This is a genomic window from Candidatus Dorea massiliensis AP6, assembly GCF_964245105.1.
Lineage (GTDB): Bacteria > Bacillota > Clostridia > Lachnospirales > Lachnospiraceae > Laedolimicola > Laedolimicola intestinihominis.
Map to the genome: position 1 here is coordinate 1 of NZ_CAXTKW010000010.1, position 57,671 is coordinate 57,671.

Genomic DNA, 57,671 nt, shown 5'->3' on the forward strand with positions numbered 1-57,671 from the left:
GAAAATTCATTCTGCAAGGCAATGTCAAAGCTGTATGCAAGCTGGGCGTTCTTTCCACGCTCGGCTTTTTCCACGGCATTCCACAAGGTCTGACCTCCTTTTTTGAAAAATGGGGATAAAAAAAGACCGTCAACTTTTCGCATAGTGCGACCAGTCAACGGTCTGATTTTTGGTATTCGGTTTTTGTGTTCAGTTCGGCAAACTGGAAAATGTTAACTAATCTGTGCCTTGATTTTTATCCCTATCTGACCTAATTGATCTTGAGCTACTTGCAAAAATTTCTGGCAGCTATCTGTTATGTCATACTTGAAATGGATTTCTATCATAGCCATCTTAAAATCAGCATTGGGGTATATTTCATCGTACTGTTTGCTTTCGATAAAAGCCACATACGCATTGATTTTATCTTGTAAAATCTTCAAGTGTTCAAACTCATTGTCCCAATTCAAATGGTCGGTAATAAGGAGTACCAAACAAGCATTTTCTTTATCGTTTGCAATTGCGTCAATCTGACTTGCGTTATCAACAGCCACAATATCTCTCCTTTACAGTTCTTTATAAAGGCAACTCGATAAATATGTATTTGTGTCAGTCCCAATGTTTGAAATCATATCCATATTTGACCACAATATTTTTCTTTTCACCCGATGTTTTGATTTTCCAATATATAATCTACAATTTCTTGAATTGTTGCTTCTTTGTCAAGACCATACTCTTCCGGTACAAATATAACTTCAGAAGCTCCTTCATATCCCATCAAATCGTCTATTTCGTCAAAAAAATCATGTATAACATTTTCTTTCACTCTTTTCCCTGTTTCTTTGTCTATACCATGATTTTTAAAAATCCCAACAATTCTTTCTACTTCTTTTCTTGTCATCATTACGCCTCCAAAATATGTTAAATCGTTATATCATGATGCTCCATCGATTTTCCTCCCGTAAGTCCCGATTTGTTTGTTCCATAAAATTCATTTTAGTCGCTTTCAAACTTGCTGGCGGCGAACAGCATTTTATGCTGTTTGCGGACGGCAAGTCCACAGGGGATAGCCGCATTAGCGGCGCAAGGGGGTGTAGCCACCTTGACGGAACGAAGTGACGCAACATTCTCGGTCATGCAGTTTTCTTCTGCTGACCGGGAATGAAGCTCCGCAGGACGCACTACTCTCGATAGGAGAGTATAGAAGTGCGCCCTTTAGTTCCTAAAGGGATTTTATCAGTTCGACAAACTTGAAGTTTTTTTTCTGCAACCCACCAATCAATTTTAACCGTATCGGCAGAGCAGTTCCCTGCTTATTTACTGGTTCTGCAATTCTCCATTTATATAACAGTCTTTAAAGGTATTGTTTCTGCGTACCGGTTCTCCTCCTATGTCAATATTCTGAATATTACTAACCTCTACCTGCTGAAATGTATTCTTAATAATCGCCACATTTAGATTGATATTTTCAAATTTACTCTTGGTAAACTGCACAGCAAATATCATGTTCATAATACACTCTAAGTTGTTTCCTGTACAATTCGTCACAGTCCCACCTTGCAGGGTTAAATCCGCAAGAAGATTTATGTCAGAAAAAGTACATTCTTCAAATGTACAATCTGTAATTTCAGACTGTTCCTCATAGCCGGATATTTTTAAATCATGCATAGTACATTTTGAAAAACTGCTGTCTGATATTATCAGATATAAATTTTCTAATGTTCCCTTAAAAACGGTATTGATAAATTGACAGTTTTCAAATTCAATCAAATCTACCTGATTATCTATAAACTGAACATTTCGAAAGGTACAATTTTGAAATGTCATACGATGACACTTTATATTATCCAATACCACATCTTCAAAAATCTCACCATCTAAGTCACAACAATCACTTCTCGCCGGATAGTATGAGGTGTTTACAACATCATTGTTTATTTCCCTTAAAATTCCTTCTTTGTTCATAATAATATTTACCCCCTCAAATCCCGATTTGTTGCTCAATTTCGTATTCAAATTATACCATAAAACTTGTGAACAAGTCTACCGCAGCTTTGGACTATATGAGAAAAGTCCGAACAGTTTTCTGCCCGGACTTCCTCGCTCAATCGTATATCAATTCCGCTTTCACGACTTCCTCTGCCTGTACCTTGCAAGCGTTCATCTGCCGCACCCATTCCATTTGGTTTTCAGCTTTCAGTTGCTCGGTCACGCCGTTTTGCTCTGCCAGTGACCGCACGATCAGCTCCATGCGGCTTCGTGCCGCTTCGTCAATCTCGGCGCAATGCTCAAAGAGCTTGTCGGATAGCGCCAGCTCATTGAACAGTATCGGGCGGTGCATTTCCAAATACGCTTTGCGAAGTCTGCCGTAGTGTCCGATGGGCTTGGTCTTGCGGATAATGATGTTCGGGATAAGATAATCGCCGTTCCGTGTGTAAGTGATATTCATGCTGTTTGTACTCCTTTCATCGGCTCTCTCTGCGGTAAACTGCTGACGGGAACGAACACGCCCTTTGCAATGTCCTCTGCACGAATGGCGGCTTTCTTGGCTTCGATTTCTGCTTTTTTTCTCCCCTTGATTTTGTCCTCGTATCGCTTCTGCGCTCCGCTGGCTTTCCGCTTCAAGTAGTTCTGATGAAGCCTGTCCTTGCGTTCCTCACGCTTGCGGATTTCCTCTAATTCCTCCGGGGTAAGCTCCGCTTCTCCAAACGCCGGGGGAACGAATCGCCCAACAAAATTGAAGTAAATCTCGACCTCCTGTGTGGTCTGTATACTGCCCTTGCGGTCACGCTCATGCACAAGGATTTTCTCGATAAACTCGTTGAGCATGGCAATGGTCAGCTTGTCGAAGTTCTCATATTTGTCAATCAGAGCGATAAAACGGTCAGCGTCCTTTTCGTGCTTCTCATAGCTCTTGACAGCCTTTTCCAGAACAGAGATTTCAGCGGTAAGCTCGGACTGTTCCTTTTCGTATTGAGCGTCCAGAGTGGCGTATCTGCTGTCGGACAGCTTGCCTAAAATGTTGTCCTCATAGATTTTGCAGAGCAGGACTTCCAGCTCGGAAACTCTCTGCTTTGCTGTGGCAAGGCGTGTACGCTGTTTCCTGACCTCTGTGGTCTGCTGGCTGGACTGCGCTTCCTGCACCACACGGACAAACTCGGCTCGGTCATGCTTGGCATACTCGGCAATGGCTTTCAGCATTTCAGAGACAAGGGACAGTACCACATCTTCATTGATACGGTGCTGTGTCGTGCAGAGCTTTCCAACTGGGACTTTGCTGTATTGGGAACAGGTATATTGAGAAATACGCTTGCCGTTGTTGGTACGGTGGACATACATCTTGCCGCCGCAATCGGCACAATAAAGCAAGCCTGTGAGGGGAGCCGCTTCGCCCCAGCCGTCCGGGTAGCGTCTGACATTCCCACGGATTTTCTGCACAAGGTCAAAGGTCTGCTGGTCAATGATAGCTTCATGGGTATTCTCGAAAATCGTCCATTCGTCCTCCGGGACATAATGGCTTTTCTTGTCCTTGAAGTGCTTTCGGGTCTTGAAATTGATGGTGTGTCCCAGATACTCACGCTTTTCAAGAATGTTGCAGATAGTGGAAGAACCCCAGCCGTACACATCTTTGAAAGTCTTGTTTTTGTTCACGCCCTCGCCGTGTTGGGCAAGGTAAGCAGACGGAATAAGCACCTTTTCCGATTTCAGTTTGCTGGCGATCTGATACGGACCGTAACCCTCAATCGTCATGGCAAAGATGCGCTTGACCACCCCTGCGGCTTCGGGGTCAACCAACCATTGGTCTCTGGCTTCGTTCCAGAGATAGCCGTAAATGACCGTGCCTGTGAGGTGCTTGCCGGACTTGCCTTTTGACTGGAAAGTGGAACGGATTTTACGGCTGGTGTCTCTGGCGTAATACTCGTTCATAATGTTGCGGAAAGGGGTAAAATCATCGTCCCCTCTGGCACTGTCCACGCCGTCATTGATGGCGATAAGGCGAACGCCACGCTGACGCAGGATTTCCATAATCTGACCAACTTTCAGATAGTCACGACCCATGCGGCTCATGTCCTTGATACACAGATACTCCACATTCCCGGCTTCAACCTCTTTCATCATTGCCAAAAATCCGGGACGGTCAAAAGATGAGGTTAGATAACGATACTTTTTGAAACACAGTAAAATCAAGGTTTTTCGGACAACGGACAAGCATGGTTTGTACTACAACTAAATATTGCACCGCACAAGCGGCGTTTCCCACTTCCACACGGAAGAACAGGAACGCCGCTTTTTTCATGCCCTTTGTTACGCAGTAGGGGCAGAAAAAGCCTTGCTACAAGCGGCTTTGCGGGCGTGTTTTTCGTGCGGTAAGGGATTTATACCTTTTCCCTCAAAATCGCTGTTCTACTGCGTAACAAATCCAAAGCAAAGGAGTGATGAAGCTATGGCAGTTTTCCGTGTGGAACGCAACACAGGCTACACCGTAATGAGCAACCACCACTTACGCAATAAGGAGCTTTCCTTAAAGGCAAAGGGGCTGTTATCTCAAATGCTGTCCTTGCCAGAGGATTGGGACTACACCCTTTCGGGGCTGTCCTACATCAACCGGGAAAGTATCGACGCTATCCGTACCGCCGTTTGGGAGCTTGAAAAAGCCGGATATATCACAAGGCGGCAGGGACGCGACGAGAAAGGCAAAATGACCGCTATCGAGTACACCATTTACGAACAGCCGCAGCCGCCGGAATTGGATTGCCCGGTATTGGAAAATCCAACAGCGGATAACCCGATATTGGAAAATCCGACAACGGATAATCCGACGTCGGAAAATCCAATGCAATTAAATAAAGATATATCAAGAACTAACTTACCAAAAAAAGAAAAATCAAATACTGATTTATCAATTACCCATTCCATTCCTATCCATTCCCTAAATCCCTTGCCTTATGGCGAGGACGAAGCGGCACAGCCGCCGGAACGGAAAAGAGCGGAAAGGAACGACGCTTACAGAGTGTATGAGGAAATCATCAAGGACAATATCGAGTATGACATTCTCTTGCAGGATATGAAGTTTGACCATGACCGTCTGAATGAGATTGTTGACATTATCCTTGAAACGGTCTGTACGTCAAGAAAGAAAATCCGTATTGCCGGGGACGATTACCCCGCAGAGCTTGTGAAGTCAAAGTTTATGAAGCTCAGCAGCGAACATATCCGCTTTGTGCTTGACTGTATGCAGGAGAACACCACCAAAATCCGCAACATCAAGCAGTACCTAAAGGCGGTACTTTTCAATGCCCCGTCTACCATTGACAGCTACTATACTTCCCTTGTGGCTCACGATATGGCAAGCGGCGCACTTGCACCGAGAAAGCCGAAGTACGGCGACCCGGACTATTACACCTACAATGAGGGCGAAAGCCTGTAAACGAAAAAAGGAGGATTTACCACATGGCACAGAAAACAGGAGCTTTGATTTTTGACGAAACCGCTGACCGCTACGACATTCGCTTTGACATTGCCGACTATTACGGCGGTCTGCATTGCGGCGAGTGCATGGACGTATTCACAGGCGGCAAATGGAAGCCTACCCGCATTGAATACGGGGACAACTGGTATCTTGTGGGTATCCGCGCCGAGGATTTGAACGGGCTGCGGGTACGGATTTAACGGGGCGACGTGAAGAACGGACGCCCTTTTTTCGCACTCAAAAACGGCGTACCACCTTAACACTATCACTACCGGGAAAGGAGGACGGTAAACATTGCAAGACGAAATCAACGAAAAAGTGGTTGCGCTCTCTGTCAAGGGAGCAAAGCTGACTGCTGAAATGCTACAAAAGGCAATCAAAGCCATGCTTGCACAGGCAAAAAAGCAGCAGGAAAAACAGCTCCACGGGAAGCAGACCCTAAAGCAGCTTGCGAAGCAGAACGCGGGGCTATCCAACATTGAGATAACCGAGGGCAATATCAAAGCCTTTGAGCAGACGGCGAAAAAATACGGTATCGACTTTGCCTTAAAGAAAGACAGCACCGAAACGCCGCCCCGTTATCTCGTCTTTTTCAAGGGGCGGGACGCGGACGCTCTGACCGCAGCCTTTAAGGAGTTTTCCGCAAAGAAGCTGACACAGGAGCAAAAGCCCTCTATCCGAAAGGCACTTGCCACATTCCGGGAAGCAGCAAAGCAGCTTAACGCGAACCGTCAAAAGACAAAACACAAGGACAGGGAGGTGTCGCTATGAAGCCGAATATCAAGAAGCTGCTTATCCTAAACGCCCCCTATCTGCTCTTTGTGTATCTCTTTGATAAAGTCGGACAGGCGGTGCGGCTCTCTCCGGGGGCTGACCTCTCCGGCAAGCTGCTTTCCATTGGCAGCGGCTTTTCTGCCGCCTTTTCAAATGCCCTGCCGAGTTTTGCCCCTATGGATTTGCTTATCGGCATTGTCGGGGCTGTCGTTATCCGGCTTGCGGTCTATGTGAAAGGCAAGAACGCAAAGAAATACCGTAATCTTAACAGAAATGGATATTTCAAAGGAGGAGTATTTGACGATAAAATCTGCTTTTGAAGAAGCGGATGTTATTTATTTTACTGGTGGTAATTCATTTTTTCTGATTGACCAATTACGAAAAACGGGTATTGATGAGTTGCTGAAGAAAGAAATTATGAATGGAAAACTGATGATTGGTGAGTCGGCTGGGGCAATTATATGTTCTCCTACAATTACATATATTGAACAAATGGATAAGAAACCAGAAGATTATTCACAAGAAGATGATAAGGGACTCAGTTTTGTTGATTATTATATCCTCCCACATTATCTTACCGCACCATTTAAGAAAGTTACTGAAAAGATATTAGCTGAGTTTTCAGATTTGAACATTTGCCCAATTAGCAATCATCAGGCAATTATTGTGAATGATGAATCTTCAAAGGTGATTTGTACTAATTAGTTTACAAATTCCAGTTGATATTTCACATATTTTAGGAAATTTAATAACTGTTATATTTAATTATCAAATTCTTCGCAAACCCTTGAAAATACTAAGTTTGTAGCAAGTGAGCTTTCCCTTACTCTTTCCCTTGTGTTATATTCTCACATTGGTTTTCATGAACCTTAATATGGGAAAAAATAAGGGAAAGAAAATTTCATAACACAGTATAACAATAACGACATGGTGAACTGATTGAAATGTTTTCGATATTTAACTCTATAACTGATTATTAAAAGAAAATGGAGATAAGATACGATGAGAACAATTTATGCAGAATACAACATAAATCACGATAGTATTGATGTTTACACAAGTGCCGGATATATGCTTCGCATTGATTGCTGGAAAGCTGAAAAAAATCTAAAAACCACATACGGATCAGAATGTGCGCTTACTTCATTGGCTGTGGATGAGCCTTTGGAATATGCAAGATTATATCTTGAGGGTAATTTACAGATGTGGGTAGATGCAGAAGACTCACTAGAGTTATAATCCTTATCCATATAAATAATATGCAAATATATATCCCATCAATATAGCGAATATACTGAAATAAAAGTATCTTTATAATCAATTTTAACCAAAAGAATATGTTCTTAGAGGAGGTGTCTCCCGAAAGAACATATTCTTCTATTATGGGTAATTATAAATATAGAACATGCTTTTCTTGTGCTACAATTTCTTCACTATGAGTTACAACAATAACTGTTTTTCCCTGTTCACTTAACTCATGCAATATATTCATAACAATCTCACTATTTTTTTTGTCTAAGGAACCAGTTGGTTCGTCTGCTAATACAATCGAACATTTCTTTAGCATTAAACGAGCTAACGCAACTCTCTGCTGTTCGCCACCAGATAATTGATAGACTTTTTTGTTAATTACTTTCTGTAAACCAACTTTTTCAAGAGCTTCATTTATTGAAATATCCGTTCTACCTGATTTTTTTATTATTTCTAGATTTTCTTTTACTGTTTTGTTTTCCAAAAGGGCAAAATTTTGAAATAAAAATCCAACAACTTCTTTGAAATATTTCTGCTTTTTTCCTTTTTTTGCCACATCAAAACCATTCACAATAATAGAACCTTTGTCAGGAGTTTCAATACCTCCAATCATATTAAGTAAAGTACTTTTTCCGCATCCACTTTCGCCACTAATTACCAAAAAACGGCTATCTGGAATTTCCAAATGAAAATTTTTGAACAAAATTTTATCATTATATGCTTTGCATAGATTTTCAATTGTTATCATAAGCAACCTCCTTTTAATGATTTCGGTATGTTTGTTTTTTCAACAATTGTGATATTAAAGAAAATAATTGTAAATTCTATTAGTGCCATAAATGAACTAACAAGAATGCTAATTCCTACTTCAGTCTGTACCGATAATAAAGAATAGATAAGCATACCTACTAATATCACAAAATTTTCCACTACAATCATTTTAAGAAGTGTTTTGTGCCGTTCAAATAAACTATATCCAAAGATTTTCATCAAGGAAATTTTCATTGCATTTTCTCGGAACTCTAGTCTACTTACTGTAACAATAATCATAATATTTAAAAGCAATACAATCGTACAAAGAGAACTTAAAAATCCCACGAGTTTTATTAAAAATGTGTGATTATATAAATACTGTTCATGTACGTTTGTAATTACTAGCTGATAATTTCCAAGCATATCTTCATACTTTTTGCTGATATTTCTTAGCTGTTTTTCATCACATTGAAATAAAACTGCTCCTGCTTTATAGCTTTCAAGATACCCACCATTGACTGCTAAATCTTTGTTTGCCTGATAAATAATTATCGGATTTTTGCTTTTTTCGATACCATTTATTCTACTTGTATCTAAATAGGAAAAGTATTCTGTTTCGCTATACTCTATGTACTGAATATTTAATTGTTGTAAATTATCATGATTTAAAACGTGGCTCAAGGAGTCATAGGCTAATTGCTTGTTTTTAGCAAAATATCTATTCTTTGGAATGAAAATAATCAAATCAGAAGATTCATTCTCTACTGCATTTATCTGCTTCGTAAAACCTTGTAACATATCTTTTGCATGATTATTTACATATATCACATCATTTTTATCATTTAAAATATTCAAGCATATTACAGGCTTTAATGTGTTATATTCATTCTTGTATAGTTTATTCCAAAAAGCTTCTTCTTTTTCAGCATTAAAATCAGTAGTCTTTACGGTAAAATAATTTGCATCATAATATTCTTCTAACAAATGTTCATTTGTAAATAGGTTATTATGAATACTACTAATATTAGTGGTAATTGTAAAAACAGCGGCTACCCCTGCTATAAATTTTAACGAATAAATTAAAAAATCCACTCCTCTTTTGTGTGTTGCATTTGCGAATGCCTTTCTAATATCAAAAAAGCAAAAAGAACAATATGGAATAGTGGAAAGAATAATTCCAATGGAATATAAAATTGTGACGAGTCTATTCTCATATGCTCCCGATATATAATTTGACAGCAATATTTTTGCAACAATAAATAATGCAATGTCAAAAGTTACATCGAATAAAGCAGCCTTAAATGCTATGAAACCAGCACTTTCTCCTAAGGAAACTCGTACAACAACCTCTTTTTTTCGCCTAACCACTTCAATTACATTTAGAACAATCATCAATGCAATAATCATACCCCATATAATAAAAATCATGTCCTTTTCCGTAGAATTCCAATATTCTGGATAAGTTAAGCTATATTTTTCTGATAATTTCTGATATGCAGAGATAATATTGTCCTCATTTCCTATGTATGAGATAAAGTTTTCATAACCCACAGAGGTACTTTGCAATTCTGAGAGATTATGAAATTTTACTTTCGTAATTCCGGAAACTAAAGCGGTATATTCTGATTCTTCTATGTTTGCAGTATTTTTTAATGTTTGTCTGATTACTTTATCATCGCCATAAATATGAAGTGTTGAAAGGTATTTATTATTGATTTCATTGTACTGAGAAAAAATATGTACATCATTCTCCGTTGCAGTTTCTGATACATCTTTCAGAAACTGCGACATATCTTCACTAGCAACTTCATAGCGTGATGACGTAAAATATGCTGTAGAAAAGTTCCAAAGCTGATCTTGAAATATTTCAGATTGCATAAGTATTCCAAAAATCAGGAAACAAAACAAACATAAGTTTTTAATTGCTTTCATTTATTTCAACCCCAGATTCCATACTTTATTTGCTTTTTCAAATATCGTAGTCAATATTGTGCTATTTTCATCAACAATCCATTGATCTTCTTGATCTTCAGCTTTTTTGCTACTTGACAACATAATTTGAGTATTCAAATCCTTATAGTCATTAAATAGCACGCCTTGACTTATTCCTTGGTGAAATGGTTTTATCCAAATAATTAGTGCATATCGAACATCTGACTCAGCTATCGCAAGATTTCCATTCCAAAGCAAATAATCAGGGACAGACACACTATACTGGAATCCATCTTTATCTGTGTAAATTTTTACTCCAGATTCTTCTATTTCAGGGAAGTCTTTCTGAAATTCGTTATATGGTTTATAACTCCCGAAGTACCAAAATAAATTATAGCAACAGAACAAAATAACCAAAACAATTCCTATATATTTTATTTTTTTCTTCATTTATATACACTCCACAAAAAAGAGTGGTTGGAATTCCAACCACTCAGCCATTATCCCGAACCTTTGTTTAGTAGCTATTACCGTAGGTAATACTATTTCCTTTATGAGCAACCTCAATTTTAGACCAATTACCTTTACCAACATTTGAACCCGAAAAAGAACCATTTCCATTCTTGACATATGCGTAATGATCTTTAGTTGAATGATATGCGTGTGCATAATCTTCATTAATAGCAAGAGTATTATAACCATAAGTCAAAACACCTTTTCCGTCATCAGATGTAGTGCTCAATTCCCACTTTTTATCAAATGTCTTATTCCCGTTTGTAACAGAAAATGCCATTACTGGAATTGATGAAGAAATTAACATTGCACTAATAGCTACCCCTACAATCACTTTCTTTGCTCTCATAAGTTTTACATCCTTTGATCTGCTGTATTTCTATTTATATTTTATCAAATATTTTGTATCAAGTCAATCAGTATCTTGACTTATATAGCGTCGAATTGTAAGATATATTCCTTGTAAAATTAACCAAAAGAACAACAGATTTATTGATAATGCTTTTTTAATTACTTCTCCAAAATAAATGATGACAGCCGCACTTGTCAGTATCATCAGTAGGGTAATAACATCCCAACAGTTTTTCTTATATAATTCTATAACCTTTATTTCTATCAGTATTGCCAGTATCCCTGTCCCTGCCACACATATTCCAACAACCAATATCATCAATAACCAATATATGATTCCGGCTATAATCTCATTTGGAATTTTTGTGCTGATTTGTGCCACAGATTGCCCGGCATCAATCGTCCAACCGATAAAAGTTTGTATGAATGATGCTGCATCATGGAAGAATGATTTGCAATCGGAAAGGAACACATCTGACTGTACTGCCTGAAAAAGAGTGGTTGTCAGCGAATACCATGCAAGAAGGAACAAGGTTGTTTGGAACATTACCGTTTTTGCTTTATATTGTCCTGCAAGTTGCTCTTTTTGTGTTTCGTATCTTGCTTTTGCATTCTGATAGGCTGTCCGGTCACAGGCTTCGCATTTTTTATAGAGTACCGGCTTTTCTACCGGTATCTCTACGATTTTCTGATGTGTCCGGGCATAATCCCGTTGTTGTGTTAAGCATCGTATTTTATCTTGACATTCCTCTATCGTGACGTTTGCGCTTCGCAGCTTCTCTTTCTCGCTCCGCAATGCTCTGTCTGCCAGCTTCAAGTCGTTCTTTAATGCTTGAATATTCCCGGCTCTGTTCTCTTTGTTTAATTTCTCGTTCAAGGTCAGAGATTCGTTGAGCTGCGTCTTCAGTTCCACGATAAGCTGGTCTTTCTGTTCCAACTCTTCTTGTATCTCCTCGGTCAAGAGCAGAAGTTCTTCCAACTGTTCGGCGTTCTTTAATTCTCTGGATTCGTTCATCTATATCACGTCCTTTCTCTACCTGCTGTTCCAGTTCAGCAATTCGGTGTTCTGTTTCAGTAATAAACTGTTTTCGCTGTTCAGCTTCTGTGCCAATATCTGCCATTGCTGATTTTCGTTTTCCAAAAGTTCTATCTTCGTTTTCTGTTCTTCCATCTTGGAAAGTAGTTCCTCGGTATTTGGCAAAATGTTGAGCAGCTCGGATAACTCGCTGTTTAATTTTTGCAATTTCTGATTCTGTTCCTGCATAAGAGAGAGTTGGGTGTCCCGGTTCTGCATTTCCAGAAGCATTTCTGCCATTAAGGTCTGCTGTTCTTCGATTTGCCCAATCATGGACTCCATTAAGGGTATAATTTCCCGGCTTTCTTCTAATGTCATTTAATCGCTCCTTCCATAATGATAATGCACCTGATACTTTCCCAAAGGTGTCCAGTATCTTTTGCAATAACGTGTTTTGTTGTTTTATGATTTGATTTTCCGCTACTTTCCACGAACCTTTTATTTCCTGCCCGGCAAGAAACTTTTGTTCAATCTTTCTTGCGTCAGCACCTTCATGGATGGTAGGAATCTGGAGTTTTCCCTGCTTTTCGTAAGAACGGTGATCGACCTGATTATGCAAAGGCAGATGTTCATTACACACCTTTGCCCACTCGCTCCGCCACAGTTCACAGTTTTTTGGATTGTTCCATCCCGTAGCATCGGTCAGTACCCGTTTCCATTGCAGGCGGTTTCTTGCACCAATCTTCTGGATGGTCTGTTTTTGGATTCCTTCCAGTTCGCCTGCAAAAACTTCAAGGGGAATGCTGGTCAGACGGATATTGCCAAAACAATAGGGTTTGAATCGAATGATGAATATAATGAGATTATGTTCTTAAGGGAAATCACTCACACCATCAATGCTTTTAATGAGATGGCAGACGTTGTAAGGCTCTATTCCAAGAAACCAAAAACAGCAGAACAAAGGCTTGCAAATCTTTTATCAGAAGTCTTATACGAAGATTCCGAATCGGTATAGTAAGACAACCGGAGTTATGATATACTTACACGCACGAAGCATTTCATCAGTTCCGATTGTCTAATATCGAAAGGAGACATACGATTATGGCAAAAGGATCTGTAAGAAAAAAAGGAAAGAAATGGTACTACCGCTTCTATGTAGAGGACGCAAGCGGCAATCTTGTTCAGAAAGAATGCGTTGGAACAGAAAGCAAAAGTGAAACTGAAAAGCTGCTCCGTCAGGCAATGGATGATTATGAGAAAAAGAAATTTGTTGCCAAAGCGGAAAATCTCACAGTCGGACAGCTTTTGGATGTGTGGGCAGAGGAGGAATTAAAAACAGGTACGCTCAGCAATGGTACGGTGGAGAATTACCTCGGAACAATCCGAAATATCAAGAAACACCCATTGGCAGAACGGAAACTGAAAAATGTAACCTCTGAACATTTGCAATCCTTCTTCGATTTGCTTTCCTTCGGGGGAGTTCATCCCGACGGAAAAGAGAGAAAGGGTTACAGCAAAGATTATATCCATTCTTTTTCCGCAGTCATGCAGCAGTCCTTCCGTTTTGCAGTATTTCCAAAGCAGTATATTACGTTCAATCCCATGCAGTATATTAAACTGCGGTATCAGACGGATGAAGTGGATTTGTTTTCCGATGAGGATATGGACGGAAATGTCCAACCAATTTCACGAGAAGATTATGAAAGATTGCTTGCTTATCTGCAAAAAAAGAACCCAGCCGCAATACTTCCAATCCAGATAGCCTATTATGCCGGGCTTCGTATTGGAGAAGCCTGCGGTTTGGCATGGCAGGACGTAAATCTGGAAGAACAATGCCTTACCATAAGACGCAGCATCCGATATGATGGCTCAAAGCGCAAATATATCATCGGACCAACCAAGCGGAAAAAAGTAAGGGTTGTTGATTTTGGAGATACACTGGTAGAGATTTTCCGTAATGCCCGGAAAGAGCAGTTAAAAAATCGAATGCAGTACGGAGAACTTTATCACACGAACTACTACAAAGAGGTCAAAGAGAAAAACAGAGTGTACTACGAATATTATTGTTTAGACAGAACAGAGGAAGTCCCGACAGATTATAAAGAAATTTCTTTCGTCTGTTTAAGACCGGATGGTTGTTTGGAACTTCCAACTACTTTGGGGACTGTTTGCAGAAAGGTGGCAAAAACATTAGAGGGATTTGAAGGCTTTCATTTCCACCAGTTACGTCACACCTATACAAGCAACCTTTTAGCAAATGGAGCTGCCCCAAAAGATGTGCAGGAATTGTTGGGACACTCAGATGTCAGTACCACAATGAACGTCTATGCTCACTCCACAAGAGATGCGAAACGAAAATCAGTTCGGCTTCTTGATAAAGTGGTGGGCAATGACTAAAAAATTTCCCTTATTTCCCTTGTGATTATCTCATAAGGGCAAAAATAAGGGAAACTACATATCATTTCACTAATGGACAGGCGGGAAAGCCTATAAAATGGGGAAAGTTAGAGGAATAATTATATAAATCCCAGTTTGCCAATCTCTCCATCATCGGGCCAACCTGACCCGAACTTTCAAAACTGAATACCAGCCGCCCACCGGCGGCACCACCGAGCAGGAAATCAGAAACGGTTTCCTGCTTTTCTTTTGCCCAAAATGAGGTGGCAAACCACCACCCCATCCAATCAGCCACAGGAAGGAGGAAGCCGTTATGCCCTGTCCCCACCATGATATAAAGATCGTCCAGCGCAGCAACCGCCAGTCAGCCGTAGCCGCCGCAGCTTACCAGAGCGGCGAACGGCTGTTTTCCGAGTACGACCAGAAGCAGAAATACTATGCCGAGAAACGAGGGATCGTCCATACAGAAATCATGCTGCCGCCCCATGCCCCGCCGGAGTACGCAGACCGCAATACCTTGTGGAACGCCGCCGAAGCGATTGAGAAACAATGGAACTCCCAGCTTGCCCGGAGAATCGTGCTTGCCATACCGAGGGAAATTCCCCCGGAGCAGCACGCCGACCTGCTCCGGGACTATTGCCGGGAGTTTTTCGTTTCCAAAGGCATGATTGCCGATTTTGCCATTCACGATAAGGAGGATGGGAATCCCCACGCCCACATCCTGCTGACCATGCGGGCAATGGACGAAACTGGGAAATGGCTTTCCAAGAGCCGGAAGGTTTATGACCTTGACGAGAACGGCGAGCGTATCCGGCTCCCGTCCGGGAACTGGAAAAGCCACAAGGAGGACACTGTAGACTGGAACGACCAGAAGTATGGCGAGATGTGGCGGCAGGGCTGGGCGGCTGCCGCCAACCGCTATCTGGAAGCCAATGACCGCCCAGAACGCCTTGACCTTCGTTCCTATGAGCGGCAGGGGCTTGATAAAATCCCCACCGTCCACATGGGGCCAGCGGTCAGCCAGATGGAAAAACGAGGGATACAGACCAACATCGGCAACCTGAACCGGGACATTACCGCTGCCAACCGGCTCATGCAGTCAATCCGCCAGATGGTGTGCCACCTGAAAGGCTGGATTGCAGACCTGAAGGAGAAAAAGGCCGCCCTGCTGGAAGCCTTGCAGGAAGCGAAGGAACCCACCCTACCGGAGCTGCTGGGCAAATATCTGGATTTGCGCCGGGAGGAGCGCACCGGCTGGACGAGCAAAGGCCAGCTCAAAGGCACTGTGAACGACTTCAACAAGGTTATGGACGCCATCCGCTATCTGCGGGAAAAGGAGCTGTCCACCGTGGAGAGCCTTGACACCTATCTGGATACCGTCAGTGAGCAGGCCGTTTCCATCCGGGCAGAGATGAAGCCGAAGGAAAAGCGTATGAAGGAGATTGACACCATGCTTTCCCATATCGCTAACTTTGAAGCCCACAAGCCGGTTCATGCGGAATATGCCGCCATCCGGTTTAAGAAACCAAAGGAACAGTTTGCTGCTGCCCACCGGGACGAGCTGGACGCCTACAATGCCGCTGTCCGCTATTTCAAGGTGCATTTGGAGGGAACCAAGTACAGCACCAAGAAATTGAACGAGGAACGGACGCAGCTTGCCGGAGAGGTGGCCGAGTACAGGGAACGCCTGTCGGCGGTGCAGGAGGATGTGAAGATTCTCCGGGATGTGCGCCACTGGCTCAATCAGGTGCTTCCGTCCGAGCAATACCGCCAGACCGCCGAACCGGGCAAGAAACCGTCCATTCAGCAGGCAGTCAAAGGCCGGGCGCAGCGTATCCAGGAGGAACAGGCCGAGAAACGCCAGCAGCCCCGCACAGAGAAAAAACAGGATATGGAACTTTAACAGGCGCTTGCCATTTTCTTTTCGAGAATGACAGGCGCTTTTCTTATTTTCAGGAGGATTTAGTTGAATGTATTTGAAGCTGTCAAGCAGTCTGTTACCACCCGGCAGGCTGCCGAGCATTTCGGAATCCGGGTGGGACGAAACGGGATGTGCGTCTGTCCCTTCCACGCCGACAAAAACCCAAGCATGAAGGTTGACCGGCGCTTTCACTGTTTCGGCTGTCAGGCAGACGGGGATGTGATCGACTTTGTTTCCCGTCTGGAAGCTGTCAGCCCCAAGGAAGCCGCCCTTATGCTGGCGCAGGCGTTTTCCATCCCCTATGAGGACAAGGAGCCGCCCAGCCACAGGAAACCACCGCAGGAAACCCCGGAACAACGGTTCCGCCGCATGGAGCGGTACTGCTTCCGGGTGCTGTGCGACTATCGAAACCTGCTGTGCCGCTGGAAACGGGACTATGCCCCAAAGACACCGGATGAGGATTTCCACCCTTTGTTTGTAGAAGCCCTGCAAAAGCAGGACTATGTGGACTATCTGCTGGATGTGCTGCTCTCCCCGGACATGGAGGAACGGGCAACCCTTATCATTGACTGTGGAAAGGAAGTGAGCAATCTTGAAAGACGAATGGCAGAGCTTGCCGCCGGAGATACGGCAGGCCGCAGAACAGACCATGCAAGAAGCACCGCCGCCCCGGAGCGTTGAGGAAGTCAAAGCCATGCTGGAAAGCACCGAAAAAGGCGGCGTCCGCAACAGTATCCGCAACTGCTTGACCGTCTTTCAGAATGACCCGCTGCTTTCCGGGGCAATCGCCAAAAACCTCTTGACCGAGCGCACTGACATCATCAAGCCCATTGGCTACCACCGTACCGGCACCGCTATCACCGACACGGATATGAACTATCTGCTCCTGTATCTGGAAGAAACCTATGGGCTGACCAGCGAAAAGAAGATTGCCGCCGCCATCGGGATCGTTGCCAACGAAAATGGCTATCACCCCATCCGGGACTACCTGAACGGCCTTTCATGGGACGGAACCGAGCGTATCCGTACCTGTCTGCACCACTTTTTAGGAGCCGACAGCGACCAGTACACCTATGAAGCCCTGCGGCTGTTCCTGCTGGGAGCCATCCACCGGGCATTTCATCCTGGCTGCAAGTTTGAAGTCATGCTCTGTCTGGTGGGCGGTCAGGGAGCCGGAAAATCCACCTTTTTCCGGCTGCTGGCCGTGAAAGACGAGTGGTTTTCCGATGACCTTCGCAAGCTGGACGATGACAATGTGTACCGCAAACTGCAAGGCCACTGGATTATTGAGATGTCGGAGATGATCGCCACCGCAAACGCCAAGAGCATTGAGGAAATCAAGTCTTTTTTGAGCCGACAGAAGGAGGTCTATAAAATCCCATACGAAACCCACCCGGAGGACAGGCTGCGACAATGTGTGTTCGGGGGCACTTCCAACGCCCTTGACTTCCTTCCCCTTGACCGTTCCGGCAATCGGCGCTTTCTGCCGGTCATGGTGTACCCGGAACAGGCGGAAGTTCATATTTTGGACGATGAAGCCGCTTCCAGAGCCTACATGGAGCAGCTATGGGCGGAAGCCATGACCATTTACCGCAGCGGGGATTTTAAGCTGTCTTTCAGCCCCGAAATGGTGCGCTATCTCAAAGAACACCAGCGGGATTTCATGCCGGAGGACACCAAGGCCGGGATGATCCAAGCCTACCTTGACCGCTATACCGGCAGCATGGTGTGTTCCAAGCAGCTTTTCCGGGAAGCCCTGAACCACCCCTTTGACGAGCCGAAACAATGGGAAATCCGGGAGGTCAACGACATTATGAACCACTGTGTCACAGGCTGGCACTACTTTTCCAATCCCCGGATGTTCCCGGAATACGGCAGGCAGAAGGGCTGGGAGCGTGACAACCCGGCAACGGATACCGTGGGCGGAGCCGAAAAAATCCCGGAGGGATTTGTGGAGGTCACAGAGCAGATGGAGCTTCCTTTCTGAAAATCCCACCCCGTTGCCGACTTTGTTGCACTCCCGTTGCCGGGCTGGTTGCCGGGAAAAGCCCCGTAACTGCGGGCTTTTTCCCCTATCAGCAACCAAAGCAACAGAAAAATAAAAGAAAATATAAATTGTAACCAAACCGCCAGACAGAGATGGTTTTGAGGTTTTTTGAAGCCCGTTGCCGGACTTCGTTGCCGACCTTCTCCTTGTCTGGCTATTCTATTATGGAGGATAACTGCCTATGGCAAAAACGAAAACAGAGATTCATGTTACCACAGTTTTTGACGGCGAGCTGGACGCAGCGGATGTCTTTGTGAGCCTGATTGCCCAAAAATATGGGCAGAATACCGGCAAGAAAAATCTTGCGAAAACGCAAGATTTAGGATATAATAAAGACGAGGTTCAGAAGAACCGTGTTCCGTCTGGATTGTGCGGGTAAACGGTTATGATGAACGGATACGAATACACAGGCATGGACGCAATTCTGGCGGGCAGCTTCCGGGCGGCCATCTATTGCAGGCTTTCCAAAGACGATGACCTTGACGGGGAGAGCGCCAGTATTGCCAACCAGCGGGATATGCTGGAAAGCTACTGCGAAAAGCAGGGATGGGAGGTTGTGGCAGTCTATCAGGACGATGGCTACACGGGGCTGAATATGGAGCGTCCCGACCTGAAACGGATGTTAAAAGCCATCGAGCGCAGGCAGATAAATCTTGTGATAACAAAAGATTTATCGAGACTGGGTCGAAATTACTTGCAGACCGGCACACTGATCGAGGACTTCTTCCCCCGTCACGGCGTCCGCTATATCGCCATGAATGACGGTATCGACACCATGCGGGACAACAACGACATTGCGCCGTTCAAGAACATCCTGAACGAGATGTACAGCAAGGATATTTCCAAGAAGGTACATTCCTCGTATCTTCTGAAAGCCCAGCAAGGCCAGTTTACCGGCTGTGTGGCTCCCTTTGGGTATCGGAAAGACCCGGAGGACAAAAACCACCTGCTGGTGGACGAGGAAACCGCCCCCATTGTCCGGCAAATCTTCCTTTGGGCGCTGGAAGGACACGGCCCAAACTTCATCCGGCGCAGGCTGGAAGAACAAAAGGTGCCTTGCCCTACATGGTGGAACCGGGAACGGGGCTTCCGCAATGTCCGCACCAAATGGGAAAAGAAAGACCCGGAAAACGGGCGGTATATGTGGGACTTCTCCGTGATAAAGGACATCCTGATGAATCCCGTTTATACCGGGGCGATCGCTTCCCAAAAGAAGGACTACCGCTTCAAAATCGGCACCATTGGCGAGAAGAAGCCGCAGGACTGGATCGTGGTGGAGGAACGGCACGAACCGTTGATTGACAGCAAAAGTTTTGCCATTGTGCAGGACAAGCTGAAATCCCGCCAGCGCCCCCGGCAGGACGGGGAAACCAGCCTGTTTGCAGGGCTTATCAAGTGCGGCGAGTGCGGCAAGTCGCTGACCATCCGCACCACCCACGCCAAGCACCCGCAGCAGATTTACGCCTGTAAGACCTATGGGGCGTTCGGCAAGAACCATTGCACCCAGCACCGGGTGGAGTACGACACCCTTTACCACCTTGTCCTGAACAAAATCCGGGAGTGCGCCAAGGCTGCCCTGACCGATGGGGAAGCCATTGCCGGGAAGCTGACCAACACCTGCGAAGCCGAGCAGAAAGGCCAGCGGGAAGCGTTGGAGCGTTCCCTGACAAAAGACGAGGAACGGATTGAGGTTCTGGAAAAGATGGTGCTGCGGCTCTATGAGGACATGGTTGCCGGGCGGATCAGCGAAGCCAACTTCAATCTCATGCTGGACAAGACGCAAAAGGAACAGGCCGAGTTGAAAGAACGGGTTGCACAGGGGCGCAAGAAGCTGGCTGATGAAATGCGGCTGGCGATGGACGCCAAACAATGGGTGGACGCCATTCGGGAATATGCCGACATCACGGAGCTGGACGCAGCCACCTTAAACCGCCTGATTAAAGAAATCGTTGTCCATGAGCACATCGACAGCGATAAGACACGACACATTTCTATCGAAATTCACTTCAATCTCAAACCTATCCCGGAGGTGGAACAGGTCACGGCCTGACCTGTTCCCGCCGGGCGGTTCTAAAACAATTCCATATATTTCTTGACACGCCGCCCGCCATCGAGCAAGGTTATACTCCTATTTAGGGGTAAAACAGCTCATGGCGGGCGGCGGCGTTGCCCTTATCGGCGGCACCCTTGTACCTCTGCTTTCCGGCCTGTTCGGTTAAGCTGCGGGTAACTGCCTATGCAGAGCATACTTGACGCGATTAACGAGTGGATAAAGGAAATTCTCATTGGAGCCATTAACGGTAATCTGTCAACTATGTTCGGGGACGTAAACGAAAAAGTCGGAACTATCGCCGCAGAGGTAGGCAAGACCCCGCAGGGGTGGAACGCAGGCATATTTTCCATGATACAGAGCTTGTCGGAAAATGTGATTGTACCCATTGCGGGGCTTGTCATTACCTACGTTCTATGCGTGGAGCTTATCAGCATGATAACGGAAAAGAACAATATGCACGATATTGACACGTTCATGTTCTTTAAGTGGTTTTTCAAGGCGTGGGTAGCGGTGTATCTCGTTACCCACACCTTTACAATCACAATGGCGGTGTTCGATATGGCGCAGCACGTTGTTTCCGGCGCGGCGGGCGTGATCGGCGGCAATACGAATATCGACGTTGACGCCGCCCTCTCGTCCATGCAAGCCGGACTTGACGCTATGGAAATCCCCGAACTGTTACTGCTCGTTATGGAAACAAGCCTTGTGAGCCTTTGCATGAAAATCATGTCGGTGCTTATCACGGTTATCCTGTACGGCAGAATGATAGAAATTTACCTTTACTGTTCGGTATCGCCTATCCCGTTTGCAACTATGACCAACAGAGAGTGGGGACAGATAGGCAACAACTACTTAAAAGCCCTGTTCGCCCTCGGTTTTCAAGGCTTCCTCATAATGATATGCGTCGGCATTTATGCGGTTTTGGTTGGCAGCATGATTGTAGCGGACAACCTGCACAGCGCGATTTTCTCCCTTGCAGCCTACACCGTGATTTTGTGCTTCTCCCTATTCAAAACAGGCGCACTTGCGAAGTCAATCTTTAATGCCCATTAAGACCGAAAGGAGGTTTTCACTTGGCGTATGTACCCGTACCCAAAGACTTATCAAAAATCAAAACGAAAGTCGCTTTTAATCTGACAAAGCGGCAAATCATTTGTTTTGCGGCAGCCCTCGCTATGGGACTACCGCTTTTCTTTTTGCTCAAAGACAGCGCGGGAACAAGCATGGCGGCATTTGCAATGATTGTCGTTATGCTTCCCTGCTTCCTCTTGGCAATGTATGAAAAACACGGGCAGCCCCTTGAAGTCGTGATAAAGAACGTCATTCAGACAAAGTTTATCCGACCAAAGGAACGCCCCTATCAGACGGAAAATTTTTATGCCGTCATAGAAAAACAACGAAAACTGGAAAAGGAGGTATCGGCTATTGTCAATGGCAGAACGAAAAACCATGACCCGCGCGGTAAAAAATCCCGTGAAGCGTAAGCTGACCCGCGCAGAAAAGAAAGAAATCGCCGCCGTGATACAGGCGGCAAAGGGCGACGGGAAGCCCCACACCGCACAACAGACCATTCCCTACTTGCAGATGTACCCGGACGGGATTTGCAGGGTAACGGAAAAGAAATACAGTAAAAGCCTTGTCTTTGAAGATATTAACTATCAGCTTGCACAGGCAGATGATAAGACCGCCATTTTTGAAAACTGGTGCGATTTTCTCAACTACTTTGACGCTTCCGTATCGGTGCAGCTCTCTTTCATCAATCAGGGCGCAAGAAAGGAAAAGGCACAGGCGGCTATCGAAATTCCGGCGCAGGACGACGCTTTTAACTCTATCCGCAGGGAGTACGCGGATATGCTGAAAAATCAGCTTGAAAAAGGCAACAACGGACTGGAAAAGTGCAAGTACATTACCTTTTCCATTGAAGCGGACAATCTCGCAGCCGCAAAAGCCCGCCTTTCCCGTATCGAAACCGACGTACTCAATAATTTTAAGGTGCTTGGCGTAACCGCCCGCCCCATGAACGGACAGGAACGCTTGAACGTACTGCATGGGATTTTCCACCCGGAGGGCGAGCCGTTCCATTTCTCTTGGGACTGGCTTGTACCGTCCGGGCTTACCACAAAGGACTTTATCGCCCCGTCCTCGTTCCGTTTTGGCGACGGGCGCACGTTCCGCATGGGGCGAAAACTCGGTGCGGTATCGTTCCTTGAAATCCTTGCGCCGGAGCTGAATGACCGTATGCTTTCGGACATTCTCGACCTTGAAAACGGGATAATCGTCAATCTGCATATCCGCAGTATCGACCAGAGCGAAGCAATCAAGACTATCAAGCGCAAGATAACCGACCTCGACAAGATGAAGATTGAGGAACAGAAAAAAGCGGTACGCAGCGGGTATGACATGGATATAATTCCGTCCGACCTTGCCACCTTTGGCAGCGAAGCAAAGAATCTGTTGCAGGATTTACAGAGCAGAAATGAAAGAATGTTCCTGCTGACGTTCCTTGTGGTAAACATGGCAGACACGAAGCGGAAACTGGATAATGACGTATTCGCTACGGCGGGCTTTGCACAGAAAAATAACTGCGCTCTGACCCGCCTTGACTATTTGCAGGAAGCGGGCTTTATGTCCTCTATCCCTCTTGGAGAGAACCTTATCCCCATTCAAAGAGGGCTTACCACATCAAGCACCGCTATCTTCATTCCCTTTATCACACAGGAGCTTTTTCAGCGGGGCGCAGCCCTGTACTACGGCTTAAATGCGCTGTCAAACAACATGATACTCTGCGACCGCAAGCAACTGAAAAACCCAAACGGGCTTATTCTTGGAACACCGGGAAGCGGTAAATCCTTTGCGGCAAAGCGAGAAATGACAAACGCCTTTCTCATTACCGACGACGATATTATCATCTGCGACCCGGAAGCAGAGTATTTTTCCCTTGTGCAGCGTTTGGGCGGGCAAGTGATACGCCTGTCGCCTGCCGGAAAAGGCATGGACGGCAAGCCCCAGTATGTGAACCCTATGGATATTAACCTCAACTACTCCGAGGACGACAACCCGCTTGCCTTGAAATCCGACTTTATCCTTTCCCTCTGCGAGCTTGTTATCGGCGGCAAAGAGGGCTTGCAGCCCGTGGAAAAGACCGTCATTGACCGCGCCGTTAGGAATGTGTACCGACCTTTCCTTGCAGACCCCGACCCGGCAAAAATGCCGATTTTGGGCGACCTCTACAACGAACTGCTGAAACAGCCGGAGCCGGAAGCTGCCCGCATTGCGGCGGCATTGGAGCTTTATGTTTCCGGCTCTCTGAACGTCTTTAACCACCGTACCAACGTGGAGCTTTCTAACCGCCTTGTCTGCTTTGATATTAAGCAGCTTGGAAAGCAGCTCAAAAAGTTAGGTATGCTCATTGTGCAAGACCAGGTGTGGAACCGCGTTACTGTCAACCGCGCCGAAAAAAAGGCAACCCGTTACTACATGGACGAATTTCACTTGCTACTCAAAGAAGAACAGACCGCCGCTTACAGCGTGGAGATTTGGAAGCGTTTTCGTAAATGGGGCGGCATACCGACGGCAATCACGCAGAATGTCAAAGACCTTTTAAGCAGCCGCGAAGTCGAGAATATCTTTGAAAACTCTGATTTTGTCCTCATGCTCAATCAGGCACAGGGCGACCGGGCTATCCTTGCAAAGCAGCTTAACATCTCCCCGCAGCAGATGAAGTATGTAACCCATACCGAAGCAGGCGAGGGGCTTATCTTTTACGGGAATGTGGTGCTGCCGTTCATTGACCGCTTCCCAACCGACACCGAGCTTTACCGTCTGCTTACGACAAAGCCAGAGGAAGTGAGCAAGCCATGAAAACGGACGTAATCATCAACCGCGACGCCCTCTATGCCCTGCGGGAGCTGCCGAGTGAAAGCGTGAACTGCTGCGTCACAAGCCCGCCCTACTATGGACTTAGGGACTACGGGCTTGACGCACAGATTGGACGGGAGGACACGCCGGAGCAGTACATTGACAGGCTTGTAGAAGTATTCCGGGAGCTGCGCCGGGTACTCAAAGACGACGGGACGTTTTGGCTGAATATCGCAGACACTTACTGCGGCACAGGCATGAAAGCGGGCTGCAAGCAAAAGGATTTAATCGGTATTCCGTGGCAGCTTGCTTTTGCCCTGCGCTCTGACGGGTGGTATTTACGCAGCGATATTATCTGGCTGAAAGAAAATCCTATGCCGGAGAGCTGCCGCGACCGACCGAGCCGCTGCTATGAGCATATCTTTTTACTGACGAAATCAAAGAAATATTACTATGACGCTGCCGCCATTGCAGAGCCGATTGCGCCGGGAACGGCTGCGCGGTACCGGCAGGGGCGCGGCGCAGGACACAAATATGCCGAGGAAATACCCGGACAGGGCAAGGTACAGGGTATCAATAAAACCCGCAGCGGCGGCTATTATGACGACGCTCTTATGCCGACCACAAGGAACAAGCGGGACGTTTGGCTTATCAATACCGTACCGTATAAGGGCGGGCATTTTGCCGCCTATCCCCCGAAGCTCGCGGAAACGTGCATACTGGCGGGCTGTCCGGCAGGCGGCGTTGTCCTTGACCCTTTCTTTGGAAGCGGCACCACCGGGCTTGCAGCGAAAAGCCTTGACCGCCGCTATATCGGCATTGAACTGAACGCCGAGTATTGTACCCTTGCAGGGGCGCGGATTGGAGGTGGTAACACTTGAAAGACCCATTAAAGCCCCGTGACAAAATCACGCAGAAAATGACCCGCGACGGAGCTATCACAGAAAATCAAACGACGGGCGAAACAGAACGTATCAGCAAACGGACACAGGACGCAGAGTTACAGAAAACGCCAGAGCAACAGGCAGCACAGGACGCAGCGCAGCTACAAGGTGCAGCTTCCCCGACTTCTCCCTTGCCCCATGTGCCGGGAGCTGCCCCCAAAGCGGACACAGGCAAAACGGAGCGCGTCATGGAGCATATTGAAGCCGCCCATACCCGTAAAGCGTCTAAAAAAGCGGTACGAAAGGCACAGGCAGAAGCTACCGCCGGGACGAAATCTTCCCGGCTGCAATTTACCGACGAGGAACGCGCTGCCCCGGAGCTTGAAAAGTATATCAAGAAATCCGATAAAGCCGCCGACCGCTTGGATAAGGCAAAGGCAGCTATCCCCAAAGAAAAGAAACTGGTAAAAGAGCGCACCTTTGACGAAACCACCGGGAAAGGCAAGACCCGCCTGCACTTTGAGGAAAAGGACAAACCGCCCGGATTTAAGGAGAAGCACAACCCGCTATCCCGCCCCACACAGGAAGCCGGGATTTTGGTACATAACAAAATCCATTCTGTCGAAAAGGATAATTCCGGAGTGGAGGGCGCACACAAGAGCGAGGAAGCCGCAGAACGGGGATTGAAGTACGGGGCGCGGAAAATCAAGCAGGGCTACCGCAACCATAAGCTGAAACCCTACCGGGAAGCGGCAAAGGCTGAAAAAGCTGCTTTCAAGGCAAACGTGGATTTTCAGTATCATAAGACCCTGCATGATAACCCACAGCTAACCAGTAACCCTATTTCCCGTTTTTGGCAGAAACAGCAGATTAAAAAGCAGTATGCAAAGGAAGCCCGCAATACTGCAAAGGGTATCAAGGGCGCAGCGGAACGCACCCGCAAAGCGGCAGCCAAAGCCGCCGAGAAAACGAAGCAGACAGCGGCGTTTGTGGCAAGACACCCGGCGGGCGTGGCAATCGCTGTCGGGGCGCTGCTACTTTTCATTATGCTTCTGTCCGGGCTGTCCTCTTGTGGTGCAATGTTTTCCGGCACGTTAAACGGCGTGCTTGGAACGTCTTATACCTCCGAGGACAGCGACCTTGTGGAAGTGGAAAATGCCTATGCCGGACTGGAAAGCGGGCTGCAAAACGAGATTGACGCTATCGAAAGCACCCACCCCGGCTATGACGAGTACCGCTATGACCTTGCAAATATCGGGCATAACCCCCACGAATTAGCGTCCTATCTGACCGCAAAATACCAAAGCTACACCCGCGCCGAGGTACAGAGCGAATTACAACGGATTTTCAATCAGCAATACAAGCTGACGCTGACCGAGGAAGTGGAAATACGCTACCGGGAGGAAGAACGCACCGACACATGGACAGACGAGGACGGCAACGAGCATACGGACACCTATACGGTACAAGTGCCTTATGAGTATTACATCTTAAACGTCAAGATGACGAACACCCCGCTATCCACCATTGCGGAAAATAATCTGCCCCCGGAACAACTGGAAATGTACCGGGTGTACTTGCAGACAAGCGGGAACAAGCCCCTTATCTTTGGCGGCGGCTCTCCCGACACTTCCGCGTCCGAGGATTTAAGCGGCGTGGACTTTGTAAACGGAACGCGCCCCGGTAATACCGCTATCGTTGACCTTGCAAAGCAGCAAGTCGGAAATGTGGGCGGCTATCCGTATTGGAGCTGGTACGGCTTCAACTCCCGCGTGGAATGGTGCGCCTGTTTCGTGTCCTGGTGCTACGGGCAAAGGGGACTTTCCGAGCCGCGCTTTGCCGCCTGCCAGTCGCAGGGTATTCCGTGGTTTACCTCTCACGGGCAATGGGGCGCGCGGGGCTATGAGAACATTGCCCCCGGTGACGCTATCTTTTTTGACTGGGATTTAGACGGAAGCGCAGACCATGTAGGGCTTGTTATCGGCAGGGACGCAAACCGCGTTTATACCGTGGAGGGCAATTCCGGCGACGCCTGCAAGATTAAGAGCTATCCCCTTGACTATGCCTGTATCAAAGGGTACGGGCTGATGAACTGGAACTGACACATTTTTGAAAATCGAAAGGAGAAAAAATTTATGGCAATGAGTAAAATCGAAAGAATTGAAAAGGAAATCCAAAAGACCCGTGAGAAAATCACGGAGTATCAGAACAAGCTGCGCGGACTGGAAGCACAGAAAACCGAAGCGGAAAACCTTGAAATCGTGCAGCTTGTACGCGCTATGCGTCTGACCCCGCAGGAGCTTACCGCTATGCTTTCCGGCAACGGTATTCCGGGCATTGCCCCTATGCCCACAGACTATGACGAACAGGAGGACAATGCAGATGAAGAATAAAATCCTTGCAAGCATTACCGCACTTTGCGCCGCCCTTGTCCTTGTGGGCGGCTTTTCCGTTACTGCCTACGCGCAGACCCCGACAGAGGAAACCGACGACAGCGGCGTAATCGTGGAAACCGAACCGCAGCCCCTTACCCCGGAGGGCAACATGACCCTTGTGGACGACATCGACGGGGACGCTGCCGAGGATAAGCAGTTTATCGTCGTGAAAAGCAAAGGCGGCAACTATTTTTACATTATCGTTGACCGGGCAGCCGAGGGCGAAAATTCCGTCCACTTCCTAAATCAAGTAGACGAAAGCGACCTTATGGCGATTATCGGGGAGGAACAGACCGAGCAGCCCCCGGCTGTCTGCAACTGTACCGAGAAATGCAAGGCGGGCGAAGTAAACACCGCCTGCCCCGTCTGCTCCGCAGCCATGAATAACTGCACAGGCAAGGAAGCCGAGCCGGAAGCACCCGCAGAGCCGGAGAAACCCAAAAACAGCATGGGCGGGCTTCTCATTTTCCTTGTTGTGGGACTTCTTGGCGGCGGCGCAGCCCTCTACTACGTTAAGTTTATGAAACCGAAGCAGAGCGTAAAAGGCGGCACCGACCTTGACGAATTTGATTTTGACGAATACGACGAGGACGAGCCGGAGGAAGAAGCTGACAGCGCAGATACCGAACAGGAGGACGAGGAAGCATGAAACTTGTGATTTGTGAGAAGCCCAGCGTCGGGGCGGCGGTTGCCGCCGCCCTTGGCGTTACGGGCAGAAAAGACGGATATATCGAGGGAAACGGCTACCTCATTTCTTGGTGTATCGGGCATTTGGTACAGCTTTCCGAAGCTGCCGCCTATGGGGAACAGTACAAGAAATGGAGCTATGACAGCTTACCCATTCTGCCGCAGGAATGGCAGTACACCGTAGCTGCCGACAAGGGAAAACAATTCAAAATCTTAAAAGACCTCATGCACCGCGCCGACGTTTCGGAAGTCGTGAACGCCTGCGACGCAGGACGCGAGGGCGAGTTGATTTTCCGATTTGTCTATCATCAAGCGGGCTGCAAGAAGCCCTTTACCCGTCTTTGGATTTCCTCAATGGAAAACGAAGCAATCCGAAGTGGCTTTGACAATCTGAAGGACGGGCGGGAATACGACGCCCTCTACCATTCCGCACTATGCAGGGCAAAGGCTGACTGGCTTATCGGCATTAACGCGACCCGCCTTTTCTCCTGCCTGTATGGAAAGACCTTGAACGTGGGGCGTGTGCAGACCCCGACCCTCAAAATGCTTGTAGACCGGGACGCTGCGATTACAGGCTTTCAGAAAGAAACCTACTACCATGTGCGCCTTACTCTCCCCGGCGCAGAAGCGGCAAGCGCGAAGATCTGCGCCGCTGATGAAGCAAGCAGACTGAAAGCAGCCTGCGAAGCGTCGGCGGCTGTCTGTACTTCCCTTGTGAAAGAAAAGAAAACCATTGCCCCGCCGAAGCTCTTTGACCTTACCAGTTTACAGCGGGAAGCAAACCGTATTTACGGGTACACCGCGAAGCAGACCCTTGACCTGGCGCAAGCCCTCTATGAAAAGAAGCTCTTGACCTATCCGAGAACGGACAGCGCATTTCTGACCGACGACATGGGAGAAACAGCGACGGGCATTATCAAGGTGCTTTGTGAGAAACTTTCCTTTATGGAGGGCGCGGATTTTTCGCCGGAGATTGCAAAGGTGCTGAACAGTAAAAAGGTATCAGACCACCACGCAAGACCCTGCTATTTGACAAGGCGATTGAGTATGCGAGAATACCCGAAGTGAAGCATACGGCGAACAAGTGGCAGGACGAGGACAACGACCGCCACACCATCAGCAACCGGGTATATAAAATGAGCTACCATGTGTATGAAAATACCCGCTACGACAAGGCAGCACAGAAATCTATCCCGTATTCCTATACGCTGTCTTGGAACATCTACACCAACAGCCCCCACGGGTACGGACAGGCGAAAATCGCCGGACAGGACAGAAAGGTATTTGCTGACCGGGCGGCTATGGAAAAATATCTGAATGGGCGTATCAAGGCGTATGAAAAACTTTTTACGGAAATCTCCCCGGCTATCCCGCCGGAATACGCGGAACAGTTTAGGGTAAACGGGCAGCTCTTACCGGGCTACACCGTAGAGGGCGAGGAAATCAAGCAGCCCGCCGCCGACATTCCCGCCGCTGCACCGAGAACCGAGCCGGGACAGGAAACGGAACAATTTGCAATCCTGATTGACAGCCGCACCCGCTTTGAAACGGGAGAACCGGGCGGCTACTGGCTTTCCATGCCCGCCACAAAGAAAGAACTTCACAAAGCTATGCAAAGCGTAGGCATTACCACTGACAATCCGCAGGATTTTTTCATTCACGGCTACTCTGACCGGGAGGACAGGCACATTGCCCTGCCTTATGACATGGTATGCGCGGCACAGGTGGACGAGCTGAATTTTCTTGCGGCACGACTGGAAACCCTTGACGCTGCCGGTATTGCCGCGCTGAACGCAGCCACGCAGCGAAAGAACGGTTTTGAGAATATCGGGCAGCTCATTGACTTTACCTATAACGAGGACTTTTTCGTGCATATCCCCGAAGTACATAATCCCCGCGAATTGGGCGATTATTACCTTAACAAATCCGGCATGGTGCAAATGCCCGCTGAATGGAAAAACAGCATTGACCCTATCGCCTTTGGACGAAACGCCGCCGCGCAGGAAAAAGGCAGCTTTACGGAATACGGCTATCTTGTGGAAAGCGGCGACGCATGGGAGAAACACTTTGAGGGGCGCGATGTGCCGGAGGAATACCGCATTATGAGCTATCCGCAGCCGACCGTCGAACGGGACGCAGCCCCGGCAGTACAGACAGCAGCTATTCCCGAAGCGCAGCCGCAGGAGCCGCGCCCGGTTATCCCTATCGTGCTGACGAGCGAGAAGCCCGCCGAAAAGCTCAAAGAGATTACCGACCGTTTGGAGCAAGGCATTACGGAACTGTTTGACAGCGAGCGTTACAAGGAATATCTGCGCGTCATGTCAAAGTTTCATAATTACAGCTTTAACAATACGCTGCTGATCGCCATGCAAAAGCCCGACGCTTCCCTTATCGCCGGATTTTCCGCATGGAAAAATAACTTTGGACGAAACGTGATGAAAGGACAAAAGGGTATCAAAATCCTTGCCCCGTCGCCGTTCAAGATTAAAAAAGAAATGGAGAAAATCGACCCGCAGACGGGAAAAGCCTTTATCGGCAAGGACGGAAAGCCCGTAACCGAGGAAAAGGAAATCACGATACCCGCCTTTAAGGTGGTATCTGTCTTTGACGTATCGCAGACCGAGGGCAGGGAAATCCCCAATATTGCCGTAAATATGCTGACCGGGGACGTGGAGCATTACAAGGACGTTTTCGCTGCCCTTGAAAAGACTTCTCCTGTTCCTGTCGGCTTTGAAAAAATCGAGGGCGGCGCACATGGTTACTACCACTTGGAGGACAAGCGCATTGCACTTGATGAGGGCATGAGCGAGCTGCAAACCTTAAAAACCCTTATCCATGAAATCGCCCATGCGAAGCTGCACGACATTGACCTTAACGCCCCGTTGGAGGACTTGGAGAACAGACCCGACCGCCGCACCCGTGAAGTACAGGCAGAAAGTATCGCCTATACCGTGTGCCAGCATTACGGGCTTGATACTTCTGACTATTCCTTTGGGTACGTTGCCGGGTGGAGTGCCGGACGGGAGCTTGCCGAACTGAAAAGCTCTCTTGAAACAATCCGCAGCACCGCAGCGGAAATCATCAACAGCATTGATGAACATATCGCAGAGCTGCAAAAGGCACAGGAACAGGAGCAGACTTCCGAGGTACAGGAAATCGGGCAAGACGCACCACCGCAGGAGCAGCCGGAAATCCCCGTACCCGACGCCTCTATCAGCATAAAAGAAATGCAGGACTACGGCTATTCTTGGGACGGTATGTTTCCGCTGCAACAGGAAGCCGCCGAGCATTTGTTTACACAGGACGGTATCGAGGTTTTCCGTATCTATGAGGACGGCACCGAGGGAGCCGTTACCAGTCTGACCGATTTACAGGAACACGCAGAAAAAGGCGGCTTGTTCGGTGTAGAAAAGGAAACTTGGGAAGCCCTGCATGAATACAACGCCATGAAGCAGCAGCTACGGGAAAGTGAGCCGACAAAGGAAGCTCTTTTACTCTATGGCAAAGAGGACAGCTACGGGATTTATCAGTTAGCCCGCGGCGACGCCACAAGGGACTTGCACTTTGAGCCTTACGACCGCCTGCAGGCGGCGGGACACACCGTAGAGAGAGCAAACTATGAGCTTATCTATACCGCGCCCCTTGCACCGGGAACTTCCCTTGAAGATATTTATACCCGTTTCAATATCGACCACCCGAAAGATTTTAAGGGACACAGCCTTTCCGTTTCCGATATTGTGGTGCTTCATCAGAATGGCGGGAACACCGCCCACTATGTAGACAGTATCGGTTTTCAGAACGTGCCGGAGTTTTTACAGGAGAAACAGCCGCAGCTTATCCCCGACGAGCATTTGACCGGGGAACAGATTAAAACGCCGCGCGGCAGTTTTTATGTATCGGATATGAGTGTTGAACAGATGAAAGAAGCCGGGTATGGACTTCATCATCAATCCGACGACGGGAAATATCTGATTATGGGAAACGGTACGCGGGCGTTTGCCGTTGCCGCCGAGCAGCCGGAAAAAGCTAACCCGTTAAAACATATCGAGGACACTATCGAGCAGAACGACAATAACTTTGACGGTATCATCAACAACACGCCGCAGACGCCGACCGTGGACGCTCTGGAGCAGAAAGCAAAGGCGGGCGAGGTTATTTCTCTTACTGACCTTGCCGAAGCGATTAAGACCGACCGTGAAAACGGCAGGGGCAAGAAAGCCGCAGCGAAAGAAAAGCCCTCTATCCGGGCGCAGCTCAAAGCGGATAAGGAACGGACGGGAAAGAAGAAACCCACGAAGCAAAAATCGCAGGATTTGGAAAGGAGCTGACCTATGAATAAGTTTGAAGATGTGGACGTTATCGCTTCCCTTGAAGCGATTATGAAACAAAATACCGCTTTTTATCAGAATGATTTTGACCTTGATAGAAACATTTTACAGAAAGCGGCGGCAAGCCCCACAGCCGAGGACAGGCGGCTTTTATGGTTTTCCCGTCCGTCCGGGACGAGCTGCTTCCGGGAGCGCGACGTTTTTCTAAAAGGCACAAGACAGCATAACACATGGCGGTTTTACGGGGAACAGACGCGCGATAAAGTCCTTGCCTATGCGGTGGAGCTGACCGGGATTGTAAACGGAAAAATCAAAGGCAATCTCTATGAGCTTGACTATCCGCAGCATTTCCGGCACGTTAAGGAACAGGCATTACCCGTAGATAATTACACGCTGCTCTATGAGCACGGAGAACGGGTGCAGCCCGCCGGACAGTATCTTGACGGCAATCCCGACCCGCAGCTTGGGAAGTTTGAACGCTTTGAAGCGCAGCCTAATGACCCGGAAGCATTGCATTTTCTCATGCGGGAGGAAAAGCGCAGCTATGACCGCTTAAAGCCGGGGGATTTCAAGGCGCATATTACCGTATTGCATGACAGCCGGATTGAAGCCGAAGCACAGCGCATTTTAGCGGAAATGAAGCGGCAGGACAGCCCTAACAGCCCCAACAAAACACATTTCATGGTGGAGCTTTCGCCTTACTTTATGCAGTTAGCTTCTACAAAGGACACCGACCGTCTGTTTGCTATGCTGCCATACAAAACACTTTCTTTTTCTAAGATTGAGGGCAGACATGGCACTTTTGCATTTTTAGATAAAAGCGAGGACAGAAGCCGGAATATCCGAAAAGCGCGCCCCTCTGTCCGGGCGCAGCTTACCGCAGACAAGAAAACAGCCGCCCCGAAAAAGGCAGCGGCAAAAAGAAAAAATCACGATTTGGAGGTATGAGCATGAATAGATTTACTGTTGAGGAAACAAACCTTTTGAGCATTTACCATGAGGGAAGCAAGGCGCAGCTTATAGAGAACATGACCGCTGCGCTGCCTTACATGGACGCGGGATTACGGGAGCTTGCAAAGCGCACCCTTTTCAAAGTAGGCGCGCTGACCGAAGCCGAGTACAGGGAGCTTGCCGTTTATCCTGCTGATGAAGTATGACCGGGATTAAGCGGCTGTCGTCGCGACAAAGCCGCAAGGTAAACACCCTTGTGAAAAAGGAGTGCTGCAACTGCGAGAATGGCAACTGTATTTTACTGGACGACGGGGACACTTGCGTATGCCCGCAGCTCATTTCCTATTCCCTGCTCTGTAAGTGGTTTCGGATTGCCGTACTTCCTCTTGATAAGCTGCTCTATGCGGAACTCTATCAGACCGAGGACAGAAAGAAATGTACCGTGTGTGGCACGTTCTTTGCGTCCACCTCTAACAGCGTCAAATACTGCCCGGACTGTCGGAAGCGGATTACCCGCAGACAGGCAGCCGAGCGCATGAGAAAAAAGCGTACTCTTGTTACGCAGTAGGGGCGAAAAAAGCCTTTGATTGCAGGGCTTTTCGGACACAAAAACAAAGAGGTAAAGGATTGATACCTTTACCCCTAAAATCGCGGTTCTACTGCGTAACATTTCAAAAGCTGCACCTATGAGAAAACGGGCGCGGTGGCCAACATATCGGCTGCCGCGTCCGTTCTTTTTTTGCGCTCATTTATCCGCGCTCTGCTTCTTTTTCCCGTTCAGGCTGACGTTCCACTTTCAAAATACTGTCGATATTCTTCTTGATAACGTCGTATTCCTTGACCTGCTTTTTCAGCTTCCCATAGTCGGCATACAGGGCTTCTTTCTGCTCTTGAAGTGCTGCGTACTCTGCTTGCAGGGCGGCAAGGCTTGGTAGCTTGGTTATCCCCGCCGCCTTAATTGCCTTTGCCGCTGCTTCATAGAGAATAATATCGCTCTCATGGGCTGTCCGGTATTTCTCCTTATCTTTTGCCTTGCGGTAGGCAGCATAGGCGGGCTTGGTCTTTTGATAGGTATTGATATTCTTGATAAGCAGCGTCATATCGGTAAGCCGCTTTTCAACCTCTTTCAAGCTGTCCGCTGCCTGTTCGCTTGCTTTGGCAACTTCCGTGATTTTCGCGGTCAATTCTGCGTACTGTTCAATCTTATGTTCTGTCAAGAAATTCATGGTTTTCGCTGCCTGTTTCAGATTATGGATTTTTGCCCATTGCTCATAGCCCCGGCTTTCCTGCACCTTGATACTGTTCTGAATATCAATGAGCAGACTAACGCCGCCGCGATCTGCGCGGGGAGCTTTCGCAGCGCGGGCGCGTTTGCCGCTTATCCGTTCTCTGATAGCTTCCTCTGTATAATCTGCGCCGAGGGTTTTTAAGCGGGTAAACCGTTCCTGTCCGGGAGCGCGGCAGGATATATATTTTCCCTGCTTTATCTCATAGCCCGCCGCCTGCAATTTGGATAGCAATTCTTCAAAACTTGATACTTGGGGAATGAGCGCGTCCACGGCAATTTTCAGCTTGCCTTTCCAACTGGTACCTGTTTTCTCTGCCTGGTACTCTGCATAGCTTTTTCCCTTGCTGCCCCGGTTCGGAAGGACAACTGATAAGCCATGTTCCCGGCACAGCTTATCGCTCATGTTCCGTATACCGTAATAGCTGCGCTTGTTGGAATTGTACTTGTGGTGGTCTACGAAATTGACCGCGCAGAAAATAATGTGGTTATGGATATGCCCCTTGTCAATGTGAGTAGTCAAAACATATTCGTGCTGACCTTTGGTTACTGCGTCGGCAAGCTGCCGCCCTATTTCATGGGCGGTCTGATAGTCTACCTCTCCCGGCTCAAAGGCTTGTATCAAGTGGTGGGCTAAATTGCTGCCCTTATCCAACGCCTGCGACAGGGTAAAGGCAAACTCAATGTCTGCCGTTTCATAGGAGCAGCCAAAGGAGGACACAAGCATTTTCCCGTCCGTTTTCTCCGGGTTTTGGATATAGTCAAGGGCTTTGTTTAGCGTTCCCTTAATAGGCTTAATCTTTGTAACCGCCATATTTCCGCAAGCACCCCCTTTATTTCCTCTATGTCCTCTTGGTAGACGCTGCCCGTACTGTTCACACGCTTTGCAATCTGATTGACGTTGACACCGATTTTCTGTATCTCCGCTGTCATTGCTTTTATGTCGGTATGGTCTACTTGCACGATATACCCGTCAATGGCAATCTTGCGAAGATACGCCGCCATATTCCGGGTGGGTATCAGCTTCATTTTTTCAAGAATTAAATCCCGTTCTGCTTCCGTTACTCTGAATTTGATTTGCACCGTCCTTTTTCGTCCGTCCATGCTTTGACGCTCCTTTCCATTCCGAGGGTTTGGGACACTTCCCAACAAGCAATTTTGCCGACGTTGCCGCAGAGCAGGGCGGGCAAAATACGGAAGTGGGTACCCGCTTCCTATGCTTGCTAAGAAAGTTTTTTATCTTTTATACCCTTATTTCCCTCTACGGAGAAAAAGCCATTTTGCCGAACTTATACAAAAGAAAAACGTTGTAATCTTAAAAAGATTACAACGCTTCCTAAAATCCATATTCAATTTTAACGGACGTTCTCATTTGTCCTCTTTTTCGACTTCCTTAATTTCTTTCGCCGTTGCGGTTACAATCCGTATTCCCTTATCGCTCATAGTATCAAGCAATGTATCGAGCTGCCGACGTTGCGTGTTTTTTGTGTCCGGCTTCTCTAAAAGAAACTGGTCTACGGATATATCATAACGGAGCATAAGCTCAAAAAAGATTTGCAGACTTGGGTGTTGCCCTTTGTTCTCAATATTCGCAAGGTAGCGAGGAGAAATAAACATTTCGTCGCTTACTTTCTTGCGGCTCTCTTTTCTCTCTGTCCGCGCTGCTTTTATCGCTTCTCCAAAAGCCTTGAAGTCATATTTTTCTACTGGTCTTTTTGCCATAATTATTCACCCAGTTACATTGTACTGTTCCTCTTTTCTCTTGGATATGTCTACATAATTCATATCAGTAGCTTAAATAATTCATAGTTAAGCACTTGCTATTATTCGTCTGTCCGATTATAATTATACTGATTATGTATGAGGAAAGGACTGGTAAATCATGGAATATATGTCTTGCCCCGAAGCAGCCGAAAAGTGGGGTATATCTGAAAGGCGGGTACAGATACTTTGTAGCCAAAACCGCATACCGGGCGTTTCAAAACTGGGGTATATGTGGCTGATACCTACGAACGCTGAAAAGCCGATTGACGGTAGAACAAAGCAAGGAAAGGAACGAGATAAAAAATGAAACAGTTATTTCTATTAGAAGATGATATGAGCTTAATCAGCGGTCTTTCCTTTGCCGTAAAAAAACAAGGATATGAAATAGATGTTGCCCGTACCACACTGGAAGCTGATACTTTATGGGAAAATGGTAAATATGATTTGGCAATTTTAGATGTATCGCTTCCCGATGGTTCTGGCTTTGATTTCTGCAAAAAGATACGCAGTACCTCAAAAGTACCTATCATGTTTCTTACTGCCGCAGATGAAGAAACAGATATTATTATGGGGCTTGATATAGGCGGTGACGATTATATTACAAAACCTTTCAAATTAGCAATATTCCTGTCAAGGCTTAATGCACTGCTCCGCAGGAGTGAAAATTTTAATACCGAAGTTACAGAATTGACCTCCAACGATATAAGCATAAGGCTTTTGAAAGGCGAGGTCTATAAACAGGGAAAGTTACTTGAACTGACAGCAAGCGAGTATAAATTGTTATGTTTCTTTATGGAAAATCCCGACCAGGTACTTTCCGCAGAACAGATTTTGGGGAAACTATGGGATTGTAATGAAAATTATATAGATAATAATTCCCTTACCGTATATATCCGCAGGCTCCGTACAAAAATTGAGGACAATCCGGGAGAACCGAAGCGTATTGTTACGGTTCGCGGCATGGGCTATAAATGGAATACAGTAGATTGAGGTGTATGATGAAAATATTGGCAAACCGAAAAATTAAATTTCTTTTTTGCAGTATCTTGTCCTGTATCTTGGTTTTTGTACTGATTTCAACCGTGTTAGTGAACCTTGATGTTAGAAATACGGTGTATTACATCATATTTTGCAGCGTATGTATGGGAGCTGCAATCCTGTTATTCTGCTACGGATATTTTAAGGAACAACATAAAATAATGGAAAATGCTATATCGCAGATTACAGAATATATTTCCGGGAACAAAGAAGTTACCATTGAATGTAACGATGAAGGCGAGCTATACAGACTGTTCCATGAAGTTAATTCTTTAGTTGCAATCTTGAACGCCCATGCTGAAAACGAAAAGAGCGCAAAGAAATTTTTGCGAAATACCATATCGGATATTTCACATCAGCTAAAGACACCGCTTGCTGCTCTCAATATTTACAATGGTATTATACAGGGCGAAGCAAAGGAACTGCCGACCATACAAGAATTTAGCCAGCTTTCCGAGCAGGAGCTTGACCGTATAGAAACACTGGTACAAAGTCTTTTGAAAATCACAAAGCTGGATGCGGGTACGATTATATTGGAAAAATCTTTAGAAAATGTATCTGAGCTTGCAAAGAACATAAAAAAGCATTTCCTGTTTCGTGCCGAACAGGAGGGAAAAGAAATCTGTTTATCCGGCAATGAAGAAATTAAACTTTTATGTGACCGAAACTGGATTATCGAAGCTATCAGCAACCTTGTAAAGAACGCTCTTGACCACACAGAAAAAGGCGGACTTATCCGTATTGAGTGGCGGGCGTTCACTTCTATTGTTCAGATAAGCGTAAAAGATAACGGAAGCGGCATACACCCGGATGACTTATACCATATTTTTAAGCGGTTTTATCGTAGCCGTTTTTCTAAAGACACACAGGGTATAGGGCTTGGCTTGTCACTCACAAAAGCGATTGTAGAAGCCCATAACGGAACGATTGAAGTTGATAGCACAGTGGGAATGGGAACCTCTTTCACAATAAATTTTCTTAACCCTACAAAATTGTAGGCTGATTGTAATATTGATGTAGGGTTTCTCTGTTATATTGGGGCTATCAAAACAGAAAGAGGTGTTTACACATGAACTTATTGGAAGTCAACAATATTTGTAAAACTTACGGAAGCGGCGAAACCGCCGTACACGCTTTGAAAAAGGTCAGTTTTTCCGTTCCAAAGGGCGAGTATGTGGCTATCGTCGGAGAATCCGGCTCTGGAAAAAGTACGCTGCTTAACATGATAGGCGCACTTGATACGCCTACGTCCGGTAAAGTCGTAATTGGCGGCAAAGAAATTTTTTCCATGAATGACAACAGGCTTACAGTCTTTCGCCGTAGAAATATCGGGTTTATTTTTCAGGCGTTTAATCTTATTCCCGAACTGACCGTTGAGCAAAATATCATTTTTCCGGTGCTGCTTGATTATCAGAAACCGGACAGAAAATACTTGGAAGAACTGCTTACGGTTCTTAATCTGAAAGAACGGCGCAATCATTTACCGAGCCAGTTATCCGGCGGTCAGCAACAGCGTGTGGCAATCGGACGCGCCCTTATCACACGCCCGTCGTTAATCCTTGCAGACGAGCCAACGGGCAATCTTGACACACAGAACAGTAGCGAAGTCATAGCCTTGTTGAAAGAAGCGTCAAGGAAATATGAGCAGACCATTATTATGATTACTCATAACAGGAGTATTGCACAGAGCGCAGATCGGATATTGCAGGTATCAGACGGTGTGCTGACCGATTTGGGGAGGTGCCGCGAATGAAAAGCTATTTAAGCCTTGTGCCTATTTCTGCAAAGGTACATAAGCGTCAAAGTCGTATGACACGCATTTGCATTATCCTTGCGGTATTTCTCGTAACCTCTATTTTTTCTATGGTAGAAATGTGGACAAAAGCGGAAACCACAGCTATGCGCCACAATCACGGAGACTGGCATATAGCTCTGCAAAATATACAGGATAATGAAGCGGAGCAAATCAGAAAAGACAATGATGTAGCATTTTCTTCTTGGTACGACAGTATAAACGCAAACGCAGAACAAGATTATTATATAGGCGGCAAAAATGCTGTTATTTATGGTATCGAAGAAGCATACTCAACCAATATTATGAATTATCCAACCGAGGGCAATTATCCGCAGAATGAAAAAGAAGTGGTACTGAGTGCTGATGCAAAAGAACTTTTCGGAGTTAAAGTTGGGGACAGCATTACCTTAAATACTCATGCAGGGGATTTGGGATATACCATTACTGGATTTTATCAAGATGATTCTGAATTTAACAGTATGGTAAACGGAATTTGCGTATATGTGAACCGGGATACTTTTAATCATATCCGCAGTTTGAACGGAGAAACATCTGCTTCTCAATTCTACATTCGTTTTCAAAATGAAAACAGATTGAAAAAAACGATTGCTGATTTCAAGCTGAAATACAATTTAACTGACGAAAATGTAAAAGAAAATATGGCTGTTTTAAGTATGTTGGGAGCCAGCAGTAACGACAGTATAAATCAGCTATACCCATTAGCGGCAATCTGCTTTGTCATTATACTAATTTCGGGTGTGTTTATGATTTCAAGCTGCATGAATAGTACTGTGGCACAACGGACGAAATTTTTTGGTATGATGAGGTGTATCGGTGCAAGTAAAAAACAAATCATACATTTTGTAAGGCTTGAAGCATTGAATTGGTGTAAAACGGCAATTCCGATTGGTTGTATACTGGGAACAATAACCTGTTGGATATTATGTGCGATATTAAGATTTCTCGTAAAGGGAGAATGGGCAGATATGCCGCTTTTTTCCGTAAGTGTGACGGGTATTCTTTGCGGAGCTGTCGTTGGTATTGTTACAGTATTTATCGCAGCTCATTCCCCTGCAAAACAGGCAGCAAAGGTCTCGCCGGTAGCCGCAGTATCGGGAAACACAGGAACATCAAAGCATGGAGGTTGTGCAGCAAAGTCAGGCGTTTTCAAGATAGAAACTTCTTTAGGTATTCATCACGCAACCGAGGCAAAGAAAAATTTATTCCTTATTACAGGCTCATTTGCGCTTACGATTGCTCTTTTTCTATCGTTTGCCGCCTGCCTTGACCTTGTGCATAAGCTACTTCCGTCTGTAAGCGATTTTACACCGGATATAGTCATAAGTAGCGAAGATGAAACAAATTCCGTAGACAGAAATCTTGCGGAAGATATTTCAGAAATCCCCGGAGTAAAATCCGTTTTCGGTACAAAACTTCATGTAGCATATCCTGTTGAAATTAACGGCAATGCAGGAACAGTTGATTTGTTTTCCTATGACGAGTCCATGCTTGACAGCTTTAAGAAGTCAGTTATGAGTGGAGATTTATCAAAAGTCTATGGTAATTCTGGCTATGCACTGGCGATTTATAATCAAGATAATCGGTTAAATGTTGGCGACAAAATAAAAATCGGAGATACAGAAATTGAAATTGCGTGTATCGCTTCCGAGGGAGTAGGTAGTGTCAGCGGTGCTGCAACAATGGTCTGTTCAGAAGAAACCTATACACAGCTTACAGGAGAACAGGACTATGCCTTAGTAAGTGTCGTATTGGAAAAAAATATATCCGAAACAGAAGTAAGCAAAATCCGCATCTTATCAAGTGATTATGTGTTCGCAGACAACCGGGCAGAAAACAGTGATGTCAATGGTTCCTATTGGGTATTCCGGCTTGCAGCATACGGTTTTCTTGCAATTATTTCATTCATCACGATATTAAACATTATGAACAGTATTTCCATGAGTGTGTCCGCAAGAATAAAACAATACGGAGCAATGCGAGCAGTTGGTATGGGAAATCGGCAAATTACAAAAATGATAACGGCTGAAGCAATCACTTACGCTGCCTGTGGTACAATTATTGGATTTGTTTTAGGTCTGTTGCTTCACTATCTGATTTATGTAAAGATAATTGTTACGCACTTCGGAGGAACATGGAAAGTCCCTGTTGTTCCAATGGAAATCATAGTCCTTTTGGTTCTTGTTTCGTGTATTTTGGCTGTATATGCCCCGGCAAAGCGTATAAGAAACATGGCAATAACAGCAACCATAAATGAGTTATAAAATAGAAATATAATATCTGCCGCACGACGGCAAAAGAAAAAAAGCCGTCGTAAAGCAGACACATTTTCACGCGCCTATTCTATCGCGGCGGCTTTGATTTTTCAGAGCCGCCGTTTCTTTTCGTCTATCCCAAACCTACGACGACCCAAACACCGTGAACTGACACGGCGGCATTTTAGGAGGTTGCCGCCGTGTCTACTTTGGTATTCCATAATACCCATGAGCTTCATCAATTAAAAAAAGCATAGCTCCACCACCGGGCAAGTCTACCCATGAGTATGAACTGTCAAATCATCTGAATACTGCTTACATTTCCTTTGCGTCCGTCTGCGCCTTGCAGACGGGCGCATTTTGTGTTTTTCAAAACTTTTTTGAAAAACTTTTCTATTCCGTTTGGCAAATCTGCGGTGCGTCCGTGGAAGGCAGCCGAAAGGGGATAAATAACCCGCCCCCGGGACGAAAGGGGGTGAGAACATGGATTATCCTAATCGGTTGGAATGGCAGACAAGATGTGAGTTTAATGCGTACTGCAAACACACGCTACGCAACGAACTGATTGACGCCTGCCGGGAAAGCAAAAGTCGGCGAAAGCACGAAGTCAACTTTTCAGACCTTGCCCCGCATGAGGAAAAGCAGCTTTATACCGTTGACAGATATTTTGTCAATGAGGACGAGGACGCTTTTTGTGCAGGCGGTTTGAAGATTACGGCGAAGCTGCTTGCCGAAGCAATGCACTCCCTGCCGGAAGAAAAACGGCAAGCTGTTTTACTGTATTACTTTTTCAGCATGACCGACGCTGAAATCGCGGAGCTTATGAAAGTACCCCGCAGCACAGTACAGTATAGACGGACAAGCTCTTTTGAACTGCTAAAACGATATTTGGAGGAACGCGCTGATGAATGGAACGAATTGTAATGAAAATGAGCGCGGCTTGTTACCCTACCCGGTCATTTTAGCCGCGACAAAGGGCGACCCCGACGCCATGAAAATTGTAATGCAGCACTACCAAAGCTACATAGCCCATTTGTCTATGAAGAAAATCCGCGACGAAAGCGGCAATACCTATTACGGCGTAGACGAGGACTTACGGGAACGGCTGCAAGCAAAGCTCATGCGGGCTGTCCTATCCTTTAAGACAGATAATTAAAAACGCGAAGTGTTCCACCCCTTTCCGCTTTGCGTATTTCTGTCTTTTGTACCTTGACAAAGAAAGCGGCGCAAGATAACGGCGGCGCAGCATAGGGCAAATCAGATACGTTCCTTTTGCGCCGAGCCATGCGGCGGGTGCGCCATGACGTTATCCCGGCGGGACTTTCCCGCCCGGGATAACCGAGCGACCAACACCGACGCCGGAAAACAGGCATAGCAGCCTGTCGGCGACGAAGCGCAAAATACATAATGATACTCCCTTATCGCCATAGTCCGAGCGTTCAGAGCGTCGCAGGCAATGGGTAGGGCTGCGCGAGAACCGCGCAGGGGTGCAATTCCCGTGAGGTTAAGAAGCTAATTGACCGTCTGATTAAAGCTCCTTTATAAATTACCGGGAATAGTGGACTTGCCACTATTCATAAACTGAACTATTAAACGAGCGAAAGAAAGGGGGCTTTTCTTTTGTCGCAAAATCAATCTTCCGTTACCACAACGGAACACAAAATTGGAAAAGTTACTTATCTTGTATGTTCGGCGCAGAGTGAACGAGCGACGGATACACTCGACAAAAAGATAAAAAAGCTCATTCGTAAAGATATGGAGCTAAACGCCGCAAACGCCCGAAAATAGGGCGTTTTTTCATATTTAGGACATGACTTTAGCAGCGGTTCATGGTATAATTTTATCAGTACAAATACCATGCTTGTCTGCTGTCAGAGAGGAGGACAAAATGTTACAGGCAGACAAGATAACCGCTTTATATTGCAGATTAAGTCAAGAGGATATGCAAGCCGGAGAAAGCGAAAGCATACAGAACCAAAAGCTAATTTTACAGAAGTACGCAGACGACCACCATTTTTTCAATACGCGCTTTTTCGTTGATGACGGATTTTCCGGTGTAAGTTTTGAGCGTGAGGGGCTTCAATCCATGCTCCGCGAGGTAGAAGCCGGAAACGTGGCAACGGTCATAACAAAAGACCTCTCCCGTCTTGGACGTAACTATCTTAAAACCGGGGAGCTTATCGAAATTGTTTTCCCGGAATACGAAGTGCGCTATATCGCCATTAACGACGGTGTAGACACAGCAAGGGACGACAACGAATTTACCCCGCTGCGAAACTGGTTTAATGAGTTTTACGCTCGCGATACTTCAAAGAAAATTCGGGCGGTCAAACAGGCAAAGGCGCAGAAAGGCGAGCGCGTCAATGGCGAAGTGCCTTACGGCTACATAGCTGACCCTAACGACCGCAATCATTTATTGCCCGACCCGGAAACAGCACACGTTGTAAAACAGATTTTTGCTATGTATGTGCGCGGCGACCGTATTTGTGAAATACAGAACTGGCTGCGAGAGCATGAAATACTGACCGTTTCCGAAATGCGTTATCGTCGTTCCGGGAGCTGCCGCCACCCGCGCCCACACCCAAACTGTATTTACAACTGGCCGGATAAGACGCTGTATGACATTCTTACCCGTAAGGAATATTTGGGGCATACTATTACAGGCAAAAGCTATAAGGTATCTTACAAATCAAAAAAGACAAAGAAGAACCCGGAAGAAAAGCAATACTTCTTCCCTAACACACATGAACCTTTGATTGATGAAGAAACCTTTGACCTTGCACAGAAACGGATTGCTACCAAACATCGCCCTACGAAAGTAAACGAAATCGACATTTTTTCGGGACTTCTCTTTTGTGGAGATTGCGGCTACAAAATGTATTTGCAGCAGGGAGCCGGAACATTGGAACGTAAACACGCTTACACTTGCGGGAAATACCGAAACCGTATCAGAACCGGGGAGCTTTGCACCACGCATTATATCCGTAAAAGCGTATTGAAAGAACTTGTCCTTGCCGACCTGCAACGGGTACTGTCCTATGTGCAGACCCATGAACAGGCATTTATCCAAACGGCGAATGAGTGCAGCGAGCAAGCCATGAAGAAAACAATGGCGCAGCAGCACAAGGAGCTTGACAAGGCACAGGGCAGAATGAGCGAATTAAACGTCTTATTCCGTAAACTGTATGAGGACAACGCTTTAGGGAAACTCTCTGATGAACAGTTTGCTTTCTTGACTTCCGGCTATGATGAAGAAAAAAAGACGCTGACGCGACGTATCGCGGAATTGACACAGGAGCTTGACACCGCCGCCGAGCGCAGCGCAGACGTGAAAAGGTTTGTTACCCTTGTCCGTAAATATACGGCGATTGAGGAATTGACTTACGAGAACGTCCATGAATTTATCGACCGTATTCTTATTCACGAACTGGATAAGGAAACGAACACCCGAAAAATTGAAATCTTTTATAGCTTTGTCGGCAGAGTTGATACAGGCGACAAGCCAACCGAAAGTATCTCCTATTTCAGACAGATAGGAGCCGACGTAAAGAGTTATGCTATCTAACATATATCAAAAAGAGGTAAGATAACCGCCCCTACAAAAAAGGTTACGTTATCTTACCTCAACAAAGCAGGTGCCGCTAATGCCATCGTCCGTGAAATGGACAATGTTTGTAAAGCCCTGCCGTGCGGCGAACTCCTCCAACATAGCCTTTTGATTGGATATGGAATTGCTCTCACGCTGTTGGTCATCATCTTTGCCAAAGTCATCACGGCTCAGTCGTTCGTACAGAGCTGTGATTTTCTCATTTTTTCTCATAACTTGCGCTCCTTTCTTCGGTTTTAGGTTGTGTGTTCTAAGAGACTTCCCAACCGCTTGATTAAGAAGTCTTTTAGAGCATACAACACCAGTCACCATGAATGACTTCCCTTGCGATCTCATCCACGGATTTCTTGGATGGAGAGAGCTTTTTATTCACGATGCTCTGGATGGCAGAATAATCATATCCCGCCTGAGACAGACGGTTCTGTCTTTCCGTGCCATTACCCCACTTTCCGGCAATGACCTCTGCTGCGATCTCCTCGTTTGATTTCTTTGCCGGAGCCGGAGCACTGCTGTTTCCCTTGGCATAACCATTCAGTCCTGCTGCCTTGATCTTTGCCGGGAAATCCACATAGCAGTAATCCTGATCACAGGTCTGTCCGTTGATCTTATTGCTGCGGATAAGGTTCGTCTCACCGCCAAACTGCCAGATCTGTGTTTCCGCACCGCTTGCCGGGGCTGGCTTGCTCTTTCCCCATCTGGCAACCCAGTGGGTGTAGTGGGTAAGCTCCCCATCGTTCATCTCGCTGTTAAAAAATGACTCGGATGAATAAATGCCAACCCAGTATCCGGCTGCTTCCATCTCTGAACAGAATGCCTTGATGATCTGTGTCAGTGTGTTCCTGTCGTTCTTTGTGATCATACTGCCCTCCACATCATAAAAGACCGGGTACTCGAATTTCTTTCCCTTAAGGAGTGAATAGAAATATCCAGCCTCTTTCTTTGCTTCTGCAGTACTTCTGGCATTTCCATAAAAATATGCCCCTTTCGGAAGTCCGCATTCCACGCATTTCTTATAGTTTGCCTCAAACTGGCTGTCCTTATAAAGCCCGGAATCCGCACCTCCGGCTTTGATAATGGCAAACTCCACGCCTTCCTTACTCTTAGCTCTTGCAAAGTCAAAACTGCCTTGCCATCTGCTTACGTCAATTCCAAATTTCTGACTCATAATATAATCCTCCAATTCTTTGTAATAAAAGAGGGAAGGTGCTACCCTTCCCCGTTGTCTTTGTCATCTTCTGCCCTGTCATGGAGCTGTTCCAGAACGGCTTTTATCTTTGCCGGAACAGGCAGTCCCAGATGGGATGCATTCTCCAGAAGGGATATCCCTTCATTTGAGATGTAGAAGAAAATGGCTGCCGTCCGAAGCACGCTTCCGGTGCCGATGACATGTACATCCATAATGTTTGCAATGCCGACCATAAGGAAAATCAGCACCTTACGGCAGATTCCCTTAAAACCGACTGCACTGGACAGCTTCTGGTCACTGATTGCACACATCACTCCCGTGATATAATCAATCACCACAAACGCAAGCAGTGCATAAAGCAGGCCGTCACATCCGCCAAGGAAATAGCCGAGCCATCCCCCGACTGCCGTAAATACAAACTGTACCGCATTCCAGAATTCCTTCATCGTCTTGTCCTCCTTTGATTTTTTGTATGAAAAAAGCAGCTACCCGTAATGGATAACTGCCGATTTCCGAAAATTATTTTATTGTTCCTGTAAGATATAGGTTATCTTCATTGTCTTATCTGCCGTCTTGGTAATCGGGGCATCAAGGTTATTGATGGTTGCCAGATAATTACACATCATGTACCAGCCGGACGTTGACCATGTGCCATAATCACAAAAATAAATGAGTGGTTCATTTCTTACAGGAGTCACGCTCATCGTATAACTGGAATTAAACAATGTCTGTGTCTCCGGTGGCATGATCTCATTCGTTGCCAGATCCGCAATCAGAAGCTGTTCATAACTGTATTCGTAATAAACCCGTCCGTTGATCACGAACTTTGGCACGCCATTGATGTTGGTCACATTGGTCCGCTTCAGCTTTACAACATTGGCCGGATTCGTGATCTGGATTTTATACACATCATACGGGGCATCATATCCCCTCAGCAGAAGATAGCCTTCGGTAACGAACATTCCCCAGTTTCCTTCCGTCCTGAGATATTTATCCGTAGTGTTTGTTATTTCATACTGCTTGATTTTCCAAGTGTCCACTTTTATTTCCGTTATAAGAAACTTTCCCTCTGGGGCAGTCCTGCTGTTGCTGCTCGTGCAGATATACAGACAATCATTTGACGGATCATAATTATATGACCAGTAGCCTATCTGCAGTTCCGAGGATAGCTCCGCCAGTTCGATTTCTTCGATAAGCGGTTTCGTGGTATAAATATTATCAAGAATAGACACCGTCTTTAAAAATGCACGTCTTTTTGTGATGTGGATATGGTTCTTATCTGCCACCTTGAAATAATACACACAGTCCTTTGCCCTGTCGATTAGGAATATCAGCTCTGTTTTTCCAATCGTCATACCAGAATATCTGCTGCTCGTGCTTGCCCCTGTTCTGTCAGGGTACACATACTGAAGATTGTCTTCTGCAATGGACTGCATCAGTAAATTGTCCCTGATTGGACTGGTATTTTTACTGCCGTATGATGTAAGACCACCATTTCTGTGTGTAAGACAGATGCTGGCAATCGTGCCGTTCGCCTGACTGGTTGCAAAATCATATACATATTTCACATACCTGTCTTTCAGATTTACTTCCGATTCTGTCTGGTTGAATCCGCCACGGAAGGTATTCTTTGTGTTGTTCTGCATTCCATGTGAAGCACAGCCGACAAGGTTTGCATCTGCCGGGGGATAATATCCATCCGCATTCTCCGGTATCTCCCTGTCGAAGCACAGGATTCCTCCGAGCAGTTTTTCATAATACGGCACAAACTCATTTAAGAACCTGTTCGGTCTTTTGGAAAGTCCGAGCGGTTTCAGGATGTCCCTTAGTGCATTGGTGACCATATTGCTGTTCTGGTAAGTCTCCACCTCACCCGTATTTACATCAGTAAGTTCTATTCTTGTTGTTCCCTTGAGCATCGTCATCATCTCCATTTCTATAATTCATGATAAAGGATGTAAGCGTTGCATCGCCCGCAAGCCAGAATCGGAAGGTTATCGTCTTTGCTTCCAGCAGTCTGGCATACAATTCATCCAGATTCATGGTGAGAAAATCCGCCATCGGGGTTTCATCCGTAAAGGTCTCCCCGTCATAACTGTACTGTACCGTGATTTCTCCCTCATATTCTGCATTCAGTGCCTTGATTCCAATAACTGTGCCGTCCGAAAGATCCGCCATGCATTCAATATACTGCTTTGGCGGTGTTCCCGTGATCACGGCATTCAGAGGAAATGCCCTGCTGTCACTCCAGCTTAATACGGAAGGAAGTATCAGCCCTTTTATCAGATTCCACTCCGGCATCTTTGCAAATCCATATTTTTTAAACAAAAGTGCATTGACTTCTGTTTCTTCCAGTCCGACAAGCACATCCGCTGTTTCTGACAGCTCCTCATTTATGATCTGGTTCTCCACCGTATACAGTTTTCCGTCCCCGTCTTTTATGAGGAGTTTAAACGGGACCAACAGGTCAATCGGTGTGTATTTCACTTCAAAGGTCTTACTGTCCGCATAATACTGGAAAGTAATATCCTGGGAAGCTGCATCGGGCTTTGTGAAAGTATAGTTCTTGTCTGCACTAAACCCAAAACCGCCATCATAGCACTGGACAGGAACAGAAATCATATGAAGGGAAATATCCCCCGTGTCCCAGAACAGGAGGTCATACTTTAGCTGGTAGTCCGCCCCGGATGCATTGTAATGCGACCATCCTTCCCACCGTATTTTCAGGAAACGGTAATAACTGTATAAAGTCCCTTCTTCCCTGTAAAGCGATCTCATTCTGGTATCACGGTTATCCACTTTAAGGTGCGTGGCATCACTGCCGATTCCCCAGTAAGAATCACCATGTGCATAAATATACGGCACGGCTTTTCCGAGGAACGTGAAAAAATCCGCACCGCTCACGGTAAGCGTACCGCCATCATAGTTGTTGCTGTCCTGTAACAGACAGGTCATGTTGGTGATACCGGCCGAAAAAATATCATTTATATTGTCATAGTTCATAGTGTAAATTCCACTCCTTTCACTCCGTCAAAGCCGGATATATCAACCGTTGTCCTTTCCAGAAAACCTTCATCCACTTCATCCGTCACGGCTTCCTGTGTCTGTTCAGTTACTGCTTTCAGTTCAAAGAACCCGTTTTCAACGGTAATGGTATCTGGAAATTTAACGGAAGTCTCTGCCGTAGTGATTACAAACTGCGGACGGACTGCTGCGGTATAACCATTGACTTCCACCCCGTCCACCCTTGTGAAGTATGAAATATCGATCACGAGGTCTTCTGCATATCCGTGATCGAGGGATTCCGGTCCTGACTTCTGTACATACCGTTTCCGCAGCATGAACCGTTCTTCCGTATTGACCGTGATATATCCGTTATAATTCGGATTTCCCCGCACGCTTGTAAGTACAAAGGTTCGGAGGATCTCCGTGATCCATGCACGATCCGTAAATGCATCCGCTTCATAGTTCTGGTCAGCAATCGGAATATTTCCGATTGTCTGTGTCAGTCCCTGTGTCTTTTTGGACGGGAATGTTACGGATGCCGTATCCTTAAACACATCAGCCACAAACGGTACATCCGTAATGCTGATATTTCCAATATTCTCATTGATATTGATGCGTCCATTCCAGTCTCCCAGTCCTGCTGCGAGTCCCTGACCACTGATGGTTGCCCTGATCTGTGCCTCACCGATCTTTGCGCTCCCTGATGATATCTTTAGATACATGGAAAATGTATTTGAACTGTTCTCTATGACCTTTGATATCGGAAAAAACAATGTCATAATATGCTTTCCATACAGACAGGTCTTTGTCGGCATAAAGGTATCAATGGTTTCATTATTTATTTTGTATATGATGGAAAGCTCCGGAAGTTCCGGCTCCGGGTTTTCTTCTTCCGTTTCTCCATCTGCAGTGGCATCCTCCGGCTTTATTACTTCGAGAAGCATCTCGCACTGGAACGCTGCCGTTGTGTCCTCCGTTGCAGTAAAATCAATATCCATAACATTCGTCAGTGGCTGTCCTATTTCAAACGGGGCAACATTTACAAAGTTATAAATAATGGTCCTTCCGCTTTCCACGGAATTGATAAGACCCGTAATGTTCTTATCGTTCTTGCTCTTGGCAGATGCAAGTCTCGGATTTTTACCCACGCATTTCAGTGTCATCTTTCCGTAGATCTTACACTCGATGCTTGTAATGCAGCTTATTTTTGTTTCGTCTGCATGACCGCCTGAGAACTTAAGGATATCACCGACTTCCATTGCCGGATTTCCTATGGTGTTACTGTCAAACGGGACATAATTTATCTTCTGCAGTGCCGTCAGGATTTCCCGCAGGATTTTCTCCCTTACGGATTTCAGTCCGAACTGAAGAAGCGGATTGATACCGAGGTTCATTGTAAGGGCATCATCCTTTTCCATTGCAATATACTCTGCCGTCTGGCTGATCTGGTTCGTGGATGACACGGCAGTATATCTTGTAACAAAATCCGAATAACTGCTGTCAAACCTTTCCTTCTGCTCCACATTCCATACGGACTCATTTCCATATCTTTTGAGAACCAGTTTTCCATACCGGTCTATCTGGCAGAAACAGCCTACCACCTGTGCCACATAAAAGATCAGATCACGGAATGTTTCCATGTCATTATCAGAATAAACACCGAGGGTGGTTTTTCCATTTGGGAGGGCGTTGATCTCCGCAACCGTCTGTGCCAATTCAACCTTACATGCATCACACGCAGCCTTTAGAAACTGATATGGCGTTCCGCTTGAAGAATCCAGCTTCAGCGTTTTTTCAAACCGGAGCATATGATCATAGCCTTTCAGTTCCAATGTCCGTACCTTCCTGTTTGCTTCGGAGATCTCATAAATTCCCATCGGTATGGTCTCTTTTGTCCCATCCAGAAGTGTCAGGCGGTAATAAAGCCTTACCTCTGCATCCTCAAGGGTATAACGGTCGATTTCCGAAAACAGGCTGATTCCCATTTCAGCAGCATAAACCGTTCCGAGTTCTATCTCCGTATTACTGCAGCACTGCCACTTTATGTAGCCGGAACCTTTCACGATATCCTTAGCCGTAAACGGATATTCCTTTCCGGCTTTTGTCGTGATGGTCCCGTACCATTCATATTTTCTTGTATTCTGCCTTACGGCATTCTTGAATTTTTCTGATACCTCAAACACCGTATCCGCCTCCTACATTTCTTTCAGGGAAAAAGATACCGTCCACAGACCTTTGTATGATGTATCCTTTTCCAGCTTTGCCTTAAATCCAGTAATATACATTTCTGCTTCTTTTAAGTCCAAGGTTTCCGTATCGAAATATTCCACTGCGATCTTCGGCAGTTTGGAATATACCGTCAGAAGTTTTACCCACTTCGGTGATACTGAAAAAGAGACGGAAATGTCTGCCACTCCCGTCCTTACCACATCCCTCTGTGTTGTTCCGGCTTCCGTTTCCCCGCCGGAATCTGCCTCTACATCGGAAAGTCCCACGTCATAAGAATCCGGCTTTGGAAGGGAACGGCCGTTAAAAACAAGATACTGTATATATGCCATGCTATCTTCCTCCGCTTCTTAAATTTGCCCTCTGCTGTGCCGATACAATAACCTCATCGAGCATCGTACCGCCCAGATATACAGGAATGACAATGTCACCGCTGTCTCCCTTAACATCCCGGATTGCAGAAGTAATTGCAGAAAGCATTCCTGAAATGCTTTCCGTCTGCTGTGCCGTAGGGTTTCCTGTCATGTTTTCCACCCCGCTGACCTTTGGATTGATGACCATGTCGGAAGAAACCCCGCTGACTGCTTTCTGGATCATTCCACGGCTCTTTTCGATTCCCTTGGCAAGTCCGCCCATAAAGTCAGGCATCCATGATTCATAATCAGTAAGAGGGCCTTCATCCGGCACGGAGAAGTGAAGGAATGACTTGATCTTGTCAGCCACACTCTTTACTGCATCCCCGACTGCACCGATGCAGCTCCTGATGCCGTTTACGATTCCCATGATGAGATCCTTACCCCATGTAAATGCCTGTGAAGCCAGACCCGTGATGTGGCTCTTTACATTGGAAAATCCTGATTTTACGGCATTTAAGACATTTCCCATTGCCCCCTTCACTGCATTTACGATTCCATTAAATACGGATGTGACTGCACCCTTGATTGCACCAAGAACCGTGGAGATGGTGGACTTGATGGTGTTCCAGATAGTGGAAATGGTGCTCTTTATCGTATTCATTATCGTGGTAATGGAATTTTTGACTGCAGTGAAATCTCCCGTGATCAGTCCCTTGATTCCGCTTACCACTGCACTGATGATCGTCTTTATTGCATTCCATACCGTGGAAAAGATGGTCTTTATCGCATTCAGAACTGTGGTAATGACCGTTTTTATCGTATTCCACACGGTCGTGATAACCGTCTGGATAATGGTAAGCACCGTCTGGATAATGGTCTTATAGATATTGAAATACGTTGTGACCAGAGTTTTTATCACATTGAAAACTGTAGTAAACACGCCCTTGATTGCATTCCAGATCGTAGTAATGACGGTCTTTATTACATTGAATACCGTTTCAATGATGGTTTTATACAGATTGAAATAAGTGGTTACCAGCGTTTTTATCACTTCAAACACGGTCGAGAATATCATCTTGATTGCTTCCCATACCTGTGAAAAGAACGCTTTTATGGCATTCCATACCGTGATGGCTACCTGTTTTACATTCTCCCAAAGGTCTATCCAGAACTGACGGAATCCATCGCAGTTATTCCACAAATAAATAAAAGCAGCCACAAGAGCTGCTATTGCTGCAATGATAAGAACGATTGGATTTGCAAGCATTGTAGTATTAAGTGCTGCAAATGCTCCTTTTACCGTATTGATGACTCCGGCAATCTTCGGAACGATTGTCATGATCGTGCCGACTGCGGATATTACCTTGCCGATCACGATAAGAACGGGGCCGAGTGCTGCTGCCAGAAGTGCAATCGTAACGACCGTCTTTTTTGTTCCCTCGCTCAGTCCATTCAGCCAGTCAACAAACTTCTGTACCCATCCGACTATCTGTTTAATGGCCGGCATCAGGAGTTCTCCAAATGAAATAGCCAGGCCTTCCAGTGCTGACTTTAAGATGGTGATCTGTCCCTGTAAGTTATCAAGCTGTGTATCTGCCATCTGCTGTGCAGCACCACCGCTGTCCGTGATGGACTTCTGTAAACTGTCCCATGTTTCTCCCGTATTTGCAAGCAGGGCATTTACGGAAGAAAGGTCTGTCTTATTGAAAATGGTGCTGATGATATTTGACTTCTCAGCAGATGTCATTCCATCCATGCTCTTATTGAGGTCACCAAGAATATCATTCATTGACCGCATGTTTCCTTCAGAATCATATACGGAAAGTCCGAGGGCTTCCATCTGGGCTGCTGCCTTATCCGTAGGATTCTGTAAGGACAGGATAATATTACGGAGGTGTGTACCGCCTTCTGCACCCTTGATACCATTATTTGCAAGAATACCAAGTGCGGTATTCAGTTCTGCCGTACCGCCCTTGATGGATTTTGCAGTCGCACCAATGGTAAGGATTCCTTCGCCAAGCTGTGCAACCGATGTGTTCGTGGTAGATGCCGTCTTTGCCATCTGGTCTACCATTGTTTCTGCTTCATCCACACCCATTCCAAGGGCAGACATCGCATCCGTTACCATGTCCGAAGCATCAGCAAGGGCAATATCTCCGGCTGCTGCCAAGTTAAGAACGGTCGGCAGTGTATCACACATCTGCTGTGTATCGTATCCGGCAAGGGCGAGGTAATTCAATGCTTCCGCACACTCAGATGCGGAAAAGGCCGTCTCTGCACCCATCTTCTTTGCCAGCTTTGAAAGGGTATCCATCGTATTTACCGACTGCCCGTTGACCTTGGACATAGAATCTTTGGTGATTCCCATTGTTGCCTGTACCTGTGACATGGAAGATTCAAAGTTGGCTGCGGTCGTTACGGATGCCGTACCCAGTGCAGTCACTCCGGCTGTTACCGGGAGAAGCTTTTGCCCGGCAGAGGAAATGTTGTCCCCAACCGTCTTTAACTTCTCGCCCGTTGTTGCAATTTTCTGTACTGCCGTTGCCGACTGGTTGGCCTGTGTTTCCAGATTCTTTAAGTCCTGTTCCGTTTCCACGATTTCCCTTTGAAGGGCATCATACTGTTCCTGTGAGATCTCGCCATTGGCAAGTGCAGTATTCGCCTGTTCTGCTGCCGTCTTCAGGGTTGCCAGTTTCTCTTTTGTCTCACCGACCGCTTCCGCAAGCAGCTTATGCTTCTGTGCCAGAAGCTCCGTATTTCCCGGATCCAGTTTCAGAAGTTTATTTACATCCTTAAGCTGTGACTGGGTAGACTTAATCTGTCCGTTCACGCCTTTAAGTGCATTCTGCAGTTTGGTTGTATCACCACCAATTTCTACCGTGATACCCTGAATACGGCTTGCCATTCCTCTCACCTCCTCCTAAAAATGGGTACAAAAAAAGGAGCATTTCTGCTCCGTAATAAAATAAAAACACCCGCCATTTCTGACGGATGTCCTATGTAATATTATAAAATTGTCAGTGTTGCAAACTTGAAGCTGTCTAATTCAATTCAAACATCGCCTTTTCATAATCTTTTACATAATAACTGATATTTTTGCGCCCCCGCTGAATAATTGTATGCCCTTCTGCTTCTAATTTTTCTTTCTGTGCTTCTATACCACCAGGATATTTTGCGTTTAACTCTCCATTTGCTTTCAGCGTTCTCCAATAAGGCGTTTCATCCTCAGAGCGCTGATAGCTTGCCCAAGCTACAATGGATACAAAAATTCCCGCCGTAATAGGCTCTGTAAAATCTGCGCCGTTTTGTTCTGCGAAGTAATCACGAATTTTCCCAACAGTAATTACTTTTCCATAGGGAACACACTTCATAATTCTGTCATAGTCGATTGGCGGTGCAAAGTACATTCTGTCCCCACCATATTTTTCTATGCTCTTTTCATCCGTAATCGTCTGAAACTTAGGCATGTCCTTACTGTCATGCAACATAGCGTTGAAATCTTTTTTATCTTCATTTGCCATAATAGCCACCTCCTGCTTTAAGCATAGCCTGTTTTTATAAGCCATGCAATGAGGCTGTTTGAATTTTTTTGCTTTCACAAATAACGATTTGTAGCTGAGAATATCCCAGCCTTTTTCTGTAGATAAGTATAACAGAAAAAGACTGTTCTCTCAATCAGAATCGGTCGAAGTCTTCCTGTGTGGCAAGCTCAGCATACTTATAATCATCGTTCCGGCTCTCGCTGTACATATCATTGATAAGGCCTATCGACAGCATATCAAGATCTGCCATCGATAAACCTAACTGCACGCATCGCAACAGAAACAGTGGGGTTGTCATTTCACGCTCTGTCGGACGAAGTTTTTTTTAGCTTCCACATCCGTTTTTACATTCAGTCCCCACAGTTCAATAAGCTGCGGAAGGACCTGATAAATTGAAAATGTATTGAAATTATCGAGCCACTCTTCCGGTGTGTCCGGAATGCTTGGATCCGCATGCTTGGCCATAATAAATGCTATATTTTCGAACATCTCAAGAGAAAACATATCAAGGTTTGATGATTCCTCTTTTCCATCTCCAATACTCTTTTCAAGCACTGCCAGATCCTTATAAATATCCCTCTGGAACTTTAATCTGTAGATTCTTGGAATGGCTGCACTTGCCTTGAATGCAACCATCTGTCCGTCAATTTCTATATCCTTTCTGATACCCATGTCTTAGTCCTCCCTATGATACACTCTTGGTTGATTTTGCTGACTGCTGCTCCAGTGCCGGAGTTGCAGCCGGAAGATACACACTCTTATACCAGTTGTTATAAACTGTATCTGTCGTGGAATCTCCTGTCTTTGCCTTGACATATCCGTCTGCCATTGGTCTTGCCTTTACTGTCAGTGTTTCTGTCTGCACTTCCTTATCTTCTTCATTAGTCTTTGACTCAATGGTCGGACGGGATGCGGAACAGTTATAAAGTACATGACGGATCTTACGGATATCACCATCAAATTCAAAAAGAAGTGCAAAGCTTCCTGTTTCGGAATTTGCATTCTCCACAAGCACCTTATTGGCATCCTGTTCCTCTTTTAAGATATCCGTTCTGAACGATTCCGGGATCATGGCAAGTTCAAGGTCACCATCATATCCCTGATTGTTGTTGATTACATAATACTCAATACCATCTGCATAAAATGATTCCGGCTCTCCTGTCGGATCCATGCTGATGGATACTGCACCGGGCATTGGTACAGGTGTTCCAAAACTGACCGTGCCTTCCTCTGCAACCGTAATAGGTGCGTAATGCACATTGCAGATATTAAATTTGACTTTGTTCTTTTTATTAGCCATCTTCTATACCTCCATCTGATAAAGCACCTCATACAGATTTTCAGTTTCTATCCATACTTCGCTTTTTTCATAAAAAATACCGTGCAGATCAAGCACGGCTTCTACTGTAAATTCCAGTTCCGGATTTTTCAAATCCGTATAAATTTCTATATTCAGACGGCTGGATTTATAATATACCCTACCGTCTGCCGGGAAATTGCTGCTTCCCGGATAAAGAAATACTGCAAAAGGCGGTTCCGGGGATTCGCCTTCCACAAAATGGTCATAAGCAAACGGAAGATTCATTTCTTCCATCATTACCACAACTTCTTCATGTGTCATGAACGCAGCCCCCTTTCAATCTTCAGCAGAAGCTCCCTGTTTCCTTTTGCCTCTGCCGGGGCAATATGCTCCCTTCCGGCTACCCTGCCGCCGCCCCGCTTTGCATGACCATGCTCCAACAGGTGGGCGATCTGGTATCTGTCCTTGGAATGGACAGTCATCGTGAGGGAATTACTGCTTTCCGCTGTCTTTTTCACGGTCCAGCTCTTTTTGTACCGGCCGGTACGCTTTGGGGCATTTGCCTGAATGTCTTTCTTTACCGTCTTGGAGGCATCTTTTACCGCATCCTTGACCGTATCCGTTGCAAGGTCTGCATACTCTTTGAGTCCGTCCATGATTGCATCCGCAAGACCGTCAACGGTCGTTCTTCTCT

General features: G+C 46.1%; 56 protein-coding genes and 9 pseudogenes (1 of these 65 running past the window's edge). 34 read left to right on the forward strand and 31 right to left on the reverse strand.

Annotated elements, in window-relative coordinates; translation table 11 throughout:
- The 7 genes and pseudogenes from ACESZP_RS11005 to ACESZP_RS11035 all read right to left on the reverse strand — a co-directional run.
- Positions 1–92 (reverse strand): annotated as a pseudogene (locus ACESZP_RS11005) (MobA/MobL family protein); the annotation flags it as partial.
- A 120-nt stretch (positions 93–212) separates the two neighbouring features.
- Positions 213–533 carry a DUF6572 domain-containing protein gene (locus tag ACESZP_RS11010; RefSeq protein ID WP_055260677.1) on the reverse strand — a complete coding sequence of 107 codons (321 nt, stop codon included), beginning with the start codon at positions 531–533 and terminating at the stop codon, positions 213–215.
- 107 nt (positions 534–640) lie between these two features.
- The gene (locus ACESZP_RS11015) at positions 641–880 is read right to left on the reverse strand and encodes a hypothetical protein (protein ID WP_055260679.1); all 240 of its coding nucleotides are present in this window, start codon (positions 878–880) and stop codon (positions 641–643) included.
- Positions 881–975: 95 nt separating this feature from the next.
- Complete coding sequence (locus ACESZP_RS11020; protein WP_499709048.1) at positions 976–1,116, reverse strand: hypothetical protein; 141 nt, start codon at positions 1,114–1,116, stop codon at positions 976–978.
- Positions 1,117–1,296: 180 nt separating this feature from the next.
- Positions 1,297–1,944, reverse strand: a complete 648-nt coding sequence (locus ACESZP_RS11025; RefSeq protein WP_118413360.1) for a pentapeptide repeat-containing protein — start codon at positions 1,942–1,944, stop codon at positions 1,297–1,299.
- 139 nt (positions 1,945–2,083) lie between these two features.
- The gene (locus ACESZP_RS11030; protein WP_499709049.1) at positions 2,084–2,428 is read right to left on the reverse strand and encodes a TnpV protein; all 345 of its coding nucleotides are present in this window, start codon (positions 2,426–2,428) and stop codon (positions 2,084–2,086) included.
- Positions 2,425–4,122 (reverse strand): annotated as a pseudogene (locus ACESZP_RS11035) (DUF4368 domain-containing protein); the annotation flags it as partial. The pseudogene ACESZP_RS11035 and the gene ACESZP_RS11030, both read right to left, overlap by 4 nt.
- A gap of 301 nt (positions 4,123–4,423) precedes the next feature.
- On the opposite strand from ACESZP_RS11035, the gene ACESZP_RS11040 reads away from it, so the two are divergent.
- From ACESZP_RS11040 to ACESZP_RS11065, 6 genes and pseudogenes are all read left to right on the forward strand, one after another.
- Positions 4,424–5,407 carry a DUF6017 domain-containing protein gene (locus ACESZP_RS11040; RefSeq protein WP_118592083.1) on the forward strand — a complete coding sequence of 328 codons (984 nt, stop codon included), beginning with the start codon at positions 4,424–4,426 and terminating at the stop codon, positions 5,405–5,407.
- 23 nt (positions 5,408–5,430) lie between these two features.
- Positions 5,431–5,649 (forward strand): DUF5348 domain-containing protein, encoded by a 219-nt coding sequence (locus ACESZP_RS11045; RefSeq protein ID WP_005422968.1) that lies wholly within the window; start codon positions 5,431–5,433, stop codon positions 5,647–5,649.
- Positions 5,650–5,743: 94 nt separating this feature from the next.
- Positions 5,744–6,220 (forward strand): PcfB family protein, encoded by a 477-nt coding sequence (locus ACESZP_RS11050; protein WP_118592084.1) that lies wholly within the window; start codon positions 5,744–5,746, stop codon positions 6,218–6,220.
- Positions 6,217–6,528: pseudogene (locus ACESZP_RS11055) on the forward strand (VirD4-like conjugal transfer protein, CD1115 family); the annotation flags it as partial. The gene ACESZP_RS11050 and the pseudogene ACESZP_RS11055, both read left to right, overlap by 4 nt.
- Positions 6,485–6,928 (forward strand): annotated as a pseudogene (locus tag ACESZP_RS11060) (Type 1 glutamine amidotransferase-like domain-containing protein); the annotation flags it as partial. The pseudogenes ACESZP_RS11055 and ACESZP_RS11060, both read left to right, overlap by 44 nt.
- Before the next feature lie 297 nt (positions 6,929–7,225).
- The gene (locus ACESZP_RS11065) at positions 7,226–7,462 is read left to right on the forward strand and encodes a DUF6061 family protein (RefSeq protein WP_004843528.1); all 237 of its coding nucleotides are present in this window, start codon (positions 7,226–7,228) and stop codon (positions 7,460–7,462) included.
- Positions 7,463–7,613: 151 nt separating this feature from the next.
- Here the strand turns inward: ACESZP_RS11065 and ACESZP_RS11070 are convergent, their stop codons facing one another.
- The 6 genes and pseudogenes from ACESZP_RS11070 to ACESZP_RS11095 all read right to left on the reverse strand — a co-directional run.
- Positions 7,614–8,222, reverse strand: a complete 609-nt coding sequence (locus ACESZP_RS11070; protein ID WP_005608342.1) for an ATP-binding cassette domain-containing protein — start codon at positions 8,220–8,222, stop codon at positions 7,614–7,616.
- Complete coding sequence (locus ACESZP_RS11075) at positions 8,219–10,159, reverse strand: DUF1430 domain-containing protein (RefSeq protein WP_005608344.1); 1,941 nt, start codon at positions 10,157–10,159, stop codon at positions 8,219–8,221. Before ACESZP_RS11075 ends, ACESZP_RS11070 begins: the two co-directional genes overlap by 4 nt.
- A complete protein-coding gene (locus tag ACESZP_RS11080; RefSeq protein ID WP_004843525.1) occupies positions 10,160–10,609 on the reverse strand; it encodes a hypothetical protein in 450 nt (149 codons plus the stop codon).
- Between the two features lie 67 nt (positions 10,610–10,676).
- Entirely contained in the window at positions 10,677–11,021 is a 345-nt protein-coding gene (gene mdcF / locus ACESZP_RS11085; protein WP_008402210.1) for a broad-spectrum bacteriocin mediterrocin MdcF, read from the reverse strand.
- Between the two features lie 63 nt (positions 11,022–11,084).
- Positions 11,085–11,819, reverse strand: a complete 735-nt coding sequence (locus tag ACESZP_RS11090; protein ID WP_005608347.1) for a DUF6040 family protein — start codon at positions 11,817–11,819, stop codon at positions 11,085–11,087.
- Positions 11,758–12,792 (reverse strand): annotated as a pseudogene (locus tag ACESZP_RS11095) (MobA/MobL family protein); the annotation flags it as partial. The gene ACESZP_RS11090 and the pseudogene ACESZP_RS11095, both read right to left, overlap by 62 nt.
- On the opposite strand from ACESZP_RS11095, the pseudogene ACESZP_RS11100 reads away from it, so the two are divergent.
- Both ACESZP_RS11100 and ACESZP_RS11105 read left to right on the forward strand, forming a co-directional pair.
- Positions 12,790–13,053 (forward strand): annotated as a pseudogene (locus ACESZP_RS11100) (helix-turn-helix domain-containing protein); the annotation flags it as partial. The pseudogenes ACESZP_RS11095 and ACESZP_RS11100 sit on opposite strands and share 3 nt — an antisense overlap.
- 86 nt (positions 13,054–13,139) lie before the next feature.
- The gene (locus tag ACESZP_RS11105; protein ID WP_005608354.1) at positions 13,140–14,435 is read left to right on the forward strand and encodes a tyrosine-type recombinase/integrase; all 1,296 of its coding nucleotides are present in this window, start codon (positions 13,140–13,142) and stop codon (positions 14,433–14,435) included.
- A 61-nt stretch (positions 14,436–14,496) separates the two neighbouring features.
- Here the strand turns inward: ACESZP_RS11105 and ACESZP_RS11110 are convergent, their stop codons facing one another.
- Complete coding sequence (locus ACESZP_RS11110) at positions 14,497–14,730, reverse strand: hypothetical protein (RefSeq protein ID WP_499709050.1); 234 nt, start codon at positions 14,728–14,730, stop codon at positions 14,497–14,499.
- 18 nt (positions 14,731–14,748) lie between these two features.
- On the opposite strand from ACESZP_RS11110, the gene mobQ reads away from it, so the two are divergent.
- The 18 genes and pseudogenes from mobQ (at position 14,749) to ACESZP_RS11200 (ending at position 34,167) form a co-directional block, all read left to right on the forward strand.
- Positions 14,749–16,338 (forward strand): MobQ family relaxase, encoded by a 1,590-nt coding sequence (gene mobQ, locus ACESZP_RS11115; protein WP_499709051.1) that lies wholly within the window; start codon positions 14,749–14,751, stop codon positions 16,336–16,338.
- A gap of 63 nt (positions 16,339–16,401) precedes the next feature.
- Positions 16,402–17,037 (forward strand): CHC2 zinc finger domain-containing protein, encoded by a 636-nt coding sequence (locus tag ACESZP_RS11120; protein WP_119346649.1) that lies wholly within the window; start codon positions 16,402–16,404, stop codon positions 17,035–17,037.
- Complete coding sequence (locus tag ACESZP_RS11125; RefSeq protein WP_172592828.1) at positions 17,006–18,343, forward strand: virulence-associated E family protein; 1,338 nt, start codon at positions 17,006–17,008, stop codon at positions 18,341–18,343. The genes ACESZP_RS11120 and ACESZP_RS11125 overlap by 32 nt, the downstream gene beginning before the upstream one ends.
- Before the next feature lie 241 nt (positions 18,344–18,584).
- Positions 18,585–18,782 (forward strand): hypothetical protein, encoded by a 198-nt coding sequence (locus tag ACESZP_RS11130; protein WP_118603046.1) that lies wholly within the window; start codon positions 18,585–18,587, stop codon positions 18,780–18,782.
- Between the two features lie 6 nt (positions 18,783–18,788).
- Positions 18,789–20,453, forward strand: a complete 1,665-nt coding sequence (locus ACESZP_RS11135) for a recombinase family protein (RefSeq protein ID WP_118603044.1) — start codon at positions 18,789–18,791, stop codon at positions 20,451–20,453.
- A gap of 85 nt (positions 20,454–20,538) precedes the next feature.
- Positions 20,539–20,622: pseudogene (locus ACESZP_RS11140) on the forward strand (Maff2 family mobile element protein); the annotation flags it as partial.
- Positions 20,623–20,639: 17 nt separating this feature from the next.
- Complete coding sequence (locus tag ACESZP_RS11145) at positions 20,640–21,509, forward strand: VirB6/TrbL-like conjugal transfer protein, CD1112 family (RefSeq protein WP_118592086.1); 870 nt, start codon at positions 20,640–20,642, stop codon at positions 21,507–21,509.
- Positions 21,510–21,529: 20 nt separating this feature from the next.
- Positions 21,530–21,940, forward strand: a complete 411-nt coding sequence (locus ACESZP_RS11150; RefSeq protein ID WP_035290041.1) for a PrgI family protein — start codon at positions 21,530–21,532, stop codon at positions 21,938–21,940.
- The gene (locus ACESZP_RS11155) at positions 21,888–24,317 is read left to right on the forward strand and encodes a VirB4-like conjugal transfer ATPase, CD1110 family (RefSeq protein ID WP_118592087.1); all 2,430 of its coding nucleotides are present in this window, start codon (positions 21,888–21,890) and stop codon (positions 24,315–24,317) included. Before ACESZP_RS11150 ends, ACESZP_RS11155 begins: the two co-directional genes overlap by 53 nt.
- Positions 24,314–25,195 (forward strand): DNA-methyltransferase, encoded by an 882-nt coding sequence (locus ACESZP_RS11160; protein ID WP_118592088.1) that lies wholly within the window; start codon positions 24,314–24,316, stop codon positions 25,193–25,195. Before ACESZP_RS11155 ends, ACESZP_RS11160 begins: the two co-directional genes overlap by 4 nt.
- 38 nt (positions 25,196–25,233) lie before the next feature.
- Positions 25,234–27,300: a CHAP domain-containing protein gene (locus tag ACESZP_RS11165; RefSeq protein WP_118742941.1), complete on the forward strand. Its 2,067-nt coding sequence runs from the start codon at positions 25,234–25,236 to the stop codon at positions 27,298–27,300.
- Between the two features lie 33 nt (positions 27,301–27,333).
- Entirely contained in the window at positions 27,334–27,591 is a 258-nt protein-coding gene (locus tag ACESZP_RS11170) for a DUF4315 family protein (protein WP_118592089.1), read from the forward strand.
- Positions 27,581–28,282 carry a DUF4366 domain-containing protein gene (locus ACESZP_RS11175; RefSeq protein ID WP_170158610.1) on the forward strand — a complete coding sequence of 234 codons (702 nt, stop codon included), beginning with the start codon at positions 27,581–27,583 and terminating at the stop codon, positions 28,280–28,282. The genes ACESZP_RS11170 and ACESZP_RS11175 overlap by 11 nt, the downstream gene beginning before the upstream one ends.
- Positions 28,279–29,337, forward strand: a pseudogene (locus ACESZP_RS11180) (DNA topoisomerase); the annotation flags it as partial. The gene ACESZP_RS11175 and the pseudogene ACESZP_RS11180, both read left to right, overlap by 4 nt.
- Complete coding sequence (locus ACESZP_RS11185; protein ID WP_499709106.1) at positions 29,322–32,648, forward strand: YodL domain-containing protein; 3,327 nt, start codon at positions 29,322–29,324, stop codon at positions 32,646–32,648. The pseudogene ACESZP_RS11180 and the gene ACESZP_RS11185, both read left to right, overlap by 16 nt.
- Before the next feature lie 3 nt (positions 32,649–32,651).
- Positions 32,652–33,596 (forward strand): hypothetical protein, encoded by a 945-nt coding sequence (locus ACESZP_RS11190; RefSeq protein WP_118592093.1) that lies wholly within the window; start codon positions 32,652–32,654, stop codon positions 33,594–33,596.
- Positions 33,593–33,805, forward strand: coding sequence for a transposon-transfer assisting family protein (locus tag ACESZP_RS11195; protein WP_118592094.1), 213 nt, complete (start codon positions 33,593–33,595; stop codon positions 33,803–33,805). Before ACESZP_RS11190 ends, ACESZP_RS11195 begins: the two co-directional genes overlap by 4 nt.
- Positions 33,802–34,167, forward strand: coding sequence for a cysteine-rich VLP domain-containing protein (locus ACESZP_RS11200; RefSeq protein ID WP_118592095.1), 366 nt, complete (start codon positions 33,802–33,804; stop codon positions 34,165–34,167). Before ACESZP_RS11195 ends, ACESZP_RS11200 begins: the two co-directional genes overlap by 4 nt.
- Positions 34,168–34,348: 181 nt before the next feature.
- On the opposite strand, the gene ACESZP_RS11205 is transcribed toward ACESZP_RS11200, so the two are convergent.
- The 3 genes from ACESZP_RS11205 to ACESZP_RS11215 form a co-directional block, all read right to left on the reverse strand.
- Positions 34,349–35,698 (reverse strand): relaxase/mobilization nuclease domain-containing protein, encoded by a 1,350-nt coding sequence (locus tag ACESZP_RS11205; RefSeq protein WP_118592096.1) that lies wholly within the window; start codon positions 35,696–35,698, stop codon positions 34,349–34,351.
- Entirely contained in the window at positions 35,659–35,988 is a 330-nt protein-coding gene (locus ACESZP_RS11210) for a plasmid mobilization protein (protein ID WP_118592097.1), read from the reverse strand. Before ACESZP_RS11210 ends, ACESZP_RS11205 begins: the two co-directional genes overlap by 40 nt.
- Positions 35,989–36,252: 264 nt before the next feature.
- The gene (locus ACESZP_RS11215; RefSeq protein WP_118592098.1) at positions 36,253–36,606 is read right to left on the reverse strand and encodes a helix-turn-helix transcriptional regulator; all 354 of its coding nucleotides are present in this window, start codon (positions 36,604–36,606) and stop codon (positions 36,253–36,255) included.
- 345 nt (positions 36,607–36,951) lie between these two features.
- On the opposite strand from ACESZP_RS11215, the gene ACESZP_RS11220 reads away from it, so the two are divergent.
- From ACESZP_RS11220 to ACESZP_RS11255, 8 genes are all read left to right on the forward strand, one after another.
- Positions 36,952–37,638: a response regulator transcription factor gene (locus ACESZP_RS11220; protein WP_118742914.1), complete on the forward strand. Its 687-nt coding sequence runs from the start codon at positions 36,952–36,954 to the stop codon at positions 37,636–37,638.
- A gap of 8 nt (positions 37,639–37,646) precedes the next feature.
- Positions 37,647–38,684, forward strand: coding sequence for a sensor histidine kinase (locus ACESZP_RS11225; protein ID WP_118592101.1), 1,038 nt, complete (start codon positions 37,647–37,649; stop codon positions 38,682–38,684).
- A gap of 71 nt (positions 38,685–38,755) precedes the next feature.
- A complete protein-coding gene (locus tag ACESZP_RS11230) occupies positions 38,756–39,439 on the forward strand; it encodes an ABC transporter ATP-binding protein (RefSeq protein ID WP_118592102.1) in 684 nt (227 codons plus the stop codon).
- Positions 39,436–41,763, forward strand: coding sequence for an ABC transporter permease (locus ACESZP_RS11235; RefSeq protein ID WP_499709052.1), 2,328 nt, complete (start codon positions 39,436–39,438; stop codon positions 41,761–41,763). Before ACESZP_RS11230 ends, ACESZP_RS11235 begins: the two co-directional genes overlap by 4 nt.
- Before the next feature lie 474 nt (positions 41,764–42,237).
- The gene (locus tag ACESZP_RS11240) at positions 42,238–42,678 is read left to right on the forward strand and encodes an RNA polymerase sigma factor (protein WP_118592104.1); all 441 of its coding nucleotides are present in this window, start codon (positions 42,238–42,240) and stop codon (positions 42,676–42,678) included.
- Positions 42,659–42,910: a helix-turn-helix domain-containing protein gene (locus ACESZP_RS11245; RefSeq protein ID WP_118592105.1), complete on the forward strand. Its 252-nt coding sequence runs from the start codon at positions 42,659–42,661 to the stop codon at positions 42,908–42,910. Before ACESZP_RS11240 ends, ACESZP_RS11245 begins: the two co-directional genes overlap by 20 nt.
- 464 nt (positions 42,911–43,374) lie before the next feature.
- Entirely contained in the window at positions 43,375–43,542 is a 168-nt protein-coding gene (locus ACESZP_RS11250) for a TnpW family protein (RefSeq protein WP_118592106.1), read from the forward strand.
- Positions 43,543–43,642: 100 nt separating this feature from the next.
- On the forward strand, positions 43,643–45,319 hold the full coding sequence (locus ACESZP_RS11255; RefSeq protein WP_118742912.1) for a recombinase family protein: 1,677 nt from the start codon (positions 43,643–43,645) through the stop codon (positions 45,317–45,319).
- 63 nt (positions 45,320–45,382) lie between these two features.
- On the opposite strand, the pseudogene ACESZP_RS11260 reads toward ACESZP_RS11255, so the two are convergent.
- From ACESZP_RS11260 to ACESZP_RS11325, 14 genes and pseudogenes are all read right to left on the reverse strand, one after another.
- Positions 45,383–45,670, reverse strand: a pseudogene (locus ACESZP_RS11260) (recombinase family protein); the annotation flags it as partial.
- Positions 45,648–46,526 (reverse strand): GH25 family lysozyme, encoded by an 879-nt coding sequence (locus ACESZP_RS11265; protein ID WP_499709053.1) that lies wholly within the window; start codon positions 46,524–46,526, stop codon positions 45,648–45,650. The gene ACESZP_RS11265 and the pseudogene ACESZP_RS11260, both read right to left, overlap by 23 nt.
- 41 nt (positions 46,527–46,567) lie before the next feature.
- Positions 46,568–46,993 (reverse strand): phage holin family protein, encoded by a 426-nt coding sequence (locus ACESZP_RS11270; RefSeq protein WP_117781223.1) that lies wholly within the window; start codon positions 46,991–46,993, stop codon positions 46,568–46,570.
- A gap of 78 nt (positions 46,994–47,071) precedes the next feature.
- Positions 47,072–48,466 (reverse strand): hypothetical protein, encoded by a 1,395-nt coding sequence (locus ACESZP_RS11275; RefSeq protein ID WP_118691666.1) that lies wholly within the window; start codon positions 48,464–48,466, stop codon positions 47,072–47,074.
- A complete protein-coding gene (locus ACESZP_RS11280) occupies positions 48,432–49,550 on the reverse strand; it encodes a hypothetical protein (RefSeq protein WP_499709054.1) in 1,119 nt (372 codons plus the stop codon). Before ACESZP_RS11280 ends, ACESZP_RS11275 begins: the two co-directional genes overlap by 35 nt.
- Entirely contained in the window at positions 49,547–51,736 is a 2,190-nt protein-coding gene (locus ACESZP_RS11285; RefSeq protein ID WP_118691668.1) for a hypothetical protein, read from the reverse strand. Before ACESZP_RS11285 ends, ACESZP_RS11280 begins: the two co-directional genes overlap by 4 nt.
- A gap of 12 nt (positions 51,737–51,748) precedes the next feature.
- Positions 51,749–52,111, reverse strand: a complete 363-nt coding sequence (locus ACESZP_RS11290; RefSeq protein ID WP_117781227.1) for a hypothetical protein — start codon at positions 52,109–52,111, stop codon at positions 51,749–51,751.
- A 1-nt stretch (position 52,112) separates the two neighbouring features.
- Positions 52,113–55,040 (reverse strand): phage tail tape measure protein, encoded by a 2,928-nt coding sequence (locus tag ACESZP_RS11295; RefSeq protein WP_186994123.1) that lies wholly within the window; start codon positions 55,038–55,040, stop codon positions 52,113–52,115.
- A 136-nt stretch (positions 55,041–55,176) separates the two neighbouring features.
- Complete coding sequence (locus ACESZP_RS11300; RefSeq protein WP_118691670.1) at positions 55,177–55,656, reverse strand: MGMT family protein; 480 nt, start codon at positions 55,654–55,656, stop codon at positions 55,177–55,179.
- 154 nt (positions 55,657–55,810) lie between these two features.
- Entirely contained in the window at positions 55,811–55,975 is a 165-nt protein-coding gene (locus ACESZP_RS11305; RefSeq protein WP_181972370.1) for a hypothetical protein, read from the reverse strand.
- Positions 55,972–56,349, reverse strand: coding sequence for a hypothetical protein (locus tag ACESZP_RS11310; protein WP_117795903.1), 378 nt, complete (start codon positions 56,347–56,349; stop codon positions 55,972–55,974). Before ACESZP_RS11310 ends, ACESZP_RS11305 begins: the two co-directional genes overlap by 4 nt.
- Before the next feature lie 13 nt (positions 56,350–56,362).
- Positions 56,363–56,977 (reverse strand): major tail protein, encoded by a 615-nt coding sequence (locus ACESZP_RS11315; RefSeq protein ID WP_117781604.1) that lies wholly within the window; start codon positions 56,975–56,977, stop codon positions 56,363–56,365.
- 3 nt (positions 56,978–56,980) lie between these two features.
- Positions 56,981–57,298, reverse strand: coding sequence for a hypothetical protein (locus ACESZP_RS11320; RefSeq protein WP_118691672.1), 318 nt, complete (start codon positions 57,296–57,298; stop codon positions 56,981–56,983).
- Positions 57,295–57,671, reverse strand: the 3' portion of a protein-coding gene (locus ACESZP_RS11325) for an HK97 gp10 family phage protein (RefSeq protein ID WP_186994121.1). The gene runs 7 nt beyond the window's last position; the window shows 377 of its 384 coding nt (coding positions 8–384); its start codon lies off the right edge, out of view; the stop codon is at positions 57,295–57,297. The genes ACESZP_RS11320 and ACESZP_RS11325 overlap by 4 nt, the downstream gene beginning before the upstream one ends.

What these genes read in the sequence shown, in the direction of transcription:
- ACESZP_RS11015 (WP_055260679.1), bottom strand. Translation starts at nt 880, where the DNA reads ATGACAAGAAAAGAAGTAGAAAGAATTGTTGGGATTTTTAAAAATCAT.
- ACESZP_RS11020 (WP_499709048.1), bottom strand. Translation starts at nt 1,116, where the DNA reads ATGACCGAGAATGTTGCGTCACTTCGTTCCGTCAAGGTGGCTACACCC.
- ACESZP_RS11025 (WP_118413360.1), bottom strand. Translation starts at nt 1,944, where the DNA reads ATGAACAAAGAAGGAATTTTAAGGGAAATAAACAATGATGTTGTAAAC.
- ACESZP_RS11030 (WP_499709049.1), bottom strand. Translation starts at nt 2,428, where the DNA reads ATGAATATCACTTACACACGGAACGGCGATTATCTTATCCCGAACATC.
- ACESZP_RS11040 (WP_118592083.1), top strand. Translation starts at nt 4,424, where the DNA reads ATGGCAGTTTTCCGTGTGGAACGCAACACAGGCTACACCGTAATGAGC.
- ACESZP_RS11045 (WP_005422968.1), top strand. Translation starts at nt 5,431, where the DNA reads ATGGCACAGAAAACAGGAGCTTTGATTTTTGACGAAACCGCTGACCGC.
- ACESZP_RS11065 (WP_004843528.1), top strand. Translation starts at nt 7,226, where the DNA reads ATGAGAACAATTTATGCAGAATACAACATAAATCACGATAGTATTGAT.
- ACESZP_RS11070 (WP_005608342.1), bottom strand. Translation starts at nt 8,222, where the DNA reads ATGATAACAATTGAAAATCTATGCAAAGCATATAATGATAAAATTTTG.
- ACESZP_RS11075 (WP_005608344.1), bottom strand. Translation starts at nt 10,159, where the DNA reads ATGAAAGCAATTAAAAACTTATGTTTGTTTTGTTTCCTGATTTTTGGA.
- ACESZP_RS11080 (WP_004843525.1), bottom strand. Translation starts at nt 10,609, where the DNA reads ATGAAGAAAAAAATAAAATATATAGGAATTGTTTTGGTTATTTTGTTC.
- mdcF (WP_008402210.1), bottom strand. Translation starts at nt 11,021, where the DNA reads ATGAGAGCAAAGAAAGTGATTGTAGGGGTAGCTATTAGTGCAATGTTA.
- ACESZP_RS11105 (WP_005608354.1), top strand. Translation starts at nt 13,140, where the DNA reads ATGGCAAAAGGATCTGTAAGAAAAAAAGGAAAGAAATGGTACTACCGC.
- mobQ (WP_499709051.1), top strand. Translation starts at nt 14,749, where the DNA reads ATGCCCTGTCCCCACCATGATATAAAGATCGTCCAGCGCAGCAACCGC.
- ACESZP_RS11125 (WP_172592828.1), top strand. Translation starts at nt 17,006, where the DNA reads ATGCAAGAAGCACCGCCGCCCCGGAGCGTTGAGGAAGTCAAAGCCATG.
- ACESZP_RS11130 (WP_118603046.1), top strand. Translation starts at nt 18,585, where the DNA reads ATGGCAAAAACGAAAACAGAGATTCATGTTACCACAGTTTTTGACGGC.
- ACESZP_RS11135 (WP_118603044.1), top strand. Translation starts at nt 18,789, where the DNA reads ATGATGAACGGATACGAATACACAGGCATGGACGCAATTCTGGCGGGC.
- ACESZP_RS11145 (WP_118592086.1), top strand. Translation starts at nt 20,640, where the DNA reads ATGCAGAGCATACTTGACGCGATTAACGAGTGGATAAAGGAAATTCTC.
- ACESZP_RS11155 (WP_118592087.1), top strand. Translation starts at nt 21,888, where the DNA reads ATGGCAGAACGAAAAACCATGACCCGCGCGGTAAAAAATCCCGTGAAG.
- ACESZP_RS11160 (WP_118592088.1), top strand. Translation starts at nt 24,314, where the DNA reads ATGAAAACGGACGTAATCATCAACCGCGACGCCCTCTATGCCCTGCGG.
- ACESZP_RS11165 (WP_118742941.1), top strand. Translation starts at nt 25,234, where the DNA reads ATGACCCGCGACGGAGCTATCACAGAAAATCAAACGACGGGCGAAACA.
- ACESZP_RS11170 (WP_118592089.1), top strand. Translation starts at nt 27,334, where the DNA reads ATGGCAATGAGTAAAATCGAAAGAATTGAAAAGGAAATCCAAAAGACC.
- ACESZP_RS11175 (WP_170158610.1), top strand. Translation starts at nt 27,581, where the DNA reads ATGAAGAATAAAATCCTTGCAAGCATTACCGCACTTTGCGCCGCCCTT.
- ACESZP_RS11190 (WP_118592093.1), top strand. Translation starts at nt 32,652, where the DNA reads ATGAATAAGTTTGAAGATGTGGACGTTATCGCTTCCCTTGAAGCGATT.
- ACESZP_RS11195 (WP_118592094.1), top strand. Translation starts at nt 33,593, where the DNA reads ATGAGCATGAATAGATTTACTGTTGAGGAAACAAACCTTTTGAGCATT.
- ACESZP_RS11200 (WP_118592095.1), top strand. Translation starts at nt 33,802, where the DNA reads ATGACCGGGATTAAGCGGCTGTCGTCGCGACAAAGCCGCAAGGTAAAC.
- ACESZP_RS11205 (WP_118592096.1), bottom strand. Translation starts at nt 35,698, where the DNA reads ATGGCGGTTACAAAGATTAAGCCTATTAAGGGAACGCTAAACAAAGCC.
- ACESZP_RS11210 (WP_118592097.1), bottom strand. Translation starts at nt 35,988, where the DNA reads ATGGACGGACGAAAAAGGACGGTGCAAATCAAATTCAGAGTAACGGAA.
- ACESZP_RS11215 (WP_118592098.1), bottom strand. Translation starts at nt 36,606, where the DNA reads ATGGCAAAAAGACCAGTAGAAAAATATGACTTCAAGGCTTTTGGAGAA.
- ACESZP_RS11220 (WP_118742914.1), top strand. Translation starts at nt 36,952, where the DNA reads ATGAAACAGTTATTTCTATTAGAAGATGATATGAGCTTAATCAGCGGT.
- ACESZP_RS11225 (WP_118592101.1), top strand. Translation starts at nt 37,647, where the DNA reads ATGAAAATATTGGCAAACCGAAAAATTAAATTTCTTTTTTGCAGTATC.
- ACESZP_RS11230 (WP_118592102.1), top strand. Translation starts at nt 38,756, where the DNA reads ATGAACTTATTGGAAGTCAACAATATTTGTAAAACTTACGGAAGCGGC.
- ACESZP_RS11235 (WP_499709052.1), top strand. Translation starts at nt 39,436, where the DNA reads ATGAAAAGCTATTTAAGCCTTGTGCCTATTTCTGCAAAGGTACATAAG.
- ACESZP_RS11240 (WP_118592104.1), top strand. Translation starts at nt 42,238, where the DNA reads ATGGATTATCCTAATCGGTTGGAATGGCAGACAAGATGTGAGTTTAAT.
- ACESZP_RS11245 (WP_118592105.1), top strand. Translation starts at nt 42,659, where the DNA reads ATGAATGGAACGAATTGTAATGAAAATGAGCGCGGCTTGTTACCCTAC.
- ACESZP_RS11255 (WP_118742912.1), top strand. Translation starts at nt 43,643, where the DNA reads ATGTTACAGGCAGACAAGATAACCGCTTTATATTGCAGATTAAGTCAA.
- ACESZP_RS11265 (WP_499709053.1), bottom strand. Translation starts at nt 46,526, where the DNA reads ATGAGTCAGAAATTTGGAATTGACGTAAGCAGATGGCAAGGCAGTTTT.
- ACESZP_RS11270 (WP_117781223.1), bottom strand. Translation starts at nt 46,993, where the DNA reads ATGAAGGAATTCTGGAATGCGGTACAGTTTGTATTTACGGCAGTCGGG.
- ACESZP_RS11275 (WP_118691666.1), bottom strand. Translation starts at nt 48,466, where the DNA reads ATGCTCAAGGGAACAACAAGAATAGAACTTACTGATGTAAATACGGGT.
- ACESZP_RS11280 (WP_499709054.1), bottom strand. Translation starts at nt 49,550, where the DNA reads ATGAACTATGACAATATAAATGATATTTTTTCGGCCGGTATCACCAAC.
- ACESZP_RS11290 (WP_117781227.1), bottom strand. Translation starts at nt 52,111, where the DNA reads ATGGCATATATACAGTATCTTGTTTTTAACGGCCGTTCCCTTCCAAAG.
- ACESZP_RS11295 (WP_186994123.1), bottom strand. Translation starts at nt 55,040, where the DNA reads ATGGCAAGCCGTATTCAGGGTATCACGGTAGAAATTGGTGGTGATACA.
- ACESZP_RS11300 (WP_118691670.1), bottom strand. Translation starts at nt 55,656, where the DNA reads ATGGCAAATGAAGATAAAAAAGATTTCAACGCTATGTTGCATGACAGT.
- ACESZP_RS11305 (WP_181972370.1), bottom strand. Translation starts at nt 55,975, where the DNA reads ATGACAACCCCACTGTTTCTGTTGCGATGCGTGCAGTTAGGTTTATCG.
- ACESZP_RS11310 (WP_117795903.1), bottom strand. Translation starts at nt 56,349, where the DNA reads ATGGGTATCAGAAAGGATATAGAAATTGACGGACAGATGGTTGCATTC.
- ACESZP_RS11315 (WP_117781604.1), bottom strand. Translation starts at nt 56,977, where the DNA reads ATGGCTAATAAAAAGAACAAAGTCAAATTTAATATCTGCAATGTGCAT.
- ACESZP_RS11320 (WP_118691672.1), bottom strand. Translation starts at nt 57,298, where the DNA reads ATGACACATGAAGAAGTTGTGGTAATGATGGAAGAAATGAATCTTCCG.